The sequence below is a fragment of the Paenibacillus sp. FW101-FHT12H11 genome, from assembly GCF_058790355.1.
The window spans coordinates 341,450-399,120 of the sequence record NZ_JBYTCO010000007.1 but is presented as its reverse complement, the minus strand read 5'-3'; the positions used below and the strand labels follow the sequence as shown (position 1 = coordinate 399,120).

52 protein-coding genes and 1 riboswitch (2 of these 53 running past the window's edge) are annotated in these 57,671 nt (G+C 45.9%); of the genes, 17 read left to right on the top strand and 35 right to left on the bottom strand.

Features of this window, described 5'->3' with window-relative positions; translation table 11 throughout:
- Positions 1 to 420 carry the end of an S-layer homology domain-containing protein gene (locus tag AC3WTJ_RS24300; RefSeq protein ID WP_492524007.1) on the top strand. Its footprint begins 2,070 nt before the window's first position, so 420 of the gene's 2,490 nt are visible here — the last part of the coding sequence; its start codon lies beyond the left edge, outside the window; the stop codon is at positions 418 to 420.
- A 116-nt stretch (positions 421 to 536) separates the two neighbouring features.
- On the opposite strand, the gene AC3WTJ_RS24295 is transcribed toward AC3WTJ_RS24300, so the two are convergent.
- The 3 genes from AC3WTJ_RS24295 to AC3WTJ_RS24285 all read right to left on the bottom strand — a co-directional run bounded on the left by AC3WTJ_RS24295 (position 537) and on the right by AC3WTJ_RS24285 (position 2,299).
- The gene (locus AC3WTJ_RS24295) at positions 537 to 686 is read right to left on the bottom strand and encodes a hypothetical protein (protein WP_492524006.1); all 150 of its coding nucleotides are present in this window, start codon (positions 684 to 686) and stop codon (positions 537 to 539) included.
- Positions 683 to 1,450, bottom strand: a complete 768-nt coding sequence (locus tag AC3WTJ_RS24290; RefSeq protein ID WP_492524005.1) for an SDR family NAD(P)-dependent oxidoreductase — start codon at positions 1,448 to 1,450, stop codon at positions 683 to 685. Before AC3WTJ_RS24290 ends, AC3WTJ_RS24295 begins: the two co-directional genes overlap by 4 nt.
- A gap of 66 nt (positions 1,451 to 1,516) precedes the next feature.
- Positions 1,517 to 2,299: an SDR family NAD(P)-dependent oxidoreductase gene (locus AC3WTJ_RS24285; protein WP_157320871.1), complete on the bottom strand. Its 783-nt coding sequence runs from the start codon at positions 2,297 to 2,299 to the stop codon at positions 1,517 to 1,519.
- A 218-nt stretch (positions 2,300 to 2,517) separates the two neighbouring features.
- Here AC3WTJ_RS24285 and AC3WTJ_RS24280 point away from each other — a divergent pair, with 218 nt between their 5' ends.
- The 8 genes from AC3WTJ_RS24280 (at position 2,518) to AC3WTJ_RS24245 (ending at position 17,345) form a co-directional block, all read left to right on the top strand.
- Positions 2,518 to 4,734, top strand: a complete 2,217-nt coding sequence (locus AC3WTJ_RS24280) for a helix-turn-helix domain-containing protein (protein ID WP_492524004.1) — start codon at positions 2,518 to 2,520, stop codon at positions 4,732 to 4,734.
- Between the two features lie 260 nt (positions 4,735 to 4,994).
- Positions 4,995 to 5,933, top strand: coding sequence for an ABC transporter permease (locus tag AC3WTJ_RS24275; protein WP_492524036.1), 939 nt, complete (start codon positions 4,995 to 4,997; stop codon positions 5,931 to 5,933).
- A 17-nt stretch (positions 5,934 to 5,950) separates the two neighbouring features.
- Entirely contained in the window at positions 5,951 to 6,826 is an 876-nt protein-coding gene (locus AC3WTJ_RS24270) for a carbohydrate ABC transporter permease (protein ID WP_492524003.1), read from the top strand.
- Positions 6,827 to 6,868: 42 nt separating this feature from the next.
- Positions 6,869 to 8,542 (top strand): extracellular solute-binding protein, encoded by a 1,674-nt coding sequence (locus AC3WTJ_RS24265; RefSeq protein WP_492524002.1) that lies wholly within the window; start codon positions 6,869 to 6,871, stop codon positions 8,540 to 8,542.
- 116 nt (positions 8,543 to 8,658) lie between these two features.
- Positions 8,659 to 13,716, top strand: a complete 5,058-nt coding sequence (locus AC3WTJ_RS24260; RefSeq protein WP_492524001.1) for an OmpL47-type beta-barrel domain-containing protein — start codon at positions 8,659 to 8,661, stop codon at positions 13,714 to 13,716.
- A gap of 128 nt (positions 13,717 to 13,844) precedes the next feature.
- Positions 13,845 to 15,161 carry a spore germination protein gene (locus AC3WTJ_RS24255; RefSeq protein ID WP_492524000.1) on the top strand — a complete coding sequence of 439 codons (1,317 nt, stop codon included), beginning with the start codon at positions 13,845 to 13,847 and terminating at the stop codon, positions 15,159 to 15,161.
- 26 nt (positions 15,162 to 15,187) lie between these two features.
- A complete protein-coding gene (locus AC3WTJ_RS24250) occupies positions 15,188 to 16,288 on the top strand; it encodes a GerAB/ArcD/ProY family transporter (protein WP_492523999.1) in 1,101 nt (366 codons plus the stop codon).
- A complete protein-coding gene (locus AC3WTJ_RS24245; RefSeq protein WP_492523998.1) occupies positions 16,278 to 17,345 on the top strand; it encodes a Ger(x)C family spore germination protein in 1,068 nt (355 codons plus the stop codon). The genes AC3WTJ_RS24250 and AC3WTJ_RS24245 overlap by 11 nt, the downstream gene beginning before the upstream one ends.
- Before the next feature lie 38 nt (positions 17,346 to 17,383).
- Here the strand turns inward: AC3WTJ_RS24245 and AC3WTJ_RS24240 are convergent, their stop codons facing one another.
- On the bottom strand, positions 17,384 to 18,163 hold the full coding sequence (locus tag AC3WTJ_RS24240; RefSeq protein WP_492523997.1) for a methyltransferase domain-containing protein: 780 nt from the start codon (positions 18,161 to 18,163) through the stop codon (positions 17,384 to 17,386).
- A gap of 164 nt (positions 18,164 to 18,327) precedes the next feature.
- Between AC3WTJ_RS24240 and AC3WTJ_RS24235 the strand changes: the two genes are divergently transcribed.
- Positions 18,328 to 18,867, top strand: coding sequence for a cupin domain-containing protein (locus AC3WTJ_RS24235; protein ID WP_492523996.1), 540 nt, complete (start codon positions 18,328 to 18,330; stop codon positions 18,865 to 18,867).
- A 6-nt stretch (positions 18,868 to 18,873) separates the two neighbouring features.
- Here AC3WTJ_RS24235 and AC3WTJ_RS24230 read toward each other — a convergent pair whose 3' ends face one another.
- A complete protein-coding gene (locus AC3WTJ_RS24230) occupies positions 18,874 to 20,217 on the bottom strand; it encodes a hypothetical protein (protein ID WP_492523995.1) in 1,344 nt (447 codons plus the stop codon).
- A gap of 132 nt (positions 20,218 to 20,349) precedes the next feature.
- Positions 20,350 to 21,147 (bottom strand): class I SAM-dependent methyltransferase, encoded by a 798-nt coding sequence (locus AC3WTJ_RS24225; RefSeq protein ID WP_492523994.1) that lies wholly within the window; start codon positions 21,145 to 21,147, stop codon positions 20,350 to 20,352.
- A gap of 188 nt (positions 21,148 to 21,335) precedes the next feature.
- Between AC3WTJ_RS24225 and AC3WTJ_RS24220 the strand changes: the two genes are divergently transcribed.
- Positions 21,336 to 22,589, top strand: a complete 1,254-nt coding sequence (locus AC3WTJ_RS24220) for an esterase-like activity of phytase family protein (protein ID WP_492523993.1) — start codon at positions 21,336 to 21,338, stop codon at positions 22,587 to 22,589.
- 45 nt (positions 22,590 to 22,634) lie between these two features.
- Here the strand turns inward: AC3WTJ_RS24220 and AC3WTJ_RS24215 are convergent, their stop codons facing one another.
- The 6 genes from AC3WTJ_RS24215 to AC3WTJ_RS24190 form a co-directional block, all read right to left on the bottom strand.
- Entirely contained in the window at positions 22,635 to 23,948 is a 1,314-nt protein-coding gene (locus tag AC3WTJ_RS24215) for a hypothetical protein (RefSeq protein WP_492523992.1), read from the bottom strand.
- Between the two features lie 388 nt (positions 23,949 to 24,336).
- On the bottom strand, positions 24,337 to 25,479 hold the full coding sequence (locus tag AC3WTJ_RS24210) for an acyltransferase domain-containing protein (protein ID WP_492523991.1): 1,143 nt from the start codon (positions 25,477 to 25,479) through the stop codon (positions 24,337 to 24,339).
- 42 nt (positions 25,480 to 25,521) lie between these two features.
- Entirely contained in the window at positions 25,522 to 27,780 is a 2,259-nt protein-coding gene (locus AC3WTJ_RS24205; protein WP_492523990.1) for an ATP-binding cassette domain-containing protein, read from the bottom strand.
- 53 nt (positions 27,781 to 27,833) lie between these two features.
- Entirely contained in the window at positions 27,834 to 29,078 is a 1,245-nt protein-coding gene (locus tag AC3WTJ_RS24200; RefSeq protein ID WP_492523989.1) for a DUF4153 domain-containing protein, read from the bottom strand.
- Complete coding sequence (locus AC3WTJ_RS24195) at positions 29,068 to 29,307, bottom strand: helix-turn-helix domain-containing protein (protein WP_407867600.1); 240 nt, start codon at positions 29,305 to 29,307, stop codon at positions 29,068 to 29,070. Before AC3WTJ_RS24195 ends, AC3WTJ_RS24200 begins: the two co-directional genes overlap by 11 nt.
- Positions 29,308 to 29,323: 16 nt before the next feature.
- The gene (locus AC3WTJ_RS24190) at positions 29,324 to 29,806 is read right to left on the bottom strand and encodes a DUF2975 domain-containing protein (RefSeq protein WP_492523988.1); all 483 of its coding nucleotides are present in this window, start codon (positions 29,804 to 29,806) and stop codon (positions 29,324 to 29,326) included.
- Between the two features lie 246 nt (positions 29,807 to 30,052).
- Between AC3WTJ_RS24190 and AC3WTJ_RS24185 the strand changes: the two genes are divergently transcribed.
- On the top strand, positions 30,053 to 31,153 hold the full coding sequence (locus tag AC3WTJ_RS24185) for a GerAB/ArcD/ProY family transporter (protein WP_492523987.1): 1,101 nt from the start codon (positions 30,053 to 30,055) through the stop codon (positions 31,151 to 31,153).
- Positions 31,154 to 31,156: 3 nt separating this feature from the next.
- On the opposite strand, the gene AC3WTJ_RS24180 is transcribed toward AC3WTJ_RS24185, so the two are convergent.
- The 16 genes from AC3WTJ_RS24180 to AC3WTJ_RS24105 form a co-directional block, all read right to left on the bottom strand.
- Entirely contained in the window at positions 31,157 to 31,387 is a 231-nt protein-coding gene (locus AC3WTJ_RS24180; RefSeq protein ID WP_492523986.1) for a hypothetical protein, read from the bottom strand.
- A 12-nt stretch (positions 31,388 to 31,399) separates the two neighbouring features.
- Positions 31,400 to 32,548, bottom strand: coding sequence for a Ger(x)C family spore germination protein (locus AC3WTJ_RS24175; protein ID WP_492523985.1), 1,149 nt, complete (start codon positions 32,546 to 32,548; stop codon positions 31,400 to 31,402).
- Positions 32,549 to 32,590: 42 nt separating this feature from the next.
- Positions 32,591 to 34,123 (bottom strand): spore germination protein, encoded by a 1,533-nt coding sequence (locus AC3WTJ_RS24170; protein ID WP_492523984.1) that lies wholly within the window; start codon positions 34,121 to 34,123, stop codon positions 32,591 to 32,593.
- 131 nt (positions 34,124 to 34,254) lie between these two features.
- Positions 34,255 to 35,028: a pirin family protein gene (locus tag AC3WTJ_RS24165; RefSeq protein ID WP_492523983.1), complete on the bottom strand. Its 774-nt coding sequence runs from the start codon at positions 35,026 to 35,028 to the stop codon at positions 34,255 to 34,257.
- Between the two features lie 118 nt (positions 35,029 to 35,146).
- Complete coding sequence (locus tag AC3WTJ_RS24160) at positions 35,147 to 35,647, bottom strand: MarR family winged helix-turn-helix transcriptional regulator (protein ID WP_492523982.1); 501 nt, start codon at positions 35,645 to 35,647, stop codon at positions 35,147 to 35,149.
- 89 nt (positions 35,648 to 35,736) lie between these two features.
- Positions 35,737 to 36,078, bottom strand: coding sequence for a DoxX family protein (locus tag AC3WTJ_RS24155; RefSeq protein ID WP_492523981.1), 342 nt, complete (start codon positions 36,076 to 36,078; stop codon positions 35,737 to 35,739).
- A gap of 136 nt (positions 36,079 to 36,214) precedes the next feature.
- The gene (gene tenA / locus AC3WTJ_RS24150; protein ID WP_492523980.1) at positions 36,215 to 36,886 is read right to left on the bottom strand and encodes a thiaminase II; all 672 of its coding nucleotides are present in this window, start codon (positions 36,884 to 36,886) and stop codon (positions 36,215 to 36,217) included.
- Positions 36,887 to 36,971: 85 nt separating this feature from the next.
- A riboswitch (TPP riboswitch) is annotated at positions 36,972 to 37,072 on the bottom strand.
- 37 nt (positions 37,073 to 37,109) lie between these two features.
- Entirely contained in the window at positions 37,110 to 39,098 is a 1,989-nt protein-coding gene (locus tag AC3WTJ_RS24145) for a putative phage tail protein (RefSeq protein ID WP_492523979.1), read from the bottom strand.
- 55 nt (positions 39,099 to 39,153) lie between these two features.
- The gene (locus tag AC3WTJ_RS24140; protein WP_492523978.1) at positions 39,154 to 39,984 is read right to left on the bottom strand and encodes a carbohydrate ABC transporter permease; all 831 of its coding nucleotides are present in this window, start codon (positions 39,982 to 39,984) and stop codon (positions 39,154 to 39,156) included.
- Positions 39,977 to 40,855, bottom strand: coding sequence for a carbohydrate ABC transporter permease (locus tag AC3WTJ_RS24135; RefSeq protein WP_492523977.1), 879 nt, complete (start codon positions 40,853 to 40,855; stop codon positions 39,977 to 39,979). Before AC3WTJ_RS24135 ends, AC3WTJ_RS24140 begins: the two co-directional genes overlap by 8 nt.
- A gap of 30 nt (positions 40,856 to 40,885) precedes the next feature.
- Positions 40,886 to 42,196 carry an ABC transporter substrate-binding protein gene (locus tag AC3WTJ_RS24130; RefSeq protein ID WP_492523976.1) on the bottom strand — a complete coding sequence of 437 codons (1,311 nt, stop codon included), beginning with the start codon at positions 42,194 to 42,196 and terminating at the stop codon, positions 40,886 to 40,888.
- A 48-nt stretch (positions 42,197 to 42,244) separates the two neighbouring features.
- Entirely contained in the window at positions 42,245 to 43,801 is a 1,557-nt protein-coding gene (locus AC3WTJ_RS24125; RefSeq protein ID WP_492523975.1) for an FAD-dependent oxidoreductase, read from the bottom strand.
- Positions 43,798 to 44,934, bottom strand: coding sequence for a hypothetical protein (locus AC3WTJ_RS24120; RefSeq protein WP_492523974.1), 1,137 nt, complete (start codon positions 44,932 to 44,934; stop codon positions 43,798 to 43,800). The genes AC3WTJ_RS24125 and AC3WTJ_RS24120 overlap by 4 nt, the downstream gene beginning before the upstream one ends.
- Positions 44,934 to 45,719 carry a creatininase family protein gene (locus AC3WTJ_RS24115; RefSeq protein WP_492523973.1) on the bottom strand — a complete coding sequence of 262 codons (786 nt, stop codon included), beginning with the start codon at positions 45,717 to 45,719 and terminating at the stop codon, positions 44,934 to 44,936. Before AC3WTJ_RS24115 ends, AC3WTJ_RS24120 begins: the two co-directional genes overlap by 1 nt.
- The gene (locus AC3WTJ_RS24110; protein ID WP_157320941.1) at positions 45,716 to 46,474 is read right to left on the bottom strand and encodes an SDR family NAD(P)-dependent oxidoreductase; all 759 of its coding nucleotides are present in this window, start codon (positions 46,472 to 46,474) and stop codon (positions 45,716 to 45,718) included. Before AC3WTJ_RS24110 ends, AC3WTJ_RS24115 begins: the two co-directional genes overlap by 4 nt.
- An 11-nt stretch (positions 46,475 to 46,485) precedes the next feature.
- Entirely contained in the window at positions 46,486 to 48,207 is a 1,722-nt protein-coding gene (locus AC3WTJ_RS24105; RefSeq protein ID WP_492523972.1) for an amylo-alpha-1,6-glucosidase, read from the bottom strand.
- A gap of 230 nt (positions 48,208 to 48,437) precedes the next feature.
- Here AC3WTJ_RS24105 and AC3WTJ_RS24100 point away from each other — a divergent pair, with 230 nt between their 5' ends.
- A complete protein-coding gene (locus AC3WTJ_RS24100) occupies positions 48,438 to 49,256 on the top strand; it encodes a helix-turn-helix domain-containing protein (protein WP_492523971.1) in 819 nt (272 codons plus the stop codon).
- Here the strand turns inward: AC3WTJ_RS24100 and AC3WTJ_RS24095 are convergent.
- From AC3WTJ_RS24095 to AC3WTJ_RS24075, 5 genes are all read right to left on the bottom strand, one after another.
- On the bottom strand, positions 49,253 to 50,038 hold the full coding sequence (locus tag AC3WTJ_RS24095; RefSeq protein WP_492523970.1) for an IclR family transcriptional regulator: 786 nt from the start codon (positions 50,036 to 50,038) through the stop codon (positions 49,253 to 49,255). The genes AC3WTJ_RS24100 and AC3WTJ_RS24095 overlap by 4 nt on opposite strands.
- Entirely contained in the window at positions 50,035 to 50,424 is a 390-nt protein-coding gene (locus tag AC3WTJ_RS24090) for a RidA family protein (RefSeq protein WP_492523969.1), read from the bottom strand. Before AC3WTJ_RS24090 ends, AC3WTJ_RS24095 begins: the two co-directional genes overlap by 4 nt.
- The gene (locus AC3WTJ_RS24085; RefSeq protein WP_492523968.1) at positions 50,421 to 51,272 is read right to left on the bottom strand and encodes an SMP-30/gluconolactonase/LRE family protein; all 852 of its coding nucleotides are present in this window, start codon (positions 51,270 to 51,272) and stop codon (positions 50,421 to 50,423) included. Before AC3WTJ_RS24085 ends, AC3WTJ_RS24090 begins: the two co-directional genes overlap by 4 nt.
- A 32-nt stretch (positions 51,273 to 51,304) precedes the next feature.
- On the bottom strand, positions 51,305 to 52,630 hold the full coding sequence (locus tag AC3WTJ_RS24080) for an aspartate aminotransferase family protein (protein ID WP_492523967.1): 1,326 nt from the start codon (positions 52,628 to 52,630) through the stop codon (positions 51,305 to 51,307).
- Positions 52,631 to 52,874: 244 nt separating this feature from the next.
- Entirely contained in the window at positions 52,875 to 53,411 is a 537-nt protein-coding gene (locus AC3WTJ_RS24075) for a M81 family metallopeptidase (protein WP_492523966.1), read from the bottom strand.
- 215 nt (positions 53,412 to 53,626) lie between these two features.
- Between AC3WTJ_RS24075 and AC3WTJ_RS24070 the strand changes: the two genes are divergently transcribed.
- The gene (locus AC3WTJ_RS24070) at positions 53,627 to 53,836 is read left to right on the top strand and encodes an alpha/beta-type small acid-soluble spore protein (RefSeq protein ID WP_127450781.1); all 210 of its coding nucleotides are present in this window, start codon (positions 53,627 to 53,629) and stop codon (positions 53,834 to 53,836) included.
- A gap of 93 nt (positions 53,837 to 53,929) precedes the next feature.
- On the opposite strand, the gene AC3WTJ_RS24065 is transcribed toward AC3WTJ_RS24070, so the two are convergent.
- Positions 53,930 to 54,712 (bottom strand): squalene/phytoene synthase family protein, encoded by a 783-nt coding sequence (locus tag AC3WTJ_RS24065; protein ID WP_492523965.1) that lies wholly within the window; start codon positions 54,710 to 54,712, stop codon positions 53,930 to 53,932.
- 218 nt (positions 54,713 to 54,930) lie between these two features.
- On the opposite strand from AC3WTJ_RS24065, the gene AC3WTJ_RS24060 reads away from it, so the two are divergent.
- Positions 54,931 to 55,602, top strand: coding sequence for an SIMPL domain-containing protein (locus tag AC3WTJ_RS24060; RefSeq protein ID WP_492523964.1), 672 nt, complete (start codon positions 54,931 to 54,933; stop codon positions 55,600 to 55,602).
- A gap of 16 nt (positions 55,603 to 55,618) precedes the next feature.
- Here the strand turns inward: AC3WTJ_RS24060 and AC3WTJ_RS24055 are convergent, their stop codons facing one another.
- The gene (locus AC3WTJ_RS24055) at positions 55,619 to 56,494 is read right to left on the bottom strand and encodes a cation diffusion facilitator family transporter (RefSeq protein ID WP_492523963.1); all 876 of its coding nucleotides are present in this window, start codon (positions 56,492 to 56,494) and stop codon (positions 55,619 to 55,621) included.
- A 254-nt stretch (positions 56,495 to 56,748) separates the two neighbouring features.
- Between AC3WTJ_RS24055 and AC3WTJ_RS24050 the strand changes: the two genes are divergently transcribed.
- Positions 56,749 to 57,222: a MarR family transcriptional regulator gene (locus AC3WTJ_RS24050; protein WP_492523962.1), complete on the top strand. Its 474-nt coding sequence runs from the start codon at positions 56,749 to 56,751 to the stop codon at positions 57,220 to 57,222.
- Between the two features lie 150 nt (positions 57,223 to 57,372).
- A protein-coding gene (locus AC3WTJ_RS24045; protein WP_492523961.1) for an MFS transporter crosses the window boundary here: on the top strand, positions 57,373 to 57,671 show its beginning. Its footprint extends 943 nt past the window's final position; 299 of the gene's 1,242 nt are visible here — the first part of the coding sequence; it begins with the start codon at positions 57,373 to 57,375; its stop codon lies off the right edge, out of view.

Genomic DNA, 57,671 nt, shown 5'->3' with positions numbered 1-57,671 from the left:
TACCTCGCAAGTAACCCGTATGTGTGGGAGTTTTTAAAATTTAGCGACAATAATGGTCAGAGTGTGAAAAGCGAGAGCGGCTTCTTTAAATATTTTATCCAGGCGACGGATCAATTCGGGTACAAATATCAGAACACCAGTGATGGCCAACTCGCGGATTTCATCCATAACCTCGATATCCTGAAAGTTCAAATTACCATTGATACGGATAACAAATATCCTCCGAAATGGAGCGTAAAAGAAGAGGCATTAAAGGATAAAATCTGGATTGACGACCAGTTCCGGCTTCATTATGAGCCTGCTGCCCGGAATGCTGATGGCTCATTTGACTATTCAAAGAAAAATTTGCAAAGCTTCAGCATCGAGCTTATTACCCCTTCCATGCAGCGGTCGTGGTGCACCGTTACATTAAGTAACTAAGGTCTACCAGGGCGCTATTTCATCGAAATGCGCCCTTTGAAGCGCGGAGGGGAACTGGGGGGCTCTTATTTCTTCATATTTGATTAAAAACCAGCCAAATGTGAAGAAATAAGACCTTATAGTTCCCCTACATCCGCCAACCCACGCAGATTCGCCGAAATAGTGGACCGTAGTTCCCTTTTCCCCCTGATGGCAATCAACTCGCCTGTCTTCGTCAGATAAAATGAAACGGCAGCCAATACAGGCTGCCGTTTCTTCTCTTTCAACGATATATCGGAGCCCCCAACGGTGCTGAGCGTGCTCCCCCGTCAACGGTAATTTCCGCGCCCTGCACGAATGAGGAGTCATCGGAAGCCAGAAACAATACCGCGTTGGCTATCTCTTCCGGATCCCCCATTCGGTTCAACGGAATAGTTCGCGCTTGAGCACCTTCAAGCTTAGCGGTTTCTTCCGGCGTCGATTTCTTCCAGATCGGCGTGCGAGTTGCCCCTGGCACCACCGTGTTGACGCGAATCCCCCGCGGCGACAACTCGGTGACCAGCACTCTTGCCATACTGCTGATAGCACCTTTACTCGCCGCATAGGCAGCCCTTCCCGGAGCACCGTCCGTTGCGCGTGTCGATCCGGTCAAGATAACCGATGCTCCTTCCTTTAAATACGGCAAAGCGGATTGTACCGTGAAGAAGGAACCTGTCACGTTAATTTTGAGAACTTCTTCAAAGACGGAAAATTCTGTGCCGCCTAAAGGCGTAGCCGATGAAATGCCCGCATTCGCGTATACGATGTCTAATCCTCCAAAAGCTTCGACGGCTTGGGACAACGCCTTATCCATGCTTGCCGGATCCGTTGCATCCGCTTGAACGGCCAGGACACTCGGACCAAGTTCCTCCGCCACTTCGTTTAATGTAGTTTGGTTTCGGCCCGTAATCACGACCTTTGCACCCTCAGCAATGAACAGTTTTGTGGTAGTCAATCCTATCCCGCTATTGCCTCCTGTAATTAATGCCACTTTGCCATCAAGTTTTCCCATTACACTTCTCCTTTGTCTAGTCCTTTAATCCGATATGGAAATCGATTCATTATCTTCTATTACCGTTTACCAAGCGGAAGCACCACCGTCGACCGCGTAGTTGACACCTGTGATATAGGCCGCTCGATCAGAAGCAAGAAACGCCGCAAGTTCCACGATCTCTTCGGGTTGACCGAAGCGCTTGAGCAATGTCTTGCTGGTTATCGCGTTCCTGGCTGCTTGGTTGTCCCCAAGGTCGCGGTCACTGGCCGGGGTCAAGACAGGCCCGGAGCTGATGGCCACCGCGCGGATGCCATGACGAGCTCCTTCCAGCGCGAGCTGTCGCGTCATACCGATGACCCCTGCTTTTGCTGCGCAGTGCGCGACCATCGGCGGGGTTTCGCCAGCAATCATGCCGGCCACGGACGCGATATTGATGATGACTCCCCCACCCTGCTTGACCAAATGCGGCCATGCGAACTTGGACACGAAGAAGGGGATATCCAATTCGCCGGTTATGGTCGTCCGCCAGTCTTCGATAGAGAAATCTGGCATAGGACCGAAACGCTGCATGGCTGCGTTATTGTAGACCACATCGAGTCCGCCATAAGCGGCCACAGCATTTTCAACTAGCTGCTGAACCTGTTCGGGAATCGTGAGATTAATCGGCGCGATGCCGGTCATCTCACCGCCGGAACGACGCACGAGTTCAACCGTCTCATTATTGGCATCAACTTGGATATCGCACCCGATGACCTTTGCACCCTCTCGAGCAAAAGTCTGCGCCGCGACACGGCCCATACCACCACTAGTGCCTGTGATCAACACGATCTTCTTGTCAAGTAATCCGCTTGATTGCTGGCTAGTCATAAAATCTCCTCCTATATTTGTTACACTTCTGCAGCATTTAATATTGTGTAAAATTCCCCAATTCATTCATTGGACAATCTGTCGATGTCATCAATCGTATTCACGAATACAAGCATGATCCGTGTTGATTTGGCATATAACGTACGACAGTGAGCGCAATACAACGTGGTGGAAGCGTAATTACATGGCATTATGTATTACTTTTGAGGAGCGTTTGTATGACAAAACCATGGTTTTATCGACTCTTGTTCTCGTATCTGCCCGTATTTTTTATGATCACCTCCGTCCTTATTGTGCTTATTATTCTATCCATCAGCCATTTGTCCAAAAGAGAAGCTGAAAATGCAAATCAAACCTATGCTTTACATATCATGCAGTCCGTGGATTATACCTTGAAAACGATCGATGAGTATGTCATTAAGGAACTGCAGACTAATCAACGGATCGATCAGTTCTTTGACAACAAATTGGAGGGAAATCCCTATTACTCCGCCTACGAGGTTACAGAATTAATTCGGGGGATGATGAATTACAACAAGTTCATTGATTCCGTTTATTTTTACCGGGCTTCTGATCAAATGGTGATTAGTCCCAACACGATGATAGCGGCAGACCGCTTCGGAGATACAACGTTTATCGATGAGATGATCAAAAGCCCTTCGCAATATGAACTGACAAATCAGCGGGAATATAAAGAATTTACGGAGATGGATCAACGCAAGGTCGTCATTTCGCTAGTACGAAAGTTCCCTCTTTTATCCGGGCAAAAAGGCATCATTGTAGTCAACATCAGTATGGACGCTATTGTTGGAATGATCAGTGATATGTCCAATTCAAAAATCAGCTTCATCCAAGTCTATGATCCCGCAGGCAATCAGCTGCTGGCTTCTGGAAATGGGCATGCGATTACAGGCTCTGAACTGACCCGCATCCATTCCAACTATACGAACTGGGAATACCGCAGCGGACTTAATGATCAATATTTGTATACCTTCACTTCTGTTTTCTCCTATGTGTGGATCGGATTGGGACTGGTTATGATTGTTCTTGGCGGTGTCTGGATGACCTATGTGACCCATCGGAATTACAGGCCCATTCAATTAATAATGTCGCGTATCCATGACATCTCCGACCTCCAATCGATGAGTATCGACGGTAAGAAAAAAGATGAATTCCAGTATATTGATCGAGCCATCAGCAATCTCATGGAATTATCCAGCCGTTATGAGAAGCAGCATGAGGAAGATATCGTATTCAGGCGGAGGCATTTTTTCAAAGAGTGGCTGGAAGGCAGCCGGACGGTCGAATATGAGGACTGGAAAGCCGAGATGAATCGACTGCACTTGCCTACCGGCTTCGGTCAGCTTATAGTGGCAGCTATTGAAATGGATAAATATATGGAAATATGCCGAATGTTTTCTCAGAAGGATCAAGAACTGCTCAAATTTGTACTAAGCCGGGTCGTTTATGAAACAGCTGAATTGTTTGGTCTCACGGTTTGGGCGGAATGGATGGCTACACACAGGTTAAGTGTTGTGATATTTACAGATGAGGATGTTAAAAACAGTGAGAAACAGGCAGCCAATTTATGTGAAAACATTCGCTCCTGGGTCGAACAGCATCTGCATTTCCGCATTACGCTCGGTGTCGGGCATGTGGTCGGACAAGTACAGGAACTGGTTCATTCCTACGAGGCTGCTACCCACGTCCTCCGCTTTAAATCAGCCTTGGGGACGAATCGAGTATTATATCACTGGGAAGCTGAAGCTTCCACAGAGAAGGAAATGTATAAACACCTGCCTTTGATCAAATCGCTGGCTCAATCGTTTCGCTTGGGAGACGAGAGCTGGAAGCCGGCCTTGGAACAATTTTTCACGGAATTAAAAGTCGGGTTATTGTCCTACGATGAGATTCGAAACCTCATGAATTACTTTGCTTATCATTTACACCGGGAGACGATCGAACTCTCAGCCGAGCTGCAGGAGTCCATACAAATGGCAATTCCTCAGCTCAATGATGCCACTCAACATTTCGATACAATTGAAGAACTATATGCCAGCTGTTTTCATTTGTTAGAACAAGCCTCTCAGCGGATGGCCGATATACGTGAAGTCAGGAGCAATCATGCCGTCATGCGCCAAATTCGCACCTATGTGGAGACACGTTATGCAGATCCGGAGTTGTCACTCACCTCGCTAAGTGAGCAATTTCAGCTGCATGCCTCACACATCAGCCGTGCCTTCAAAGAGGAATTTGGCGAGAAGTTCGTTGATTATCTTGTAAAAATCCGAATGGAACAAGCGCAGCAATTGCTCCAAAGTAGTCGCCACTCCGTGCAGGAGATTGGAGTTCAAGTCGGATACACGCATGCCATTTCCTTTATTCGCGCTTTCAAGAAATATACGGGGGTTACGCCTGGCGATTACCGGAAGTAAGCGTTGCAAGGCCATTTTATCAAGAAATGTCTATCGTTAATTGTTGTTTATTCACCTTTGCACCCATTCACGAAAGCCTTGTACAGCAAGGAATTCAAAAGAGTTTACTCCCTAATTCATGTATATTGAGAAGGTTGGCGCTTCTAGGGTACATTGATTCCATCGACGGCAAGGTAGCATGGATGGTTCAATAAATACTCGAAAGGAGGTGCCGCATAATGCCGCATACACCGCTGGAAAATACGCAAACAGTCCCCATGATGACAGCTCACAGATCTGCACGCCATAAAGCCAAGTTGCTGCAGCCCCGTCGACGTCTGAAACAAAATATGCCTTTATTCATGATGTTTCTACCAGTCATTGCTTACTTTATTATTTTTCGGTATTTTCCAATTTTAGGTAACCTCATTGCATTCAAAAACTATAACTTGATGGAAGGCATCTGGGGAAGCCCCTGGGTTGGCCTCAAACATTTCAAGACACTTTTCACCCAACCCCAGACCTTGACGATCATCCGTAACACGGTCACTTTGAGCTTATTAAGTATTATCGCCGGGTTCCCTTTCCCAATTATTATCGCCATCTTACTGAATGAAGTTCGTGCCATGCGTTTCAAAAAGATTGTGCAGACACTGATCTATATCCCTCACTTCTTTTCATGGGTTATTGTCGGCGGGATTGTCGTTACGATATTCTCCCAGCAATCCGGTATCATTAACAAGCTGCTGGAGCTATGGACGGGTCACACCACTGCTTTCTTGTATCAGGAACATAGCTGGATAGCGATCTTTCTCGGTTCCGGGATCTGGAAGGAAGCCGGTTGGGGAGCGATCATTTACTTGGCGGCTCTTACCTCCATCGATACGCATCTGTATGAAGCCGCTAGCATCGATGGAGCTTCCAAATGGAGGCAGATCTGGCACGTCACCCTGCCCGGTATTCGCAGCACGATCATTCTCATGCTGATTCTGAGTATGGGGAATGTCATGGAAGTCGGGTTTGATCACGTGTATACCCTCCAAAATGCAGCTGTTTCGGATGTCTCAAGTGTCATTAGCACCTATATCTTTATCGTAGGTGTTCAGGGAGGACAGTTCAGTTTGACTACGGCTGTCGGGTTGTTTGAATCTCTGGTCGGTTTCTTCTTCGTCGTCCTTGCGAATCAACTGGCCCGTAAATTCGATCAAGGACTGTGGTAAGAAAGGAGCCTCTCTTCATGAAACCAGCATGGGACGAGAAAATCTTTTATACATGCAATTATCTGTTCCTGGGACTTGCAGCTTTAAGCTGTGTACTTCCCTTGCTTCACATCATTTCTCTGTCGCTGAGCAGCTATCAAGCGATTGTATCCGGGCATGTCTCCCTCTGGCCGCAAGGCTGGACCATGGAAGCCTATAAGGCTTTATATAAGGGCACGAATATGGTTAAAGCTTTCCGCAACAGCATCGTGATTACCGTTGTAGGCGTAGCGCTCAGCATGTGCTTTACGATCATGGCGGCTTATCCGTTAGCCAAGAAATATTTCTACGCGCGTCGTTTTTTCACGCTGGCTATTGTATTTACCATGTTGTTCGGGACGCCATTAATTCCTCTTTTTTTGATTGTAAAAAGTCTTGGCTTACTGGATACTTACGGCGCCATCTGGATGCCCGGACTGATCAGTGCATTTAATATGCTCGTGCTTCGGACCTTCTTCATGAACGTCCCAGAAGAGCTTGAAGAAGCTGCACGCATGGATGGTTGCGGTGAATGGCGACTTCTCACGCGTATCATTCTCCCTCTATCTCTCCCTGTTTTGGCAACGTTAACTTTATTTTATGGCGTCGGATATTGGAATTCCTTCTTACATGTACTCATGTTTATCAATGACAGTACCCGAATGAACTTGGCGGTTATGATTCAACAAATGGTTGCCAGTCAATCCATTCTGCAAGAACTAAACTCCGTAAGACCGGACGACCTGCAGCAAATGACACCAGAGTCTATCAAAGCGGCCGGCGTAATCGTACTCATTGTGCCTATGCTCATCGTCTATCCTTTCTTGCAGAAGTATTTTGTTAAAGGGGTTATGATCGGCGCGATTAAAGGATAAATCGGAAGACCTTGAAATCGAATTATCTAAGGGGGTATTTCCATGTTCATGGTACCAAAGGGTCATCGGAAAGCCATACTCGCCACACTCGTCTGTGCCGCCGTCTTGGCAGGCTGTTCCACTCCCAAAGTTGACGATCCAGGAGCATCATCAAGTCCGAATGCGACCCCGGGAGCAGAATCTGCGCAAAGAGGAGCGATTAACGTTTCCGTGTATGATCGGGGGAATATCCCTCCGGAGGAAGGCAACTGGGATAAAAACCGTTGGGTGGATTGGATCAACAAGAACGGTCCTGTCGATGTGAAGTATACCCCCGTCCCCCGCTGGGAGTCGTTCCCGAAATTTAATGCCTTGTTTGCCTCAGGAAGCGCACCGGACTTGATTCTGGAGTATGATGCCAATTACAGAAACAGCTGGTATTCGCAGAAACTGTTGATGCCGATTGATGAGATGGTTGACAAATACAGCACGACCTACAAACAAATTCTTGAGAAGTATCCGCTGCTGCGTAAGATTGGAACTAAGGAAGACGGCAAATTGTATGAAATTGGACGTTTGAATGTCGTGGCTCCACATCACCGTCTGTTAATCCGTGAGGATTGGCTCGAGAAACTGAATCTGCAAGTCCCTACAACAACCGAAGAATTATATAATGTGGCCAATGCCTTCGTGAACCAAGATCCGGACGGCAACGGTAAAAAGGATACGTTCGGTATCAACCTGAGCGGTGTCGGCTTCTCCGTGATCAGCCATATCTTCGGGCGTTCGATTGACTGGGCTGAACAAAACGGCGCTTTCGTCCACGATTGGGACCGTCTCCAAGCGTCTGTCGAATTCCAGAAACGTTTGTTTGACAACGGTTTAGTCGATAAGGACTTTCTTACTGATAAGAACGGACAAAAGGCAATCCAGGATTTCATGAATGGAAAATTGGGGATTTTTGCAATCGACAGTGCCTGGTTTACCATCTCGAATTATGAAACATTGAAGAAAAACAACCCGACGGCAAAAGTCATTCCCATGGCATTACCGAAAAGCCAGTTCGGCCAGTTCAGCCCGATAATCAGCACACCAGTGCAAATGGTCGGTGTCGTCAACGCCAAAGCCAAAGATCCGAAAGCCATCATGCAGTATATAGACTGGATGGTGGATCCCGAGCACGCCAGCTTGCTGAAAAATGGCATCGAAGGTACGCACTCACAAAAAGGCTCAAATGGCTGTTTGCAGCCTATCGACACAGAGAAAAATAAGAAAGAGCTTTACACCGATGATTTGAACATGATGCGATCCGATCTGCTGCTCGGCAAATGCGCGGAAGTGTATCTCGTGAATCTTCGCCCAGAAGTGCCTACGCAAAAAGAGCTGCTCGATATCAATCTCAAATCCAAAGAAATATATATCAATAAAGATCGCCCGGTTCCTTCCCTCGGGAACGACTTCCTGCCGGTTTTGCCGGATGACCTGCAAGCGATTGTCAAAAGCACAAGCAAGTCCAACAATATCGATAAAGGTGACATTTGGCTGAAAGCTTTGGTTGGCGGCTCCGGATACACCGCACAGCAAGCTGTGAAAGATGCCAAGGATGTCTGGGAAAAGGCCGGCGGCAAGCAAGTCGATGATTATTATGCCAAATGGTACGAGAACAACAAAACCAAAATATTTAGTATCGATGATTTGTACAAATTCGCTGAACAATCTCAGAATGAATTGAAATAGAACGAAGGAGTAGCGGTGCTCTTGGGTTTGCAGGTCGGAGCACCGCCTATACATGACGTGGACCCCGGATAGGATCAGGGAATCCTATTGATCATCTCATTCATTTGGAGGTAATTATGAGATCCCTACACAAGTCAAAACTCCTTGTTTCAATCCTTCTGTCGGCAATCATTGTCTCGCTGCTCCCTCTCTTCCCTGCTTATCATGCTTTAGCTGCAGGAACAGGTATCATCCAAGATTATTGGAACAATATTCCTGGCGGGAAGGTAGAACAGATTCCTGTAAAGGCGCCTCCTTCGGGCTCCAGGATACTCACCAGCTTCGAGACACCCAATAATACCGGGGATCTGTATGGTTCACGCGTTTATGGTTTTCTGACGCCGCCGGTTAGCGGTGGTTACACCTTCTGGATTGCTGCGGATGACAGCTCCGAGTTATGGCTGAGTCCGGATGGCGATCCTGCGCACAAAGAGAAAATCGCATGGAACACGGTTTTCGCCAAGCCCAGGGAATGGAACAAGTCTCCTACTCAAAAATCCGTGATCATTCCGTTAATAGGCGGCAAGAGATATTATATCGAGGCTCTTCACAAGGAAAATACCTCAAATGATAATCTGGCTGTCGCATGGCAAGGTCCGGGAATAACCCAACAAGTGATACCAGGCTCTTACTTGACACCATTTGTGCTCCCTGATGCGCCAACAAATCCCGTTCAGGACGATACAGCAAACACATTCGGGTGGACGCCTGTTCCCGGTTATACGGATCTGTCCGCCTATGAATACAGCACGGATCGCTGCAACTCGTGGCAAACGGTATCCATGAACCCGCTACAGCTGGAGAATATCAATTATACGACCGGGCAAATTCAGGTTCGGTTAAAAGAAACGTCCGCGCAGCCTGCAGGAAAGACTCTGCTTTCAACTACCTTCTACACACAAATTAAAACTGCAGAGCCAACTCCTGCGTATTCGTTGCTTTGGCGGATAGGGCTTGATGATCAGCTCTCTTCTGAATTTAGCGATTACAAATCATCTCCTACGGAATCCATTAATCTCCCTTCCGACTGGGCGACCCGCTCAGATTGGAGTTCGATTTCCAAAGGCTTAAAGCTTAGCCGCAACGGTACGATGTTGATTACTTACAACTTAGACGCAATCCCGGAATATGGTGTGCAATTCAGCTTCAGGAGCTTGGATGCCTATGTATCCGTTCCGCAGTTAGCAGTATTTTCCAATGATACGATGGCCGGATTAATCCAGATAGTCGGCCTTAGCGGCGAAAATACGACTCGGAAATTCAAAGAAACTTACGAGCTGTACATTCCTAAGGAAATGCTAAAGGTTGGACCTAATGAGCTGAAGCTCTCATTAGACCGCGGATTGTATGCCGGAACTGCAGGCGACGAATTCCATTGGTTTGAATGGGATTATGCCAAACTTGAGGCTTTGACAGCTCCAGCAACGGAACCCATTCACGGCCGGTATATTCGTCTGGGAACGGCGTTAGTATCGCATGTGTTGAAAGACCGTGACCTGCAAACGATGGAAGTAACGAAGTGGCTGGGGCTTGCCTACAGCGGAAACGTCATACGCAGCAGTCAATTTTCGCGTGAATGGCTGACTGCCCTGCGCGATTTGAATTTAGCCCCCGTGCTGCTGCCTTTCGGAAACTACATCAAAGACCCGGAGCTCTCGGCCGGCGTTGTCCCGGAGAAGCTGAAAGAATACTACAACAATCTCATTGCAGAAAATGGAGATTTGTTCGAATACCTGGAGCTGGATAATGAACCCGGCGTGTTCAACAATGCCTTTGCCGCTGACTTGGCGCTGGCCAAGTATGTTAGCGAGCAAAAGCCATTGTTAAACCCATGGTTGAAAGCGGTTTCTCCAGGTTGGGCCTACTGGCCTTCCAAAGGCATTCCGGATGGCTGGGAGCGAGATCCTGCCTATCGCAAGCAAATCGAAGATTATACCGATATGACCAACGGTCACAGCTATACGTTAAGCGGCATTTCAAGCGGTGAGGGCGGCGCTCTTGTAGAAACACAGAAAACCTTTCCTGATTATCAAGGGGACGGACTCGCGAAACCGATGATGATGAGTGAAACAGGGGCTAATGATTTTCATACGGACAATAACCGGTATGACACTTTCACCCATCGCTTCGCCTCCATCTTCGATAGGGAAACGCGCAGCACGATTGGTTATCTGGATTTCATTATGCAGCATGCCGCCTACTTCCGAGAGTATAGCTTGCTGAAAGAAGATATTGTGATGAATGCAGCTGATGATGCGGAAGCATGGATTAATACGAGCGATCCCGATGAAACGCGATTGAAAATTTTCCGCCGCTTGGCACTTGCCTACAGCACGCATGGCAAACCGCTCCCTTATGTGTATACCAATCAGAATGAGCTTGCCGGGAAAAAGGCCTACTTCCGTGCGGTGGATACATCAACGCTTGGCGTGAGCAGTACCGGAGCCAAATCCAATAAAATTCTGCTTAACTTTGTTAATTTCGAAACGACTCCGGTCACGATGAATGTGCACGTTACCCTGCCTGCTAACGTTCAGTATGCGGCAGAACGTTTTGGTGCAGGCAACACCTATGCTGCTGCTCGCAGTTTTAGCATCGTTGACGCTGCTTCGGGCGCACAGTTATCGGAAACGATTCAGCCCGGTGAAGCCGTTCAATACATCTTGACTCCGTACGAAGATGCCAAACCAAGTACACCTTCGCTGCAAGCGCGGGCCGTTTCATACAAACAAATTAAACTGACATGGCAGCCCTCTACGGATAATGCAGAAGTGGCAGGTTATAAGCTGTATGATAACGGCGTATTGCTTGCAAAGCTTCCTAGAGCAGTAACACGCTACACACATCAAGATGTGAGTCCTGAGAGCGCTCACTCCTATACGCTTATCGCTTATGATGATTCGGGCAATGAATCCTTGCCGAGCGCCCCAATTGCCATATCTTCCTTAACTTTACCTTCCTCCCCTTTTACAACGACATCTACAGGAGCTTTACATGTGGAATCGGAGCAAACGGAGCTGGAAGGTGTGACACATCATGGCACATTTGTCGGGATGTATTACACGCAAGGGAGAATGAATTTGCTGAAACCTCCCGTCAAAGCAAATACCAATTATATTCTTAAGCTCAAATATAGTGCTGCAGCGAATAAAAAGGTCAATCTCACGATCAACAATCAGTTGATTCGCTCCATTGATTTGCCCGGAACGGAGCCAAACGTCTATACGACAATCGAATACAATGTCATGATGCCTGCGGATGTAAGCAATCTTGTGCTTTCCATCGTCAAGAGCACTGGTAATGTATTTGCTTACTTTGATTGGTTCGAGCTGACGGAAGGCCTTTTGGATGAAACACCTCAGAACCTGTGGACGAATGTCGTTCATTCCAGTCCCAATACGTATTACTCCTCTGCTACCTTTGCTTTAGGGGCTAATGGAGCGGATCTTCATGAAACGGCAACACCTGGCGATTACGCAGCTATGGCTTTTAGAGGCACGGGAATCCGATGGTATTCTGATATTGAGTCTACATTGGGAGTGGCAGATGTTTATATGGACGATGTCCTGCAATCAACGGTTGATTTGAAAACAGCAAACACACAAGGTGCGAAGAAGCTGGTTTTCGAAAAAACAGGCCTCCCCATGGCAAATCATATCATCAAAGTTGTCGCTAAAAACGGCCGTGTTATTCATCAATCGTTTGAATTTTTGAGTTTGGAACGCCAGCCTCTGACTCCCGGCCCTGATTTGATTGTAACCGACCTTGGAACGGACCCAGCTGGTCCTTATGCCGGGCAAACAGGCGTGCGTTTCTATGTCACCGTGAAAAATGTAGGGCTTCTTCCCACCCCTGCCGGACAAATTACAGGAGCTGTATTCGGGTTGAACGGTGGTTCGTTCGGCTATACAGATACGTACAATCAATCCATTCCAGTTGGCGGCACTGCTACGCTGTATACGAATGCTGGAGGTGAAAACGGATATTGGGAAGTGCCCAATGGAGAAGCGACCTACCAATTAAGCGTCAATATTAATGATATCGGGCGATTCACCGAGATGGATCGTACGAACAACACCAAAGAAATGACGTTTCAGGTAACTAAGCGGGATGTCTCCCCTCCTGTGACCACGGCGACAGCGGACGGAGCAACGGGTTCAGGCACATTCAATAAGCAAAATGTGCAGGTCGCCTTTACAGTCGAACTTCCGACTGTCGGGGTAGGCATCAAGCGGACCGAGTACCGCATTCTGGGAGGAGCTGAGACTTGGCAGACTGTCACGGATCAGCCCGTTACTTTCGCAGATGATGGGATTTACCGAATCCAATACCGCTCCATTGATACAAGGAATAACGAAGAAGTGCCCAAAGATTTGATTATAGGCATCGATAAAACGGCTCCAACTACCACTCATACCTCCTTAGAGGGCTGGCAGCGCACACCGCAAACCGTCACATTAGCGGCCTATGATACTTTAAGTGGTGTACAACAGACCTTCTACTCCCTAAACGGTGGAACACCAAGTGCCGGAACATCGGTTACCGTTAGCACTTATGGTGTGAACACGATTTACTACTACAGCACGGATATCGCCGGGAATCAAGAAGCTGGGCACTCTGCCGAAGTTCGTTATGATCCACAAGCTCCTGAAATCAATATAGCCGGTCCGTTAACGGTTTATTGGACGGATCCGATTGTCTTGAATGTTGGGATCTCAGATGCTTTAAGTGGAGTAGCCTCATCAAAAGTTAAAATGGACGGCGTCATTGTCAACCCCCACATAAACCTTCAACCGCTTAATTTATGGTTGGGTCAGCATACAATTGAAGTTACAGCATCCGACCACGCGGGCAATACAATTGTACGTACCTATGTATTGAAGGTCATCATGGATCTGGATCATTTAGACGATCTCCTCCGGTTAGTATGGAATCTAGGTTATTTCAAAAACCAAACGGTCTATAACAGCCTGCAGACAGCGGTCGCTGTGCTTCAGAAACTGGTGAACCAAAATCAACTGAAAGATCCGACTTTCTTTGATGCAGCCATCAGAGACAGCAAGTATGTGGACAGCGCGACTGCCAAGATGCTTCAGGATGCCCTACAATTTTTACAGCAAAAATTTGGGAAGTAAATAGGAAATAAGGGCCTTTGTCCAAAGTTGTTTTTGGATGATCGGCCCTTATTTGATTGCTTGTATCATGCACGTGAAGGCTGAATAATTCCCAATTTATAGTAAACACTATCTCAGGGAGGTTAGCCATGAGCAATTTTTTGGAGGTTATAAGCAAAAAAGCAAAGCTGCACCGTGATTTGAAAATCGAACGGCTGCAACTCGGATCGGAATCAATGTGGTTGGTTTACTATGATTCTGTTGTAAATTCGCAGGAAACCATTATGTTTATTTGGAATTCCGGAGTTACATCAACTGATTCCTACGACGATATTTGCATGCGATTGGTTGGCAAGCCCTGGAGCCCTGAGGCGATGAGTGAGCTTCAACTGGGACGGGCAGTTTTATTGAATGCCACAGGGGAACAAGCCTTCAGTTTTCAAGGAGCTCCTGCTTCTCTTTCCCGAGCGATCGATAAGCCTGAGAACGAATCGATGCCCTTTGCTCCGGCCGTCGCCTTCATGGAACCGTTAACCACAAATATTGGACTCATTAGAAAATCGTTAAATTCGCCCTATTTAATTGCTGAAGGTTTTACATTTACTGGAGGCGCAACGAAAGAGGCGTCTTTGATTTACCATTCAGAGCTTGTCAATAAGGAACTGCTGCATCAAGTAAAAAGTAACTTGCAGAACGCTTCTCACAGAGATTTGCAGACGGGTCAAGACCTGATGGAAATACTCGGCTGCAGCCGTTTTGACTTGTTGTCACCTTTTTATAAAACAGAGATCCCTATGCAAGCAACCTCATCCATGATGAAAGGCCGAGTCATCCTGTTGATAGATGGCGAGCCCGTCGCTTACGTGCTGCCCCTGTTATTTGGCGACTTTATTTCTATTCAGTGGGATAGACAACTTCCCGTGCTCATTATGTTTGCGCTCCGTTCCTTACGTTTAATGAGCCTGCTAATCGCATTGCTGACCCCTGGACTTTATGTAGCTCTAGTCTCCGTAAATCCGGAAACACTGCGGATCGAACTTGCCCTCTCCGTAGCCAGCAGCCGAATCGGCATCCCGCTGCCTACCTTTTTAGAAATGGCTTTTTTATTAATCGTTAGCGAAATCAGTATTGAATCCACTCAGCGGTTACCCAAAAGTATTGCAGCATCCATTACGGTCATCGGGGGCATCGTTCTTGGAACAGCCATTGTCGATGCAAAACTGGTCAGCAGTCTTGTTATCATTGTGTTGTCCATTTCCGTTACGGCCACCTTTGCTTTTCCTAATTACTTAAACACGTTGAATATACGAATTATGAGAGCAGTTATCGTTGTGCTTTCCGGCATTTTTGGTGTGTTCGGTTTGTTCGCCGGTTTTATAGCGATTTGCTTCTACGTGTGTAGAATTGAACACTTTGGTATACCGTTTATGAGTTTTTTCGATTTCAAAAAATTAAGACAAACTTAACAACTGAAAAGGAGTGACGCCAGCCTATGAGTTCTCGATGGATTTCTACGTTAACAATCCCCTTTTTTTTCATCGGATCTCATTGCAGTATCATATTTTTGCTCTTTCCAAGAGCGATGTTACATACGACGAAATATGGACATTGGGAACCAGCCATGATGTACATGCTTATTGAATTGATCCTCATGGTCATTCTCTTGAAAGGTTTGAACAAAGCAGGGAATATGGATTATGCTGATCTGCTTCTTCCGCTTGGTAGATGGGTTAGTACCGTCCTGCTTCTTCCACTTATTCTCTATATACTCCTTATTGGAGTTATGGCCATTCGCGGCTTTGCTGAACTCATGATTATCGTATTCGTGGTCCGATCACCGTTAATTTCAATTTTGATATTACTTTCTTCCATTACGCTACTTGGAGCTTCAATTGGACCCCGAGGCATCTTAAGAGCTAGCACTTTATTGTCATTTCTATATTTCCCAGCTCTTTTATTTGCCCTATTGGGATGTTCCGTTAATGCAAGGTTGACCAACATATTTCCACTTGTAAATACAAGCTTTGACTTTATGCAGCATTTTGAGTTCCTCGTTCCTTTATTTACGATCTGCCCTTTCCTTCTTCTGGGTATGCTGCCGCCTGTTATTAAAGTACTGTTGAAGCCGCTCCTGATTACAATGATCCCATTGACTGTGCTGTATGTGGTGATCATCTATATTCCCATGCTTGTATTTGGTGTCAACGCAGCAACATTAATGAATTTCCCACTGGTAACAAGTATTGACACAGTCAATCTTACGTGGACCATATTTCATCGAATTTCATTATTCTATGCCGTCGCTCTGCTTGCTTTCGTGCTAGTCATCACCTCATACGCGCTTTGGGCCTCGTCTGTGTTAGTTCGCAAAATGATACCTGGATGGAAGGAGACTTATATTAGGCCCATCCTAGGCGTGCTTGTGTTTGTTACATCCGCGATGATTCCGAATTGGAGTTCCTATGTGAAGATTTACGCATCCGATATCGGGTTTCGTATCTTTGTCTTCTTGGCGATCCCCATTGCTGTCTATCTCCGAGGTAGTTTCATTCAAAGAGCGTATAGAAAGAAGGTTTTCAAAAATGATGCGTAAGCTTCAGACAGGAGCCCTGCTAATCACATGCGCAGCACTGTTAACCGGCTGTTGGGATATTAAAGACGTCAATCATCGGGTATTGCCCATTGTCATGGGGATTTCTTATGGCAAAGCCAGCAAATACAGAATTCATATTCAAATTCCATCACCTGAAAAGCAAGGATTATCGTCCAAGGTTTACTACAAAGAAGCCGACACGATCAGTAAAGCACTTACGGATATTGATACAGACATTGAAGCCGGCATAGATTTTATGCATGTACAATTTATCGTTATTGATCGTAAGCTTGCGGAAGATGGGATTCAAGAAGCGATAGCCTTTATAACGAGAAGCCAGCAACTCCCTACCAAAGCGCTTGTAGCCATCACCTCGGAGGAAATTGGGGCTTTTCTAGCTCATACAGGCCGTGTCATCCAAACGGACGGAAGCGCACTCATGAATTTTTTCAATAAAAATGCAGGATGGAGTCCTGAAATTAATTTAGCCTATGTTTGGAAAATTTTTGCCGCCATGCACTCAGACACGGAAGATGTCACCATCCCCATTCTACGATCTGGAAAATCAACGATGCTGGAGTTTCAAGGGTCTGCCGTCATGGCCAAGGGGAAAATGAAAGGGGAAATTAAAAAGGAACAATCTCTGTTAATCAACCTATACGAAGAATTGTTTCAAGGTTCTGTTGTTCAAGTAACGAATCGGGCAAGCGTAGCCATTGTAAAATGTAATAACCGCATACATACCGATTGGCGTGATGAACATCCTGTACTTCATATGAATATGCAGCTTTCCTTGCATCTTATTGAAAACAACGGCAATTTAAATGAAAAACAAATCGAGGAAGCCTTCGCCAAAGATATAAAAAAGCGGTATGAGGAGCTCTTCAGTCAGCTAAAAACGATAGGATCCGATGCTTTAAGGACAGGTCAATATTTCAGGAACAAGCTCCCCTTCGATCAGCTCGCGAACTGGCGTCAAGACTATTATCCTAAATTGGAAACTGATCTGACAATTGGATGCATTATCACGAATAGTGGCGATGTATATGAAAATTAACTGTGCTCAGCAAATACACAATAGAGGCTCACTAGCCTCTATTTTTTTGTGGCTAGCCATACAGTCCATGAGTCTTTCTCGACAATAGGAAGCGATGTATTTTCAAGCTTATTTGTAATGAATAAAACTAATTCCTGAAGCTCACTATCCGTAATATCATGAAGAATAGAACGCCCTGTTCGTTGCAGTAAATCTTGTGTCAACGCTCCCAACTCTTCATAAACACGTCTTGTTTCCCAAAGTTGTGTTTCATTAAGCAGTTCAAAACCATTTGCTGTAAGTGCACTTCGCACTTGATCCGACGAATGTCTCCGAGCAACTTCTTTCTCAATCAAATGAGGAAATTTTTCAAAGAAGTAGCCTCTAAGGTGATTGGCATCCCCTGGTCGTATACAATCTTCTGGGGTCCGATCTTGAATGATAAACAATCCATTCGTTTTCAACACACGATTTGCTTCCTTGAAACAGGCCATTAAATCATTTAAATGATGGATTAAGGCTCGTTCCAGTACGATGTCATAGGTGTTCGACGGTAGATTGGAACTAAACGCATCTCCTAATACGAACGTAACATTATCCTTTTCCTTACAGTTATCCGCAGCCCCTTTTAACATTTCCTTTGAAAAATCAACGCCAGTTACATGGCTTGCCCTCATATCACTAAAGGCTTTCGTATATATGCCGCCGCCACACCCAATATCTGCCACTACTTTATTGTGAACATCCATCCTTTTCTCAATGAATCTCATCCACGTATCATCAGCGGTCCTTGTTGTATACGTTCCCTTGTTCTTCTCATCGTGAAAATTGATCGGCATAAAAATTCCTCCCCAATTATTTTAATTTTGTTAATTGGCTGAGCGTGTTGACGATACACATTTGGAAGAGATACCATGAAGCTGGGATGCCTCCTTTTCTTAGAATTATGACGAGGAATGACTCTCTGTATTAGCTAACTTTGACCATGAATAAGGAGGCTGTCATGACAAATCTTGACAGACAAATAACGAATCCTCGCAGCGGACAAAAAATGATATTCCGTACGACTGGGGAAGAGACGAATGGTGCCTTGTTGGAAATTGAAAGCTTTAATCCGCCCTCGAAAGAAAGAGAACCCGAACATATTCATCCGAAACAAACAAGTTCATTGGAAGTGATTTCCGGCAAAATCCACTTCTGTATGAACAGCGAGACCCGTGTTCTAGGACCAGGGGATCTCTTGGAGATTCCTGCGGGAGTCCCTCATTACTTCTGGAATGAAGACGCTGCAGAAGCGCATACGATTCAAAAGTTTACGCCTGCACTGGAGATTGAAGGATTTTTCCGTACCTATTTCGCTCTTGCAAGAGACGGTAAACTTAACGCAAAAGGCACGCCTAACTTAGTCCGGATGTCTCTTCCTATGCTCAATTATCAGAACGAAATTCAAGTGGTAAATCCGCCATGGCCTGTGCAGAAAACCGTCTTCACTATCCTTTCTCCCGTAGCCAGGCTGCTTGGTTATAAAGAGAAATATGAGTGACATCCCTTATAGAAAATCAACTGTAAAATATTGCGCTATTTTATTTAGATACCACTGATCCTTCGTAATCCACGTATCACCGGATGGCATGTAAGCAATGAAATTTGTCAATGTCTGGGAGCGATCCTCGATCTCCTTTGCTTCCCTTGCGTCAGAGGAGGACATCGTGCTGTCCATATGAAAGGCAACGACACCATGAATATATAGATCCTTACTGCCATTTTGCATAGAGAAGATCATGCTGGTGCTGTACCCTTCGACATGCGTATGTTTGGCCGGCGTATCACGGGTTGGATTGTTGCGCCCGGCGTTCCAGTTATTGTGGACCATGGTGACATATTTATCGAGCGCTTCATCTGTTGCATTCTGATGGATATATACCTCTGGCTTTGGTTCAGCATTGAAATCCGCCTCTAAGCTCTCGATGCGCCTAGAGAGAAACGCTAAGTTGTCCGACACTTCCTTCAGAGGGAAGGCGCCTAAATCCTCAGCTTTTACAAACAGGAACGTATTTAAATAATCTTGAAGCTGAGGAGCCAGTCGGGCAAGCGTTGCATCTTGTGCGATTCGGCTGTTCAACCTTTTCACCTCTTGAAGAATGTTCTTTGAGAAGTCCAGTACGTAAGACTCCATCTCTTCAATGGCGGCCATATCTATAGTCAAAAGCGCATCCGGCTTGGATAAAGAAGCCATCGCATAATAATTCAGTAGCCGTGTTTTCATATCACCAGGAAAAATGTGCATGTGCGTTCGCAGTTCTTCCAAACGCGGCAGTATATCTTCCTTACTTGTATGATCCTCAACTGCATCATAGAAAATATCCGTCTCCCCGTCGTCATTAGAGACCGTAGGGTCCAGATACAGCTTTTGCAGGACATTGCTCGCAAGTTGGCTGATTTGGTCTCGGGACTGCTCCCACTTATCTTTCGCTAACTGTACGGTAAAGTCCGCTTCATCTATTTCCTGCTCTAATATCGCATTAAACGTAGAAGGATTCACGCGTGCATTTGTTTTGGCCGAAAGGATTTGGCTCTTCATCCCGATCAGCTCGAAAGCCTGCAATAAGTCGCTAGTCGTTGCGCTGCGCTTCAAACTATCGCTGTACTGGGCTACTAATTTCCGTTGAATAGCAGGCTGCCCAATCGACGTGGTTGGCGCTGCCAGCTGTTGCGACATCATGCGCGCCACTTCTTTATTGCCAATCGTCCTCTGAAGCTGCAGTACAGAGGAGGCATTCATCGGCATACGCATGGAAGAAGATCGCTGATCCGCCATTTTTGAAGATGGAGACTGCTTCTCCATCGAGGTACTGCTCGCTCGGGTTGATTTCGAAGATGCATGGGCTTGCATACGGTTTCGAGCCTCCTTAGTGCTGATTAACAATGAATCTGATATTAATTATAGTACCACAATTTACCACGGTGGAGATCGGTAGAATGGATTGGCTGTCTCGCTGTGTGAAAGGTTGGTTGTAGAATTGATTTATGAAGCCCTTGCTGTTAACAAATGATAATAATTAAGTATTTTCAGTCCTTGCTTTGTTGCATACTTATTAAATATGACCTCGACATCTTGCAGACACTCTTGCCATACGATTTCCTTTAGTTTGTGGTTCTGCCCAAAGCATTTTTTGATAAGCACATCTTCAGGTGTAGCAAGGTATTCTATCTCTTCAAACAGCTCTGCTTGAATATCTGTTAAGCCACTCCCGTGAAGATTAAGATCAGACAATATGTCATTTGCCTCAGGTTGTGGCATTGATGAATAGAGACCTGGAAAACGATCTCTTAAACCTCCATGGCTACCGGCATGATAGAGTCCCATAATCATTCCGCCAGGTTTGACAATGCGATTTGCTTCATGATACCAGTCTCTTGGTCCTTTTTTAGTATAAGCTACATCGAAATAATCATTTGGAAAGGGTAAATGACCATCCCCATCCGTAACCATGAAATTGATGTTCCCCAATGACTTATGCTGGTTGCCCTTTTCAATAAATCCCTCCACGACATCAATACCGACAATTTCTCTAGCATCTAGGGCAAACTGTAAGGCAAATTCACCGTGTCCGCATCCGACATCCAATAATCGGCCATAATTTAAATTAGCAGCTATTTTATGACCGAAAATGATTTCAGCTCTCGGCTCTTCGAACTGCGACTTCCACGGGTATCTGTACTCTCCTGTTTCTTTGAATAATTGTTCATACCATTCCCGGCTATGGGGTGGTATCCATTCTGCGTGTTTCATTGGATCAAAAAGGTTCTTGCCATCTGACATCTTAATCCCTCCCATGATCTTATAAACTCTATCTACAAGTATTCTGGAATTAATTGGATAATCCTTTCTGTCCCGGAATTAAAGCTTATGTAAATTTCCCCATTTCCTATTGTCCCGTTCTGACGCACTTCTATATAATGAGAGTGTCATCGTTACTGATGGATGAATTTGGGAGAGAAGGTGTTGACGTGAAGGTAAGAAAGCTCATATCCGCAAGTGCTGTCGCCGGTTTGTTGCTGGCCTCCGTACCATTCACTGCCGCTTCGGCCGCCACGACGGAACCAGGTGGACAAGCTCCAATGACGGAAGGCCAACAACCGAAAGCAGCGAAACCTCATAAGCAAGAGAAGCACGCTATGAATCACAAGGTCGGACAACTTACGTTTATTGGTGAGCAACGAATCGCAAACGATCTGAAGTTCGAGGAAACGCTTGTTGGCGGATTATCTGGTATTGATTACAACCCAAGAACGCATCAATGGATTCTGATCAGTGACGATCGTTCAGACAACGCTCCTGCTCGTTTTTACACAGCGAAGCTGAAATACGATACCAAAAGTTTTTATAGCGTCGAACTAACTGGTATGACAGAGTTCAAACAAGAGGATGGCACAACGTATCCGAACAAAAAAGAGTACACGGCTAATCAACAAGGCATCGTCCCTGATCTGGAATCGATCCGCTTTGATCCTAACGGAAAATCGGTCTGGTATACGAGCGAAGGCGATCGCACGCTGAACTTGAACCCTTTCATCCGCCAAGCGACATTAAAAGGCAAATACTTATCTTCCATCCTGATTCCTAAAGCTTTCCAAATCGATGCCAATAGCGGCAGCTCCACACAGAAAGGTTTCCGCAATAATCTTGCTCTGGAAGGAAGCAGCTTCTCCCCAGACGGAAAATACTACTTTACATCCATGGAAGCCGCGCTCTACCAGGACGGCGAAATCTCGACGGTGGATGCTGGTTCATATTCCCGAATAACGAAATACAATCGAAGCGGCGACATCATCGCGCAGTATGCTTATCCGGTTGACGCCATCCCGGCTAAACCCGGACAAGGCAAAAGCGCCGATAACGGCGTTTCGGAAATGCTTGCGATCAATGATCACCAGTTCCTCATCTTAGAACGCTCCGGCGTACAAGCCGCCGACGGCAATTATTCCAATTATATTCGCATCTATGAAGCGGATGCCGCTCAAGCGACGAACGTGAACAACCTTGATTCGTTAACGGCCGGCCAATTTACACCTCTTACAAAGAAACTGGTTTTGGATCTTAATACGCTAGGCCTGCCGAAACTCGACAATGTAGAGGGCATTGCGTGGGGACCGAAGCTCCAAAACGGGCACGACAGCCTTGTTCTTGTCTCAGACAACAATTTCGGCGCTTCACAAGTGACGCAACTTCTAGCTTTCGACGTTTCACCCGAGAAGAAGTGAAAATCGCTATAGAAAAAAGACCGCAATCTGCGGTCTTTTTTTCATTTATAGGTGCTCGAATATCTTAACTCCCTTCGGAAGTGGGACGTTCGCGGGATTCGGCTCTTCCCTCTTATCCGGGACGATCCGTCCATCCACAAGAATCGCCATATAAATCGTATTCGGATTCAGTTCAGAAGGAGGTTCTTCGCTTTCGGTCTTATTGAAGAATAACTTTCCTCCTAATTCCCACAAAGGCAGACCGTCACCTTGCACGGCAGTACCTGCCATTTTCGTAAAATTTCCAACCTTGCCATCGGATGCTACATCTACACCTCTAAGCATATTTGGCGTAAGCGGCGTATTTTGACCATGTCGCATATTCACTTTACCGGTCTCCCCAACGGGCATGTCTCCGGTCACATCGACAGTAGCAAAACCGCTTAATGCTGACTCAAGCATATTGACAATAATTTCCCATTCCTCATCTGAATCAGGAGGGTAGACCGTAAGAAATTTATCGATAGACTTAGGAGTTGGAGTAATATCGAACTTATGGTAGACCTTCCAACTTTTAAGCAAAGGACTGACTATCTGTGCAATAGACAGACGCTGGCTGGCGTCACCGGAGCCAACATGCGCTTTCCAACTTACATGTGGAATTTTGCCTTCGCCCCACGACATATAATTGCGGTCTTGCTGGTACCCACTCTTTTCCAAATATTCATCCATCGTCTCGGAAGCTTTCATTTCTTTCTTCTCTTCCACGATCTCCTGTTGCCTTGTCAAAGGTGCAATGACTTCTCTTTTGCTAAAAGCTTCTGCCCGACGGCGTCCATCCCGAGCATCCGATGGTGCCTCCGCTTGAATGACAGCTCTTCTCTGCTCAATACTCTCCAAAATCTCATTCACTTTAAGAAGTTTTGCCGGGTCCTTCTTCTTTAGTTTCTTACTGCTTTCCCTCAGATTGTAGCTTGCACGCCATTCTCTAATAATAAGTTCGATCTTCGTTAATAGCTCTTTCTGAGCTGCATAATCCGTATTCCCTAACTTCTCGTAGACGACAAGCGCATCGCCGAGATTGCCCCACGAAGTCTTGCCAAATCCAAACTTGGTGCCGGCTGTCAGCCCATCGCTCTCCAAATCCTGTTTCGTTGGCAGACCGGGTGCCCTTTGCACGACAATTTCCGTTGGCTTTGCAGAAAGCTGCATGTTTCTTTGCAGCAACTCTCCTACTCTTCGGTTTCCCAGTGTCCGCTGCATCTGCATCCAATGGCTGGTTGCTGCGCTGAGCTCCACCTTGGGAACTGCTCGTTCGCCGCTTTCGCTATCCTTTTTCTGCACGCCCCGCGTTGGAGCCTGCGTACGCATTCCCGTCATTCAAACCGCCCTTTCAGGATGGGAGTATATGGTAGTCAATATCTTTACTATACCATATCCTGCAAAGGCCGTTTCCCCCAGGTTCAATATGCGATTGAACATTGTTGGAACTTTATATGTTTAATCGCAGACTATCAATCATCCAGGCAATCGCTTTGTTCAGATCAAGCGGATGATGCATAATAAATGACAAGATCAGGTGAGTCGTTCAGTCTTCGTCGAATGATGGTTGAGATGTTTTCTATTTGTTGATCCACCCGAAGCCCCCCCTTACTTAAGCTAAGGTTTCCCTAACCCCAATTCTTCAAATTCATAAAATTTCCAGATACGGAAAAAGGAGTACCGACAGTTGTCAGTACTCCTTTTCTATATCTGCTTCTAACAATTTTCATTTATCGTAAGATACGTTGCCAAACTCACCGCATAAATCAAGGAATATCCCATTCATATCAAATATCTCTTTATCTTCCTCTACATATTGAAGAACCTGTTTCCTTAATGAGGTGTCAGGCTTCGCGTCTTTAACCTCCGTCAATTCATTAAACACAAAATTCCATAGGAAACGCACGGATCCCGCTGTCGGATACAGGTAGAATTGCTCTTGGAATTTTAAGATATTGCTCGTAGGCGGCAGCATCTCCCGCAGTTGGGGAGTAAAGAGCCATGTATGACAAACCATGCCTTTATATTTGACTTCTGGAAAGTAGGTCGCAAAAAATTCCTTCGCTTTTAAATAAGTGTCTTTGATAGACTCCATATTAAAAGCAGTATCTCTTGGAATGTGGATTTCAAGTAACGTATCATCTTTGTCCAGCACTTTTTCCCATTCATTTCTGTTAAGCTTAACTTGCTCCTGAAGTCCTTTGCCAATAGGCGTAATTGGATGTCCGATGTAAAACGCTTCCGTTTCCGTATATTCCGTTACAAAACCATCGGTTGTCTTCTCTTTTTTACATACGCCTTGCATATCCCCGTTTGCTCGCAGTTCCATTCCTTCACCGCATAAAAGTAAAAATCTTTCTTCCTTCGCATTGTAAAAGCCTTTGACGACTCCGGAAAATTTCGCAGCCAGGAATTGCATGCCGCCAATCCGGAACATTCTGGCTTCGAGATGCCTCCAGATCCAGCTGAAATTTCTAATGGCATAATATCCTACCAGATTATAAGCATTTTGTACCCATACGCCGATATCCCTCAAAGTTTCAACGAATAATTCCTCACTCAGTCCCCATTCGGCATACTTCTGCTCGGCCAGAGGCAGTCTTTGCAACGCGGCATGCAGATAAAACAGGGAAGCTTCATTCCCAAAGGTTTCTTCTACATAAGGGTCAATCGTTAACGGTTCCCAAACCGTTGTCCAGTGACCACTCTCAATTGTATTTTTATAAAAATCCATATAAATATCTAAAAGTTTGTGATCTTTGTTCAGCTTATTGGCGATCTCCACCAATAGTTCGGTAGCCCCTTCAGGCATCAATATTTTCCTGCAGTATTGCTGTGTTAATTCTTTTGATAGTAACAAAAGTTCCATGAATGTACACCTCTCCTAGTAAACAAATGCAAAATAGCCGTGTTAAGTTCTTAAGTATTTCCCCGTAATCGAGTGCTCCGCATGGATAATCTGCTGAGGTGTTCCTTCGAACACCACTTGACCGCCATTGCTTCCTCCATCCGGCCCCATATCGATGATCCAATCCGCTTGACTGATCACATCCAGATTGTGCTCGATGACGATGACCGTATTACCAGCATCCACTAGTCGGTTCATAATCCCGAGAAGATGACCGATATCGGACATATGCAAGCCGGTTGTAGGCTCGTCCATTACGTAGATGCTGCCCTTTTTATGCAGTTCGCTTGCCAGCTTGATCCGTTGACATTCCCCGCCTGAGAGCGTGCTGAGCGGCTGGCCGAGTGTAATATAGTTCAACCCCACATCACTCATTGCCTGGAGTTTGCGCACAACCTCTTTAAGCTCAAAAAACTCCAAAGCCTGCTCCACCGTCATCTCCAGTACTTCAGCAATGGACTTACCGTCCAGCTTGTAGGCCAGTACTTCTTCTTTGAATCTTTTCCCCCCACATACTTCGCATGGCAGCTTCACGCTATCGAGGAAAGCGAGGTCTGTGTACACAACACCTAGCCCTTGGCAGTTCTCGCATGCGCCTTTGGAGTTGAAGCTGAACAAGCCTTGGTTCACCTTGTTGGCAGAAGCAAATGCCTTGCGTACATCATCCATAATACCCGTATATGTTGCGGGATTCGAGCGGGTTGACACGCCAACGGCCGATTGGTCGATGACGATGGCATCCGTATGCTCGCTGAGAAATACCTCGTTAATTAGTGTGCTTTTGCCTGAACCGGCAACCCCTGTAACGACATTCAGCACGCCCGTTTGAATATCGACAGTCACGTTCTGCAAGTTGTGCAAGGAAGCATTTTTGATCGACAGCTGGCCGGATGGCTGCCTGCAATCGTGTTTCAGCTGAAGCGGTCGCTTCATATGCGTACCCGTCAGGGTTCCGGACGCCAATAGGCCTTGATAGCTGCCTTCATACATAATCGTACCGCCGCGGCTGCCGGCATGCGGCCCAACGTCAACGATATGATCTGCGATCTTAATCACATCCGGATCGTGTTCCACGACGATCACCGTATTGCCTTTGTCTCGCAGCTTCTGGAGCAATTCATTGAGCCGATGCACATCGCGGGGATGCAAGCCAACGCTCGGCTCATCGAAGATATACGTGACGTCCACCAGACTGCCGCTCAGGTGCTTCACCATCTTCACCCGCTGCGACTCACCGCCGGACAAAGTGTCCGTCTCGCGATCCAGTGTCAAGTAGTCAAGCCCGATATCCACCAGATGCTGCAGCCGCTCCGTGAGCGACTTCACGACCGGTGCGGCAACCGCATCGTCGATCTCCCGAATGACGCGAATAAGCTGTCCGACCTCCATGGAAGCGAGATCGGCAATGTTGTGTCCATTAATTTTGCAATTGAGCGCAGCTTGACTGAGTCTGGCGCCGTGACAACTGTGGCAAGTACCCTCTGAGATATACGGGGTTACAGCTTTCTGTGTGCGCTCGGACATCGTTTTCAAATCCCGCTTGATATACTTATTCGTGAACTTCTCGAAGACACCTTCCACTGTAATATTGACAGCCTTGCCGGCGAATTGCATCTCTATTTTCCTAGCTTTGCTGTACAACAGTTGATCCAGTTCCGCTTCCGAGTAGTCGCTCAGCTTCTTGTCGGGATCGAAGGACCCTGTCTGGATAATCATCGACCAATCCATGCTGTTCACGGAATAATCCGGCAGCATAATGGCTCCTTCATTCAAGGACTTGGACTTATCCAACGCTTTGCTTACGTCAATGCCCAGCCTGCGGCCAATCCCGTTACACTCAGGACACATCCCCTGAGGATCATTAAAAGAGAACATGTTGGATTGTCCAATAGGGGGTTGACCTACTCGGGAGAACAGAAGTCGGAGAATGGGAGAAATATCGGTAATCGTGCCCATCGTGGAATGAGATCCGCCGCCTAACCGCTTCTGATCCACAATCACGGCCATGCTTAAATTCTCTATTGCATCCGTATCGGGCTGCGGATAGCGTGGGAGGAAATTCCGCACGAACAAGCTGAAATTTTCATTCAGCAATCGTGTGGATTCGGCAGCTATCGTATCGAATACGATGGATGACTTGCCGGATCCGGATACCCCGGTGAAGATCGAGATCTTTCGCTTGGGAATACGTAAGGATACATTCTTGAGATTGTTCTCCCTTGCTCCCGAGATGACAATATACTCCTGGTGGAAATCGCTCATGCTAACATCCTTCCTATAGCAAAATTTTCTACCTATAATCACATTGTACCATTCTAAAAAATCAAAGGAAAAGTAAAGGTTACGATAGCAGCCCACAGTCCGTAGATTGGCAAATACTTAGTGACCGCGTCCTGGACGGCCCAAAGCCCTGTTTTATTTTGCAGAAAACGCATATAGGAGATCATAATCCATATTAGATTGGCCCAGACAAGGAGATTTACGCCAAGAACAGCAATTCTGTTGGGCGAAATCCCATACGAAGACAGCCTGAACACAATGGCCGATAAAGCCACACTGTCTATGAGAAGCGCGAGAATAATTAGCGCAAAATTCAGGTAATCCGAAATGTTCTTTTTCTCTTCCTTGCCACTCTCCGTAATGGAGAAAATGGTGACGGCCAATACGGCAAGGAGTATACCGTTGAAGGAAAGGAGAAAATCGCGATCCATGAATGGATTTTTCCCCACGAAAATCACCGTTACGAGATAGGCCACCAAGGTGACCAATACTAGTGGGCTAAAGATTTTGGCGATATATGGGGCAATATTCTTAGCAAGTTTAAGGTTTCTTGACACCAAATACGCAGCTACGATGGCGAGTGCGGCAGCGCCGAATAAGACAACGTTTTTAAAATAAAATTCCGCTATATCCATGCCCACAAAACGAAATAACTGCATGGTTAATGCGGTTAGCAGCCCTCCACTGATTGCCATAATGGCGTAGAGAATGCCGAATTCCCCATTAAATTTAAGATAAGCTAATCTTGCATTGCCTTTGCGATAATCATTTCCTGTAAACGCAAGCCCTACTAAGACCCATAAGAAAATGGGAAGATGGATATAGGCCAAGACAATACTGTCGTTAGTTTCGAGGGGAAGCGTATTCAGATAAATGCCTGAGATCATAAATAGGGCAATAAGGATATACAGAATATTTTTTCTAGGGAAATTACTGTATACGAAATAGGCGGCAATAAAAGGCAGTATGCCAAAAACAAGGTTCAAATGAGCTATGGCGTGCTGTTCAGCAAACTGGAAAATGAACCTGCTGACCAGCCCGGCCAGAATGGCTAGAATGCCCATGGAGATAAAATCCCTGTGGAACAAGGATGATTTCTCTGTATTTGCCGACTCTTTGAAATTCAGTCTTTCAAACCATATTGCGAGAACCTGCGAATCCGGGTTTAGTTCCCACGCGCGTGTGAAAGACTTTCTGAAAGTTTCAGGTTCTTTTCGAAACAGACGTTCCAATTCATGAGGGTTAGCCAAATTTTTAATAACCAAATTGCTAATCTCCATATTCGTCTTCCCCTTCCGTGTCGCCGCCGCTTTGATATTCTAAAATGTCGCCAGGCTGACAGTCCAAAGCTTTGCAAATCGCTTCTAACGTTGAGAATCGAATCGCTTTGGCCTTCCCATTCTTCAGAATGGAGAGGTTCGCCATGGTGATGCCAACCCGCTCCGTTAGCTCGGTTACGCTCATCTTTCGTTTCGCCAACATCACATCAATATTGATAATAATTGCCATAGGGGTTCACCTCTCCTCAGACCGTCAAATCATTTTCAGATTTTATATCAATAGCTTCCTTCAAAAGCTTCTGGAGAACTGCTGCGAAAACCGCAATGACGATGGAAGCACCAATCAAAACCAATCCGATCACGATAATGCCAGGCGCATCGTCTTTCTCCGCGATGAGATAAAAAAGCGGAAAGCCAATCACATACAAGACACTGAATGTCATTGCGCAGTATTTAATAATCTTAAGAGCTCGCACAGACAATTCTGAGAAAGCCGTACTCTTGTCAATGTAGCCTAAAAGTTTAAAAGCTTGATACAGAGCCAAGTAAAAAGGTATCGCCGTGGCATACAAATCCATCATAACCAGGGCATCCAAATAACCATGATCCGGATACAATTCGACGGCGTAGTTCGCTATCTTTGGCACCAAATAAATGCACAATGCCAGCACAGGAATACTAATGAGAATTAAGACAATTTTTAAAAATAGGGTTGAGCCTCGTTTCATTACCATGCACCTCACTTCATTATTTTCGATTTTAATTTAACATATAATTTATCGTTTTTCAATAAATAATTAGCGATTATAGCTATATTTTTATTCTTAATTCGAATTTCATTGGCGATAAACAGAAAAAGAGCACTCCTTATGACAAGGAAATGCTCTTTCGTCTCAACTATCGGCTGATGTTCACTTATTTATTGCAGGTTAGAGGGGAATACTGGAAAGATCTGATTTTCAAGGAGAACACACATGGAGTCCGTAGAAAAAATAACAGGAACGCAAGTAAGTTTATTAATTTTTTCATTTGTAGCCCCTACCGTCATTCTTGTCATACCAGGATTGATGTCTACGATTTCAAAGCAAGATGCATGGATAACGATTCTCCCTGCGTTTTTGATCGGGGCCTTAACGATTATGGTGATGACAACCTTATCAAAACGTTATCCAGGTCAATCGATTATTCAGTACAGCTGTCAAATCATTGGGAAATGGCCTGGGAAATGTTTGGGATGCTATTATCTTTATTCCTGGATCAATTTTGATTTCATCATTCTGAATCAACACGTACAGTTTATCAATACGGTTCTGCTCATGAGAACGCCTTCCATCGTGATTAGCCTAACATTGGCCATTTTATGCGGAATAGCCGTCTATATGGGGATCGAAGCAATCGCAAGAGTGAATGAGTCCTTGTCTTTGCTCATTCTTGTTTTGTTGATTCCACTCTTGATTCTTATGCTCACGGAATCAGATCCGGAGCGGCTGCGTCCAATTCTAAGCAAAGGGATCGTACCTGTCCTGCAAGGATCTATTTTTCCTACCGCTTACTTAAGTCAATTTTTTATTTTGGGATGGCTGATTCCATTTATGAATCAACCGAATAAAGCAACTAAAGCTGCATTCATTTCATTGTTTACCATCTCTGGCCTTCTCGCGATTACGATTATACCGCTCATTATGGTCTTTGGGCCGTTAACGAAAAAGTTGACTTTTCCCGTGCTAAGCGTGATTCAGTATGTTGGTTTGAAAGGAAGCTTTGAACGCTTAGAGGCATTAGCGGTAGCTATTTGGGTGATGGGATGCTTTATCAAAATATCTCTAACTTTTTTTATCATCTGTTTAAGTTTAGGGCATCTGTTTAACATAAAACGATATAAGGACTTAGTCATCCCAATAACGATTTTGTCCGTGTTTGGTTCGATTTCAATTTTTGTCAATTATTCGACCGATTTGTCAAGTTATTTGAATTACACGTACCCTAGCTATGCCTTATTAACACATCTAGTATTACCGCTAGGCTTACTCTTGATTGATTCGACAAAAAGGCGTTGGAAGAAATCCGTTCATTAGCCTTCAACGGTTTAGAATAAACTTGCCAATCCCCTGAAAAATCATATTCAAAGGTGCTGTTGTGCTTGGAATATCAACATGGGCTGCCAATAACGAGCCGAGAATCGTACATATTCCCATCAAGCAGCCATACAAACCAGCCGTTACAGGCTGGTTTTTCTTCATAAAAATTTGAACTTTATACAATGTCCAACCCAACATGACAATAATAAGAGTTACGATTTGAAAGATCATCCTCTAAATCTCCTATTCATAGAAGGAAGAATGTACCATTCCCGCTCCTTTTAGCGTTAAATGAACTTCAATAGAAATCTCCGCCTCTGGAAAATTCGTGTCCCATTGATCTTTCATAACCTCCCACTGATCCGGGTTATTTTTGTAAACTTCTTGGCCGAAGCCCACGCTGTCCACTTGATATTTCTTTTGGATTTTAGACAAAAAATCCTGTACTTGCTTTTTGGCCGCATCCTCCAGCGCCTTTTTAATTCGTTTCAAATTGTCCGGATCCGTAATATCCAAAGCGGAAGTATTCTCAACCAAGCTTCCTTGCCCTTCCAGTTTGATTTTGAATCGCACGGAATCTTTCTCAGTTTGCGTAATGATTTTACCTTTCGTATGGATGAGCATCATCCCGACTTCCCCTGAACTTTGAGGGACATTTGCCGTGATTCTGCCGTACTTCAGCTTGTCAGTCACCCACATGAACGCAAAAGCTTCATTGACATCCAATAACCCGGATAATTTGTAACCTTTAAATACACCGGCGCCTGCAACCCTATAAATTTGCCTTTGTGCATGATTGGAATCGATCTCAGGTTCGATTAACCCGACGACGGGCTGCACCCCTTCACTATCGGATGAAATGAAGAAATCCCGCAAGGTGACGGCAACATCATCTCCCGAAAGTTGCAATTCTTTGGCTACTTCACTTGGTATTTCTTTTAGAAGAGACTCCATCTTCCTCTCGTTTTTCCCATCCCCATCTTTCACTACCATGATATAAGCCTTCAAACGATTCCTGGGGTCGTGCGTAAAGATATCCAATAAATTTTCCGTTCCATGTCTAGCTAAACGCTCACTAATAAATACAACACTGCGGTGAGAGTAGAACAAGCTATGAGAGCTCTTCTTCTGCAGTTTTTGATGAACCTCGTTACCGGTTTTTCCTTCAGCAAAAATGACATAAGAATTTTGATTCGTACTGCTCCCCCCGCCGCTGACTGTGCCTTTGGAAGATGCAGGTGAAGCTATTTGCAGATAACAAATGATGTTTCCATTCTCCGCAAGATCTAGCGCAGTAGCCGTAACAAAAGCTATATCATTCATTTCCGTACGATCCCAACAACCGCTAAGGAAGAAGAATACAAGAAGAATAGTATATTTGAACAGGCTCATCTCAATCCCCCCAGACCAAGTATCTCCTCAACTTCAGAATGGTTAATTCTGCTCCCCCTCTTGATTCGGCCTTATGGAGGGGCGGAATTTGGCCCAAATCGGAATCCGTATCAGGACATCTTTTAAAGCCGTTAGCTTCAGCGGAGCAACTGGCGAGAAATACAGACTTCCAAAAGAACGAAGGTTGGTCACATGCAGCATGATGGCTAGAAGCCCTAGTACAATGCCGTAAAGGCCTAATAACCCCGCTAAAAATAACATGGGAAAACGGAGCAAACGAATCCCGTTTGCGAAACTGTAGCGTGGGATCGTAAAAGCTGAGATCCCTGTTATGGACACGATAATAACAACCGGCGCAGAAATGAATCCTGCTTGAACCGCGGCTTGGCCAATGACCAAACCTCCGACAATGCTTATGGCTTGGCCAATCTGTTTCGGCAGGCGAATGCCTGCTTCTCTCAGGGCTTCAAAAATAATTTCAATTAATAAAGCCTCAACCATTGCAGGAAAAGGAACGGCATCCCTTGAGGAGGCAATACTTAGCACAAGATTGGTGGGGATCATCTCCTGGTGGAAAGTCGTAATGGCTACGTACATGGGAGGTGCGAATATGGCAAAAATGATGAAGAGAAAGCGAATCCAACGTACAAAAGTAGCGATTGGCCAACGGATATAATAATCTTCGCTTGCTTGGAGACCTGTCCAGAATGTCATCGGGACTACAATAACAAAAGGGGTTGTGTCGACAAGTATGGCTACTTTTCCTTCAAGTAATTCAGCAACCACCACATCCGGGCGTTCTGTACTATGGACTTGGGGAAATGGTGAATACGGTTGATCCTCAATAAATTCTTCTATATTCCCTGAGTCTAGGACACCCTCGAGCTTGATTGGCTTTAATCTTGCTTTTACTTCGTCAACGACGGTTTGGGAAGCAATCCCTTTCAAATACGTAATGGCTACTCGAGTCTTGGAAAGCTCACCAAGACTGATATACTCCATTTTTAACTTGGAAGTTTTGAGTCTGGCACGTATCAGGCTAACGTTGGTTGAAAGATGTTCAATAAAACCATCCCTCGGGCCGCGTATTACGGGCTCGGACGATGCTTCATCAATACTTCGCTTCGATGTACCCGGAATCGAAACTGTCGTCACGATACTGCTGCCCGTTGAAAGAATGGCCGCATGGCCATCTAAGATGTTAGCAACGGCTTCCGACACTTTTGTCGTGCGAATTGTAGTGCCGATGGAAATCATTTCGCTTTTCAAATCTCCAGATTCCTTCGGATATGTATCACTTGTCAGACTCGTTAACAATGGCTTAATAACATTCTCTTCAAGTGTTGTTTTATCAATTAAACTCTCTATATATACAATGAGCCAATGCACGTTCTGGTTAACATCTATCCTTCTATAAACCAAATCCGAACAGTCCTCAAACGTTTCTTGCAGCAACTTTTCGTTCTGTTCAATTTCCGCGGTGAATGGAGTAGAACTGTCTTCCTCCAGCAAGGAACTTTTCATACCAGGAGGATATTTATATGACCGGAATTTACCTATTTTTAACCAACTCATGAAAATCCTCCTAGTCAGCACAATCATTGCTATTATGCCGAATCGAGCGAAACCTATGCGAAAAGTGCTTACGGCATGGCAGAAAGCGCAAAAAAAGACGAAGCAACATCGCTGTTACCCCGTCCTTATTCTTATCTTGCTTTATTATACAAAGGATAATCGACTTTCGTCGGGATCTCGATGATAAACATACGAAGCTTCTCATCCTCGGCTCGAACGTTTACTTCTACTTCTTCTTCGGCTTGTACAATAGCAAAGTCTTTATTTGTAAAAGAGACGCGATTTGCTTCTCTGGTCCATAGAATACCAGACTTGCCGCGAAACGCTAAAGCTGCGAACATACGGTTGGGCAATAGCCGATGAACGTACGTTGACCCGGCTTCAACTTCGATATCGTACATGTTTACGTCGGTTACAAGCTTTTGAATCGGAGAACCTTCCCCTACTACCGTTTTTACGCTAACGCCATCGTGGGATATACGAGGGAACTCTTCGTTATCGTAAAAGGTATACAGCGGTTCGCGATTCAACGCCTCTTGTAAATAGGGTTCCAGCCAGATTTGAAAACCTTCGTAACCTGCAGTGACGGTCTCTGCGTGATGCATGCCCGATCCGGTTTGCATTAACTGAACATCGCCTGCTTCAAGTGTACTCTCTGTGCCGAGCGTATCCCGGTGAGTTCCTTTTCCGTTGATACCGTAAGTTAGAATTTCAAAACCTTGATGAGGATGAAAGCCGATGCCGCCTTCCTTCACCGCATGCCCCCATGACCAATAGAAAAGAGGGCCAAGCCGCACGGTAGCAGCTCCTTGGCCTGAAAATCCTAGCGGCTTCTGCGCATATATCCTTCCTCCGTCGAAAGATTCTTTCCCTTGAAACTCTGGGCCTAGGATCTGTATGCTCATTATAATCTCTCCCATCTATACCAGATATGAACGTTAATATTATATATATTATAATAATAGGATACTTTTATTGATAAAAATGACCCTCTTTGTTTCAGTTAGAGGGTCGTTTTTTTGTTCATCCTAAAGGTTCTGACTTATTGTCAAATCCATTTCCGTTTGCATCGCTTTGGCGATTCTTAATGCCGTATCCAATTTTCTTAAGCAGGACAATGAGTTCATGCTTCTCTTCATCCGTCACAAAGGACAAATCGTCGGAGATCGCTTGGACATGAGTCGGAAAAATGGAATCAAAATAACTTCGGCCTTCGCCGGTCAATACCACATTCACCTTGCGGCGATCACCTGGAATAGGAAGGCGTTCCACGAATCCTTTCTTCTCAAGCTTATCCACCACATAAGTGATACTCCCGCTTGGAATCGAAAACGTGTCGCTAATTTTCTGTATAGGGTGTGGACCTTTATTGTATAGAAACTCAAGGATTTGGAATGTCTCGATACTGAGGTCAAAGCTATCAATGCTTCGCTCCATGCTGCCAAACAATTCTTTTACCATGTTTCTTATAACGCGTATAAGCCTTAAATCAAGCTCTATACCCTCTTTATCGCGTTCAGTCATACGCCAACCACCTTATCTTGCTTTCTTATACACAAGGATATTCGACTTCCTCAGGAATTTCAATTAGAAAAAATCGAATGTCTTCTGCTTCAGTTCAAAATAATGACAATAACAGCGAGTATGAACAGAATGATGGGCATCATGGCTCTACCAACTGGATCTTTCACGCGAACCAAGTGGACAAGAGCCGCAACAAACATGGTGATTGCCATAAGAATAGCACCGATTAAGGCATATGGACTAACCCAAATGCCGATAATAATGATAGCGGCCGACAGCACTTCTACTAAACCAGTAAAAATTCTCATTCCCGTCGATAGCCGATAGCGCTTGAACTCGTCTACCATCTGCTTGCTGCCGAACTTCATGAAACCAAACAGCAGAAACCCGATCCCTAAAATAATTTGAAGCACGATGGACAAAATATGCATGTGAATCACTCCTATTAATATTTTATATAGCGTTAGTTATTCTAATATTAGAATATATATTAGTCAAGACATAATTTATGAATTGCTTAAAAGAAAAAAAGGAGAAAGCCACGTGGCTTTCTCCTTAAATTCCTAACTATTCATCAGGCCAGCTTTCCATCCGGTAAGCCATCTCCCAAAACAAATATTCATACCGCGTCGTGTTCAGAAAAATCTCTTCCAGCCTATTGAGTTCGGCTTCCGGCTTCCCTTCGGAGAGCTGATCTAGCAGCCCGATGCACCACTGCGCTAACCCTCCGAACTCTTCCGAGCTGTACATTTTAATCCAATCCCCATAGTAGGAATGTTCGCTCGCTCCAGGCAATCGGTTTAGTTCTTTGCCAATTTCGGAATAACTCCACATGCAAGGAAGGAGCGCCGCGGTTAACTCGGCTAACGATCCGTTTTGCGCCGTATGCAGCATATAATGCGTATAAGCCAAAGTAATCGGGGAAGGTTTGGCCTGTTCCAACTCCTCTTCCGTGATGCCGAAGCGAGCGGCATATGCCCTGTGAAGGGACATTTCTTCGTTCAATGTGGAGTCCAGCAGAGCAGCAAATTTCCCCATAACTGCCAAATCATCCGATTTGACCGCTCCTAATGCAAACAGTTTGGCATAATCTTTTAAATACACATAGTCTTGAATCATATAAAAGCGAAATTTCTCCAATTCTAACGTGCCGTCTCCCATTTGCTGAACAAACGAATGGGCGTGGTTTCTCCGCCATACCGGTTGCAGTCGCTCATATAAACGCTCAGAAAAAGTCATTGTCTTATCCCCTTTTTAATTAATCTAATAGTCAAACAAAAAAACCGCCTTCTGATAGAAAGCGGCCGCGTTATGACAGTACCCAAACGACAAACAACCACTTCCCTTCGCTAGCATTACCTAGATCAGGTGTAAGGGTTAAGACGAACGTCTTTCTCAGCTATGACAGCACCCCTAGTGTTCAATACGATTCAATTGTCTAGTCAAATCTTACCACAACCTGCTATTGCAGCCAATCCCCTACCATGCCTGAAATCTCCCACTGTCCATCTGAGCGGCCCACCAGCACGATAGAGTTGCCTTTCAGGTTAGTTCCAATCAGGGTCTTACCCCCTGAGGGTGTCAGAATCGTCTTCCCCGGTTGTGTTTGCAAATTAAGCAGATACGGAGCTTCCACAAAAAATGTGTACGTGACACTGGCTTTCGCTGTTGGCAGCAGCAAGGTGACCTCAGCGGATGCGCCAGCGTTGGTGATTTTGAAGCCTATGTAATCAAAAGTGACGGATCCCGAAGAAGGGTACGCTTGAATAGGCAGCGGCTGTTTGACGGCACAGATATCCTCGGCTGAGGGGTCTATGGCATAGAGCTTTTGGCCTCCGCCTTTGATGGAGCAGCCCAAATAGGAGACGTTCCGCAGCAATTCTGCGTTGTTTTTCTTTAACGAGAATCCACGTTTTATCAGCGGAACCTGACGTGTATCAACGGATTCGCAATCCGTATAAACCGCATTTCCGATCGCGGTTCTTACTTGCGACGGTACCGTTGTGAGGATGAACGAGGAGCCGTAACCGTAGGGGTCTTCCGGCTGGTTAACCGTGTTACAGTTCATCGCCCGGCACCGAATATAGGAGCGCTTCGCGCCGTCTGCCGAGAAAGATAAATCCGAGAATCCGGCGTACTGCTCACTTTCCGCGATACAATCAATCAGTTTGATTTCACCTTGTACGGCTTTCGTGCCATCTCCACCATAATTCATGGAGAAACCAAACGAGTTCCCTTTCGTTTTGCACTTATCAAACACGATATCGATGGGCTCACTGGCAGCCGTTGGTTTCAACAAAGTGACCAGAAAGCCCCGGCCTGTATTTCCATCCGCCACACATTGGATGAAGCGAATATTTTTCAGTAAATCAAGTTGGCCATTCGGTTCAATATCGACTCCACTCTGCGGAGCTGTTCCTTTCGTGCCCGAGAAAATGCATTCCTCCACGGTGAGACCGTCTACGGAGATTACAGAGAGTCCTTGTCTGCGGTTATTATCCGCGCGGCAATTACGGAGCACAATATTTCGGCAGAAACCTACCGTGGATTCGAAATAGCCGATATAAAAGCCATCTCCGCCGCTTTCATTCGCGTTGATATTCTCAATGACAATATTCTCCGAACCGCTGATGTCAAAAATATGAGCTTGTTCGCCTGTCGTATACGCCGCCTTGTTCATTCGTAACGTCGAGCCGTTTCCGTTGATGTATACGTCTTTAACGGTTTTGATGCGGATCAATCGTTCGTAGACAGGCCCTACTTTGCTCAGTGTATCTACCGCTTGTATGACGGTCCCGGGCTCAAATTCAATCGCAATTTGACTTGGAATGAACAATTGGCCTGTTAAATAAAAGCCCGCCCGCTGTTTGGGAATAAAAAGCTTATGACCAGACGCGGTATTTAGCGCTGTCTGTAAAGCCAGCGTATCGTTCGTCACGCCGTCTCCTTTGGTGCCGAACCAAGAAGCCATCAGCCTATCACCGTAAATCCGCTTGAACCGCCTGCCGTTGGAGGACACAAGTACGGTTCCCGTGTTATCTACGGATGTAGCGTCGTTCGGGTCATAACGGAAGAAGCCCTCCTGCATCTCGTTCGTTACGTAATAAGCAAGCGTAGGATCAGGTTCGAGCTCGAGCCTCAGGTCCTCCAACTTCACTGCGACGCAGAAATTCGTGTCCAGAATCTCAAGCAGCTCGGTTTTGCGTTTCTTAATCGCCATGCCATATACGGAGCTTGTAACCGACTGGTCGCTGGCAAAGGCGGTAGACTGACCTGCTACCTGCCATAATCCTCCGGAGACAGCAGCAATTCCTCCTATCCCTAACGTGGCCAGCAATTTCCTGCGGCTAATTAACGGCTCCTTATGACCTTGCCCCTCCGCTCCTCCCTCTGCGTTCACCGGAGCAGCCGCTTCTTCCATTTCTTGCAATTGGTTAGATTGTTTAGACATAGCTGTAGTCACTCTCCTTTTCCCTATGCGGGCCATTTGTTGGAGTTCCGTAAAGTCAGCCTTTCAATCCGGTTGAAGCGATGCCTTGAACGAAATATTTTTGCGCAAATAGAAATACGACAAGGACGGGGACAATGGTGATGACGGCGCCAGCCATGATCAGGGTCATCCGGTTCTGAACTTCGTTTTTCAGGAAAAGGAGCCCGAGAGGCAGGGTAAACATCTGTTTATTTTGCAAGTAAATAAGCGGTTCTAATGTGTTATTCCAAGCGCTGATGAAAGTGAATACAGCTAGTGCGGACAAGGCCGGTTTGGCTAACGGAAGATAAATCTTATAGAAAATTTTCCAAGGGTTCGCCCCATCCACCCAAGCGGCGTCATACAGTTCCTTCGGGAGTGTTTTATAAAATTGGTGCAGCAGGAAGATGCCAAAAGCCCCGCCAAGGAAGCTCCTCAGTATGAGCGGATAATACGTATCAAGCGCACCGACGGATTTCCAGATAAAATACGTTGGAATCATCGTAATTTGGGATGGCAGCATCATCGTGCCAAGCATCGACAAAAATATCAGATTCCTGCCGCGAAATTGAAAAAATGCCAACCCATAAGCTACGATCGCGCAGGAAGCTACGGTTCCGATTAAATCCATGATCGTGACAAAAATGCTGTTCATCGTGTACTGCAGAAAGTTGACTTCGATCCAGACCTGCCGGTAATTTTTCCAGACGAACGGATCCGGGATCAGTTTAGGCGGCAAGGTTAGTTCCGAACCTGCTGCTGTTAATGAAGTCGAGAGCATGTATAGAAAAGGCACAAGCATAAGAACGGACCCGAGGCCTAATATCGCATAAGCGGTAACTTTCAAGCTGGTGTAAGCATTATTCATAATGCACCCACCTCTTTTCCGTTACCTTCTGTACAATGGTGATGGCTAGAATGACGAGGAACAGTCCCCATGCCATGGCGGATGCGCTGCCCATTTTGAAATTCAGGAAGGAGTCGCGGTAAATCAAGATGTTAGGCACCATATTCCGGTCGGCGACAGAAATGACGTCACCAAGCATGACTAGAAACACATCAAACGCATGAAAAGCGGAGATCGTTGAAAGGATCATAACCATATAGACCATGGGGGACACGATCGGCATCGTTATTTTGGTAAAAAGCGTCCAACCCGTCGCCCCATCCATCCGTGCCGCTTCCAGCATTTCTTGGGAGATATTCTGCATGCCTGCCAAAATAAGGACCATCGAATACCCGGCGCCCTTCCAGATGTTTACAAGCGCTATAGAACCAATGACTAGCCACCATTTCCCACTGCGTATCCAATCGACCGGTTGGAGTCCGAGCGTATGCAAAATCCAGTTCAACAGGCCGTACTCATTGTTGTAAATCCACAGCCAGATCATGCCCCCTGCGACCCATGGCGTGATCACAGGGAGAAAGTAAATCATCCGAAACAAGGATTTGCCTCGAATCTGCTGATTGAGCAAATAAGCAAGAATGAGCGCAGTAAATGTCTGAAGCGGAACGAACAATACGGCAAAATAACCGACGTTACGCATCGAAAGCCAGAAAACTTGCTGGTGCAGGAATTGGCTCCAATTTCGCAGTCCGATCCATTGCGGCGGGTTGAAGAGATCCCACTTCGTAAACGTTAAATAAAGGGAAAATACGAAGGGAAACAAGAAGAAAATCAGCAGTTGCAGGACAAAAGGTACGGTGAAGACGAAGCCCCACCAGCCTTGTTTGCGCATCGGAGCACCTCTTTTCAAGTCCAATCCGGTTTATTTGTTTTCGTCGAGTACGCCTTGGACTTTCTGCTGAATTTCTTTGGCGCCATCTTCCGGTGTTCGCTTGCCATCCATGATATCGTTCAGGATCGGACCGGCTGCTGCGCGCCATTCGTTCCAGGATGCGTTCTCATCCAGGGTTCCCCCCGCTTCTTCAATCCCTTTCGTATAAGCCTTCTTGTTCACCGGTTTCGTCGTTGATTTCTCGAGCTCGGCCAGCGCTGTTTTCTTCACGGGCAAACTTGTGCCGCTTTCTGAAAGCAAACCTTGACCCTCATCGCTCAAATAGTACTTGAGGAATGTCCAGGCTGCCTCTTTCACCTCAGGCTTCGACCTGGCATACACAATCCATTGGTTCACAACCATCGGAACAAAGCGTTTGCCGTCCATACCGATCGGCATTTTGACGGTGTCCCAATCAAGGTCCGGCTTATTTTTATTCAGAGAGACTTGCGTGGCGTATTGGAAAAAGGTCATGGCCACTTTCCCATTTTCGAAAAATTTGCCGGTGGTTGCCGCTTCTCGCGTAGGGCTAATCTTCAGCTTGTTGATGGTATCGGCCCATGCCGTTAGTCCTTGAATCGACTTGGGATCTGTGAAATTTGATTTCGTTAAGGTCGAATCGAGAGCGGAACCGCCGTATGCCCTCATCCAAGGAAGCCATCCTAAGGTGATATTGTTGCCTGCCTGGAAGCCATAAATATCCGGTTTTCCATCCCCGTTCGTATCTTTCGTCAATTTTTTGGCGGTTTCAATCATATCGTTATAAGTCCAGTCATCGGTCGGGAAAGGAATGTTATTGTCTTTAAAAATTTGTTTATTATAGGCTAGCGCGCCTGGGTTGATGCCATGTGGAATCCCGTAAATTTTGCCATCTAATTTGGCGGAGGTCAGTGCACTCACGTAGTCGTCGGTTTTCAGATCGCGCTTGATGTACGGTTCCAGATTCTCCGCTACCCCACGTTTTCCATAACCAAGCACCACCGCATTTTCTTGCAGCCAGAGATCAGGGGGATTGTTTCCCGCGATACGAGTGACGATTTTCGTGACAAAATCCGCCCACGGCGTTTCCTCGATTTCCAGCTTAATATTCGGATATTTCGCTTGGAAATTCGTGATAATCTTCTGGCTGGTGATGTCATAACCGCCGGGTAAGCCGATTTTCAACGTGACATCTTTCAAGGGGGCTGCTGCTGCCGTTCCTCCTGAATCGTTAGGCGTAGTAGCCGCCGGTTTACCGGTTGAACAGGCTGTGAGGAGAGATAGAGCTACCATAAATCCAATAACGGTTGTCTTTTTGCTCATGCGTATGACCTCCCATTAAGAACAATTTTGAATCAATGACACCTGTCTTTATGATTTCGCATGAAGAATTTGGCCATCTAGCAGCAGTTGTTTACGCAGCAGCCCGTAATCCAGGTCTTGCAATGCGCATTGTTGCTGCAGCGCTAATGCGGCTGCTGTAGCTGCGGATTGGCCAAGAATCATAAACACAGGCTCCATTCGAATGGAGCCGTAAGCAATATGAGAGGAAGACAAGCATACGGGCACAACGAGGTTGGTACATTCCTCCCCTTTTGGAATAATAGCTCGATACGAAATCGGATAAGGTCCATTGGGACTGATTTCAACATTGCCTTCGTTGATGCACCGACCGTCCAGCACCAAACGCCGACAGTTGTGCGAGTCCATCGTATAGGCGGCTAACCCGACGGAATCCTCTTCTGCCTTAAAATGGCGGCAATGATGCTCAGTCATCACAACATCCGATATCATGCGCCTCGCTTCGCGGATATAGAGCTGATGCGGCCATCCGCCCGTCGTCGTAAACTCGTCAGCCGGAATCCCCCACATTCGAACTTCCGCTCGAATGGCTGCGGGTACTGTGTCATCATTTGCCAGAAAATAAAGCATGCCCATATTATAGTGAAGATGCTGTTGAAAGAGCTGTTCGCGAACCGCATAGCTTGCTTCCGGCCAAGCGTAATTACGCCCAATATAATCGGTTGAGACAGCGCCCCAATTATTCAAGTCACTTTTGCCGCCCGGCATCACCTTGTTGAGCTTCAAAGCATCCCAGACACCACTCCGAATATATCTCGCCAGTAAGGCGAATTCATCGCGGTTATAGTTTGGCGGTTCAGAGTAAGGTAGTTGATTATCCGGGTTGCTGCTCAAGCAGATTCGGAAATTGTAAGCCTGCACCGAATCATCGCCTTGACCTTGCACGCCTGGCAGCGCATCGGATATGCCTGGCAGCAGCCCGCTGTCTATCTTTCCTTCGATTACATACGGGTCTACCCAAGACGTGAAGTTATGTTTGGGATGACCGAAATGGATGCCGTTCAGTATTTCTTTGTACACCGTGTTCGATTCTCTGCCAACATCATAGGAAACACCTGCTCGTGCGAGCAAATCCCCCTCATAAGATGCATCTATAAACATAGGAGCTGAATAGATATTGCCGTCTTCCATTTTGATTTGTAGGATGCGACCCGATTGAAGTTCTACAGATTCTAAATGCTGCTCAAAATACACCGGTATTTCAGCTTGCTGCAACCACTCTGTGAAAATCCGCTCCGCCACATGGGGCTCTAACGCCCAAGTTCTTCCATCCGGCTCATCGCTGCCGTAGTGTTCTCCCAATGCTTGATAAAATTCACTGGAAATTCCGCCAATCGCCGCCATATTACCGACATCCGTACGTCCGAGGCCGCTTGACGTCATTCCGCCTACATGTTGGCTGAATTCGGCAATGACGGCTTTCAAACCCATGCGGCTTGCTTGAATGGCTGCTGCCACACCTGCAGGAGTACCTCCATAGATACAAAGATCAGCCTCAATCCGACGAGGTTGACGAGACAGATCCTGCATTGGCTTATAGTAATATAAATTTGGAAAAACACTCATGTGGATTCCTCCTCGGCTCCATGTGTATAAGAGATAGAACACAACTGCGGTGAATCTATCTTTTTCCCTAGATGTAAAGATTCCATGGCCAGATTGATCATTCCTGTCGTAATAAAAGCCCGTTCCGTACGGACGGGTGAACGGGCAGTTAGCACCATCTGCTCAATCAGCCCAGTAAGCTTATCAAAATGCTTGTAGGGGCGCCCCACTCCGCTATCGCAGCGGGCAGCTGTCACCTCGCCATTCGCTTCACGGAAAGCAAGCCCCCACTCTCGAATAAAACGCTGTAGCTGAAGAACGTAACCTTTCAAGCCGTCCGTATAGGTAATAATGAACAATACAGGAACATCCACATGATCTCTCGGATGCCCTGGCGGAACATCTCTTAGGGAGTCTAGTGCCTGGATCATCAGATCTTCGGGAACCTCTCCTTGATCCATTGCTGCCCACACCGAACGGCCTTCCAGCGTTTGAACCGAGGCGATCCCTGTCTCACCGCCAGCTCTTTGTTCGGCTGCAGCCTGCAGCACCTCCATGCCATGAAAGCCATAAGACTCGATGCCAAGCCAACTGACCACGAAAATCTCCTTCGCCTGTTCTAATCTCTCTGAAGGATAACTTGGAACTTGAGGCGCATGCGGAATAGAGGATCCCCCTAGAAAAGGCAGTCCTCTTTTCGCTAGCTCACGGTATATCCACTCTGCATCCTGCATGCAATAAGACAGATGTTTATCGTTAAAAATAGGCACACTCAACCCTAATAGATCCAGAGCACGGAACGTTTCTTCAAAAAAGTAGCGGCGTGGATACAGCTTCTGTCGCTTCTCGTTCCATGGGTAGTCTCCATGTTCGCCTATTAAAAGGACGCCATCAATCGGACTCCCCACATGCGGAGCGGCAATTGCCTCCATAATGGAACCATAGACGGGAATCTCGCGTGTTTGCGCTTCCGCCATACCGATGTCGTTGTGAGGAACCTGATCCAGATATAAGGAAACCACTTTGATCTGTGGCGTATACCCGAACAAGCCCAGCAGCCGTCCGATGATCATTTCTGCATGGGAATCAGGCCGGTATTCCGTTACGATCGCAGCCACTTTTTTCCGCTCAGTCCGATTAATCCGTTCGCTCATCAGGTTGATTCCACTCCTTCATTCATCCAATTACCGACCTGCACAAGCCACTCTGCCGTTGACTCAATAATTGCTTGCAAGTACATGGATCCCTTCACCGCATCAGCTTGTTGAGCAGAGTCCGTATAACCATCCACGCCTGTTAAGAAGTTGTGTTTCCCAATAAAAGTACCGGGAGGACCGGCATTAATCCAAGACCGCTGAGGATGCACTGGACGTTCCGTTGTCTGATTACGTACCAGATCCGGCGCGAGAGAAGCGATAAGTGAGGCTTCAAACCCTCCGGCGTGCCCGGGTACCATCCCCATCTCCTGCGCCCCAAGTTCTGTAAGGGCTGATCTGGATAAACTCCAGTAAGAAGCGGAGGCGGTCCAACAATCATGCTGTACAGCAAGATCTTGCGCTGCCTGATGCATCAAGGGTTCATTGCCACCATGGGCGTTCAGAAAGATGATTTTGCGGAACCCGCCTCTTATGAGACTTTCTCCTATTTCCTTCAGCATGAGTAGGTAAGTAGATGAAGTGAAAGATATTGTACCGCCGAAAGCCAAATGATGCTGCGAACACCCAATCGCAAGCGTTGGGGCCAAGAGGATCTTCGTAGATACGGCAGCCTTCCTACTGGCTTCATAAGCGATATGCTCACCAATTATACTGTCGGTAAATACCGGAAGATGAGGCCCATGCTGCTCCGTTGCTGCCAGTGGAACCACGACGGCATACCCCTCCTGAGCTTGCCGCTTTAACGTTTCACGAGTTCCGTGGTGTAAGAAAAGATCATTCATAGCGCAAATCCCCCGTCAATGGTAAGTAAAGCGCCGGTTATATACGAGGCTGAATCCGATAACAAAAAGGCAGCCAATTCCGAAACTTCATCAGGCGTCCCCGAGCGCCCAAGCGGTGTCATCTTGGCAACCGCTTCTTTGAAAGAAGGCGGCAATGCATGCAGCGCCTCTTCCGTCTTGATATCACCCGGGAGCAGGGCGTTAGCCCGAACACCTTGATGGGCGTAGTCAGCAGCGATGACACGGGTCATCTGGTTAACGCCTGCTTTGGCAGCGCCATAGGCTAGACAAGTTGGTTTCACTTTATGGCTTAAGACAGAAGATGCATTAAGTATAACGCCTCCACCCGATTCAATCAGGAGCGGAAGGGCATATTTATTAATCAGAAACGTACTCGTCAAAGTTCCTAGAAGTACTTGGTTCCATTCCTCTAAAGTGAGCTGCATAGCGGGTTTGGAGATCTGTGTATAGGCATTATGGTATAAACCATCCAAGCGGCCCCAACGACTCTGAACACTCTCTAAAGCAAAGGTGACCTGTTTCTCATCTCGCGCATCGGATTGGATGTACAATAATTCATTTGGGAGAAAAGGAGCGATGGCCGGTTCGTTCAACCTTAGGTTTGCATCCTCGGGCGCAGCTAGATCAGTCGCTGCAACTTTGGCGCCACGTTCCAGAAACATCCGAACGGCCGACAACCCCAATTTGCCCAGCGCGCCTGTCACTAGAATTACTTTTCCGCTTAACTGAGCCACAATGCTTCCCCCTATGCCTGTTCCATTAATAGACAAGCTGTCAATGCAGCTGACCAATGAAAATCTCTAACAACGTCCATCTTCTGGCGAATATTATACGTACCTGTCGGTGGACCTTTCCGGTCGCATTCGGGAGGCGGCACGAGGTCCGCAGAATCAAAATACTCAAAAATTACACCGTATTGTTCATAGTATTTTTGCACCATTTGGATACTTTGCTGAGCTAGCCGATTTGCTTCCGTATGTCTCCCCTGCTTCTTAAGGCCGGTATAGACGAGATAGTTCATATTCATCCATACAGGACCTCTCCACATGTCTGTGCTGTAGGTTTGTTCAGAGGCGGCTGTTGTTGGGATAGGGAATGCTGTTTGGAAATGATTGGGATCATTCAGCATGGCGATTAGACGATCTGCTCGTTCTTGAGGCAAATGATCCAGCAGCAGAGGCAAAAATCCACTTACTGCCTTCACCCGAGAGAAGTTTCCGTCCATGTCCCGATCATAATAAAAGCCTTCGCTCTCATCCCAGAGCATATGCTGAATCTGATCGTTCAGATCAGCCGCTTTGCGCTGCCAACGTTGAGCTATTGCCGTCTCTCCGAGCACTTCCGCGATTAATCCGAGGTAATGAGCATCCTGAGCGGCGAAAACAGAGAAATCAACGGCATCCAAAATCGCCGCACGATCGAAACGTGGTGAATTATCCATGCCGGATTCTCCCGACCGGCAAAGCGGATTGCCTTCGATCATCCATTCCAGCAGTCCATTTCCATTGCGGTCGCGGTTCGTGAGATCCCAATTTAAATATCGTTCCAATATTGGGAGCGCATAGCGTAAGTGATTGTTTTGCTTCGTATGCAGGTAATTCTCCCAGATGCCCCATGCCAGTAAGGGAGGCTGCGTCATGCTAGAACATGTTCCGTCAACTTTGCAGGTATGAGGAATCATGCCATCTTCACGCTGAGTATCCAAGACAGATTTCAGGAATTCCCAGGATAACTCAGGGTTCAACTTATTCATCGTAAACGAATGAAATACAGAATCCCACAGCCACATCGCTTGGTGTGGAACACGATCAGGCGTGGACCAGTGCTGGCGAATGACGCCTTCAGGAGCAAGGGTATTGACTTTCATTACGCTGAAACACTTGTTAAGCAGTCGTTCCATGGGCGGGTCATCGAGGTTGGGGACATACTGATAAAATTGCAGCCTGGCTTCCGTTTCTTGCCAGGCATCGGACGTCAGTCCCTTCATCACCCGGCTGACAGCTTCATCGAGATCGCTTCCGTAAGCTAACGTCCATCGCTCCTCGTCTCTTAATAGTACGATGACATCCCTTCCGTTTGCCGACTCCGTTATGACAAGGGCATCTTTTGTCCAAGCTTTGCCCCCTTCATCTTCTTCAAAGCTTAAACGGATATCAATGGTCGGTGGAGCCAACCCGATCAATGTATGCCAACTCTGATAAACCGCTAGCAGCGGGCCTTCGTCCATCTCCGTTAACAGGACATCTCCTGTGGCGATTTGGACCTCGCCTGAATGAGGAACAAGAAATTCCAACCTTCTGCGCTTCGGTGTATGAAATAACAGGCTGATCTCCTCAGCCCCTACCGTTGCTACGAATTGAGAATTCGAATCCGTTTGTCCGTCATATCCGGAGAAAGCAAACAGTGCTCCCTCTTTCCACAAATCTGGTAAATGCTTCTGAATATGCAGCGTCATCTCGCCCGTCAAAATTGCTCTCTCCTCTATGAACCCTTTTATTGACTTCATTATGGCTTATTTCGGATATCAGGTTCTATAGAAGAAATTGCGCTTTCATTACAAGATTTTGCTCTTTTCTTCGTTTCGGTACGGATTAGACTATGGTATACTCAGAATCATCTAATAGATAAGGCTGGTGAGCAGCATTGGATGCTTTGAAGAAAATTGAACCCTTCGAAGGCAGGCGCTTTCCTTTACGAATGACCGAAGTCATTAGCTGTTTTCACTTGGTCAGACCTCATTGGCACGAACACCTAGAGTTTATCCAGCTCATGGAAGGTGAAGCGCAAATTCATATCGATAATCGTTCCTTTGTCGTACATGCACCGGCTATATTATTTATTAATAGCTGCAAGATTCATTCGATGCAGTCGCTGAACGGCAAGAGCAGTACCATCCATGGGATGATCTTCGATATGTCCTTGTTATCCGGATCTTTTGAGCATTCCGAATTACAGCATCTATACGCCCGCTTCATCCAGACTGCTCCCATCCTGGAGCCCATCCTCCCCTCACATCCGTTATGGAACGAACTGACAACCCACTTTGAACTTGCCTATAAAGAGTACGCGGCTCAAGAAATTGGCTGTGAGCTCATCATTAAATCTTCCCTGTATCGCATGATGATTCCAATGCTTCGCAGCTTTCAGCAAGAGCTTTCTCTATCCAAAGACTTGAACAAAAGTTTTGATCAATACAAACGGCTCAAGCCAGCGATTGATTTCATAGAAACCAGTTATGCTCAAAAGATTTATACCGACACCCTCGGCGGACTGGTCAATTTGAGCCCTTTTCACTTTACCCGTTTATTTAAAAAAGTCACGGGACTTTCCCCGATGAACTACATCAACCGCTATCGGGTAGAGATGGCCAAACGCTTATTGATCGAAAAAGACCTCACCATTACCCAAATTGCAGAGCGCACCGGTTTCTGTAATGTGAATTACTTTGACAAAGTATTTAAGGAAATGAACGGGTTTACGCCGTTGGAGTTGAGGAAACAGTTTACCGATGGTTAAGTAGCCTGATAATAGTGAATCGAAGTCAATTTCTTCGCACCTTGCACGACTAACTCTGTCATCTGACTCCATGTTTCTTCTTTCCACCGTGTTGTCGGAATGGAAATGCTCATAGCGGCTATCATTTCTTGATTCGCATTGAAGATGGGAGCGGCAGCACAACGGATGCCGTGTACGGCTTCCCCTTCGCTGAAAGCTACGCCATCCCGGCGAATTTCCCGGAGCTGCTCGAATAATTTGTCAAGATCAGAGATCGTCCGATCGGTCAGTAGGCCCAATTCTTGCTCGCTATACAGCTGAAGGATATCGTCATCATGCATGGCACTTAGAAATAATTTTCCCATCGCTGTCGTGTGAAGCGGCAGCTTCATCCCCAAATGCGAGACAAAGCGCACATGGTGCGTGCTCTGTTTTTCAGCAATATACAAGATATTCCTCTCGCTCCGAATCGCTAAATAAACGGCTTCATTTACTTCCGAAACGATTTGCGAAGCTATATATTGAAACTCCGTCGTTAAGTTTGTCTGCTGCGCATATTTGGCACCGATTTGAAAAATTTTATAACCAAGATGGAACATCTTGCCGTTCTCATCCTTCTCCAAATAACCGCGCTGAACCAGATTCTGCAAAATTTTAAATACACTGCTTGCTGGAAGTTCCAACCGTCGCGTGATGTCCATTAAGCTTAATTCACGTGTTTCCACTTCGCCGAACAATTCAAATATATCCAGTACACGGTCAGCCGATTTGACGGTTTGGCTCGATTTATCCGCTATGCTCATCCCTGTTCCCCCCTACTAGGAGAAAGTGCAATAACATCGATTTCGACCAAAATATCAAAATTCAAATCACAATAGATGGTCGTCCGAGCAGGATAGGGATAAGCAAAATAGCTTCCGTACACCTCGTTAAATGCTTCATAATGCGATCGTTCTTTTAAATAAACGTTCACTTTCACAACATCCTCTAATGAAGCCTCCGCTTCTCGCAAAATATGTCGAATGTTTTCCAGTGTCTGCAAGGTTTGAGCCTTCAAGTCTGTGCTTACGACTTGTCCGGTTGCAGGGTCCAGTCCGCCTTGGCCGGATACGAACACGAATCCTCCCGCTTGGATCGCGGAAGAAAAAGGCTTGCCGCTTGCTCCATCCGTAGCAACGGGTTGTTTCAATTTGCACCACTCCTTCTATTGTTGTCGTTCCATAGAGCCCAGCATCTTCCTGGTGTTTCTGTTCGAAAGCTCTCAATCGTTCCCGTATCCGCCATGGTGACATAACAGGTACGTCCATCTGCTCCGCCAAATGTTACATTGGTGCATAATTTGCTGTTTAACACAATTTCTCTTACCAGCTCCCCTTGCGGGGAAAGAACGGCAATGGCGCCCTTTCCATAACGCGTAACGTACAGATTCCCTTCGATATCGCAGCGCATGCCATCCAGTCCAAAGTCGGCAAACTCGTAAAATAATCGTTTGTTACTGACATCGTACCCATTCGTAAGATCGTACTGCCAAATCCGCCGCTGAACCGTCTCGTTCACATACAAACTCCGTTCGTCATAACTGACCTCAATACCATTGGTAGTTCCCATTCCAGCTTCCAACAGGTTAGATTTGCCGTTCTGGTCAATACGCCAAAGCATCCCATTGGATTGCTTCCAATTCGGGTCACTTGCAAACCACACGCCATTCTTTGAGACAGCAAGGTCATTAGGCTGGTTCATGGCAGGCTGCTCGGCAAAGATCTGAATTTGAAGCGTTTGCATGTCAACGCGTAGAATTCGGTGTCCGGTGTAATCGGCGATGAACATATCTCCCTGATGAAAGCGAATCGCATTTCCCGTAGCACCTGCAGGAAGCTCAAGAAATAAACGGCCAACCCCTTCAGGCGTTACTTTGCCGATCGTATGTCTTCGAGCATAGTTCACGGCATACACATTCCCTTGTTTATCACAAGCCGGCCCTTCAATTCCTGAGGTAAATAAATGGGGTTCCGTTAAAGTTTGGCTCACATACAACACTCGCTACCCGCCTCCTTCTGTGCCAACTCTACTTAGCTACAATGAGCAGCGATTCGTTGTGCAACCTTTTCTACAGCAGCCAGTGTTTCTAGGACTTCCTTCTCCCCATGGGCGGTAGACACATACCACAGTCCATTCGGACGGACGAGGATGCCCTCATTGAGCATTTCTTCAGCAAAACGAGTATACAGCTGGGAATCTCGAAGGTTGAACGTATCGAAATCTGACACCTCATCTCGATCAATAAACATGAGATGAAAGACAGGCCCCTGTTGATTCACAACCGCTTGGAGTCCGTTTGTTCTAAGAATCGAACGAATTCCCTCCGTCAATAACGTCGCTGTATGTTCCATGATCTTGAAGGCTTGCCCATCCGATTTGGACAACTCTTCGATCACAGCTAATCCCGCGGCTGTAGCTAAGCCATTTCCGTTTAATGTCCCGAGATGCATAACCGTCCCTTCTTCAATGAGACGCATAATTTCTCTTTTACCAGCTACCGCGCTTAAGGGAATCCCCCCAGCCATCGCTTTGCCGATCGTCACAAGATCTGGAAGAATGCCGAATCGCTCATGAGCACCGCCTAAACCCAGTCGAAATCCGGTGATGACCTCATCCCAAATTAATACGATGCCGAACTTTGCTGTTAGTTCCCTCATTTTCTCCATATACCCCGGTTTAGGTGCGATACATCCGGAATTACACATAACTGGCTCTGTTATAACAGCCGAAATCTCATGCTGATTTTTCGTTAACGTTTCCTCCAAAGCTTCAAGATCGTTCCATGGCAGCAAAATGAGATCTTTCAGGCTGTTTTGGCTTTGACCTGCAGTTCCCTGGACTATTTCTGATCCAGCTGCCTCTGTATATCCGGGTGATGAGAAATCCGGGCTCGGGAAAGACGTGAAGATCGCATCCGACCACCCATGATAATGGCCATAAAAGCGGACCGTTTTGGTCTTCCCCGTATAAGCGCGTGCGAGCCGGAGAGCCAACATCACCGCTTCAGTCCCCGATCCGCTGAACGCCACTTGTTCCGCACAGGGCAATATTTCAGTTAAGCGCTGGCCCAATCGAATTTCACCCTCATGCTGCAAACCATATGTACTTCCTTTTTGCAGAGCCTCGTACAGTTGTTCGTTAAATGCAGGATGAGCATGACCGAGAATCAAAGGCCCATACGCCAACATATAGTCGATATATTCATGATGGTCCACATCCAGAATTCTGGCGCCATAAGCCTTTTGCACATACAACGGCGTCGGTTTCATAGAGGCTCGAAGACTGCTTGCCACACCGCCCGCCACATAAGCTTTTGCTTCTTGCAATCTCTCTACGGATTGTATGTATCTGTTCATTGGGCGTGCTCCTTTTCAAGGAAATGAAATGGAAAAACGGATCGTGGAACATGATGGTAGGTTAGACGATGAAGTGAGGGGGGGACAGCATCCTGGGGTATCTACTTCGATGACTTGCTCACATGCAATGGATACAGCTTCCCGATCATGAATAACGATCAAACTCCGAAGTGGAAGCTTTAATAGTTCAGGCAACAAATGCGTCCCATCGGCTGGAGCTCCCCCGCCTACATGATCCGACGCTTCAACAAGCCAGCGCTTCTTCTCCACGCTCATAGGCGTCAATATGCGGGTAAGTATCGTAACCGACTAGCAAGCTGCATAAATGAGGCATCTTCTCGCCCAGATTGGCATGAAGGTCTACCGTAGCAGCTATAGGAATTTGCTCACCTACAACGTCTCGAATAGCTTCCAATACAGCCGTCTCCATGTCAAAACATTGTTCAGAAACCATAGCCCCGTGAAGGATAACAACCATGCCATCAAGATCAGATGTAATTGAGCGTTTTAACTGTTCCAGAATCAGCCCGGCTGCTTCTCCCGACACGATGCCACTTGGCGTCGCTGACGTATACAGCCCCGGTACAAGTGTAACTTTCTCTTCTGCCGAAGCAGTGATAACGCCTCCCATTGTCGTTCGGGTATGCTCAAATAAGTCGTTGAAGGCATCCCTCTCAAGCGTGAAACAATGTTGAAAATCATTCCAATGTGTCTGTACAGGAGCGAAAGTGTTCGTTTCAAGGTAGACACCGACGACTCCAATGCGCAGTTGGCTTGACATGCAAATGTTCACCACCTAACAAATAATGGAATTAAATTGAGATATTATGGAAATAGTGTAGCATACGATTTTTATTTATATCAAGAAAAATATTTTACATCCAGAAAATTAATTCCAGGGTAAATTTACCAATCTTTTTTGCAAAAAAAGCATGCATAATAGTTCCTCTTCCTCCGCATGATAGGAGTACACCAAAAAAAGGAGTGATTTTTTCCATGGCAAACAATAGTACATTAGTGGTTCCTCAAGCGAAAGCAGCTTTAAATCAAATGAAGTATGAAGTAGCTCAACAATTAGGAATTCCTCTATCACCAGATGGTTACAATGGGAATCTCGCGACTCGCGACGCAGGCTCTATTGGTGGCAGCATTACAAAAAGATTGGTACAAATGGCTGAACAACAACTGCAAGGTTTCCAACGTTAATATTGCAACTTAGCAGCAAACACAAAAAAGACTCCACTCACCTTTCCTCCTCCTGGTGAATGTAGTCTTTTTTTCTATCTATGTATGATTCGTTTATCCTGACACACGACTCACAATTTTTAGAACAGAATCTCTTGTCAGTTTATTACCGCCAACCGCGATAAGGTTAACCGTAGCATGAGCAAGCGCCAAGGGGATTTTGCAAAATTTCAATGCCGGACCTTCCTTAAGATCTGCGATATAAGAGTCGGCAAGTTGTAAATTGCGGCGCGTGTACTGTTGCATTTCCTTCATTCCCCAACCGTCTGGAAAAAAGTCCACGCCACGCTTCAGATCTTCTCCTCGATTTCGGAGAATATTTACCGCTTGCAGCCCTCTTCCGAAGCCGATCGCCTTCGTTCGATCGGAAGTTGTCCCGTCATGCCACTGCCATAGTTCGGATAGCATTTCGCCGACCATGCCAGCAACGCTGTACGTATAACGGTCCAAATCTTCTTCCGTATGGATGTTCCATCCGCTTTGAACCCAATCGGCCATATCTAAAGACATCTTGGCGATGTAATGAAATACAATGGGAGCGCCAGAAGTTGGACATAGCTGTGCCCACTCATCAAGCTGCATCGTAACGGCAGGCAATACCGCCTTATGCGGTGCTAGTAAAGTTTGTATCTCCGCCATCGGGTTAGGAGATTGGAATGCTTTATGTACTCCAACTAGCAACTCAATTTTCAATTTGTCATCTAGATCATCATGATCCTCAATTTCGTCTATAGCCCGCATACATAGATAGGCTGATGTGACAGCCTCTTTCAAGCCTAAATCCAAACTATTTATAGGTATATAAAAAGTGCGGCTTGTTTCCTTCAACATGGTCATTGCATCATTCAGGACGACGTTATTAATGAAATTCTCCCTCCAAGTAATCGTTTAGCATATAACTTCTAGATAGCTAGATATCATGATAACACACGTTGTCATTGTCAATCCAAATTTTAATAACATTTCTCTACGAAGCTCCCCGTCAGCATCCCGTTATGTTTCAAAGGATATCCTCATACATTGAGTAATGACTGCCACTAGAGAGGAGTATGTCCATGTACGGGTATCCAATTAACAAGTCAGCATCTCCTTCAAATTCAATCCATTCATCTACCATCGAAGTCCTAGGTGAGGGTTCTGTGACCGCAACACCTGACCGGGCTGTGGTTGATCTTGGCGTTGTGACGGAGGGTCCTAACTTGCAGGCCATTCAGGCTGATAACGCCAAAGCCATATCCAACATCATTCAATCTATCATGAGTCTAAACATCCCCCGAGAAAAGATACAAACGCAAGACTATCGTATAGAAGTCGTTAATGATTATGTAGATGGGAAACAAATCTTTCGAGGTTATAAGGTCACCCATCTGCTGCAAATCACCACGGATCATGTAGGTCAGACAGGAAAACTTGTTGATACAGCCGTTGCGAGTGGCGCGAATCAAGTCACGAGCATTCAGTTTACTATAGCACATCCAGAATTTTATGAGAATCAAGCCTTGTCGGTAGCTATTCAACATGCACGTCAAAAAACTTATACCATCGCAAATACACTAGGTGTGACGCTTGGCGCAATCCCTTCCCAAGTGCAGGAATCTCCGCGGCCGGCAGGGCCAATGCCTTACATGGCTACTGCCAAATTTGCTGCAAGCTCGGTTGACACCCCTATTGAACCTGGACAATTAACGATCAAAGCGGCGGTTCGCGTGTGGTATCTTTTTGCCTAATTCATATGGTGGTAGCTCATTTAGCAGGTTCGTAATGGACATGAACTTCAAATACTTCTGACGTCTTCTTTAATTCATTTTCCACTTTTGTTGCAATATCATGAGCTTTTTGAAACTCCAAATCCGCTTTGACCGAAAGAACAACATCAACAACCGCATTGCTTCCGTAATTTCTAGCTCGGAGGTCCTTCACACTTTCAACCCCTTCCACTTGCAATACGGTATCTTTAAAAGCTTGAATTGCCGCTTCATCGAAACCGTCTGATAAATGATGAGAAGCTTCACGGAATATGTCCCATGCTGTTTTACATATAATAAATCCAACCAGTACCGCGGTCAAAGAGTCAAGCCAAGGCAAACCGAATTGGGAACCAATGATGCCGATAACGGTCCCGATACTTACAAAGGCATCGGATAAATTATCTTTCGCTGCGGCCATGACGGCTTGACTTTTAATTTTTTGGGCAAGATTTTTATTATAACGATAGACAACATACATAACAACCGCACAGAAAATCCCCGTCCACACGGATATGAGGTCCGGAGCTTGCTCTTTCGCTTGAAAAATCGATTTGACAGCGGTGATAAATACATCCAGTCCTACTGCCATCATGATGAATGACGCGACTAATGAGGCAATCGTTTCTGATTTCCAGTGTCCATACGGATGATTTTCATCCGCCGGTTTTTGAGCCAATTTCAATCCAATCAATACCGCTATGGATGCCACAATGTCTGTCGCATTGTTTAAACCATCAGCTTTTAAAGCTTCAGAACCTGAAAAATGTCCTATGATTAACTTCAAGGCGGAAAGACATATGTAGGCAACAATGCTGATGACAGCTCCCCGCTCGCCCATTTTTAAATTTTCATATCTCGTCTCTTGTTCCATAGCCCTGTACTCCCCTCGGCTTTTCGCTCAGCTTATTCATCATATCAACCGAAGTTTGTGTGGGTCTAGAGAAACGTTTTTTCATATGGGTGAAAAAATAGGTAGGGGTAAAGAAAGTTGCCTCATACAAAAAGATTAGGCTTATAGCAATCTATGATGGGTTGTTAACCTTTTCATATATTGCTTATAATGAAAATTCAGTAGATAATTAATTTCAAATAAAGTTCATGCTCCAACGGCTGGGAGGACAAGCCATGAATAAAGAAGATCAAGTCATCATGAGGTTCAGGGACTTATTCAATAAGATGGTCTGGCTTAATAAATCTAAGATGGAAGTTAGTCTTAAGGGGTATACGTCAACTGAGGTTCATTGCATCGAATATATTGGCAGAAATGAAGATTCCAACGTGACCAAACTTGCGGAATCCTTTTATATGACAAGCGGTGCCATAAGTAAACTAACGAAAAAACTCATACAAAAAGGCCTTATCGAAAGCTATCAGAAGCAGGAAAATAAGAAAGAAATTTATTTTAGGCTTACTGAGCAAGGCAAAGAAATTGATAAAGTCCACGAGGAGCTCCACAAAGAATTTAGAGAACGGGATAAAGCCGTATTTGAGCAGGTAACCGAGATACAATTTGATAGTATGCTTAAATTCGTAGAAAAGTATAGCAGCCATTTGGATGCTGAGATTAAGAAAATGGGTGTGGATCTTAAGTCTGAATAAAAGTTTACTCATAAAAACGCACAAGCAGCCGGACTCTCTGATGAGTTGGTTGCTTTTTTATTGCCCTTATTTTTGTTGACAAGGAAGCAAAACCATGATAATTTTGTTTCCTTGGAAGCAAAATAAGCATATGTTGAAAGGAGACTTTACGTGTCTTCAATTCCATCACAAAATAAACAGAACATAGAGCAAACCGTAGATAAAAAGGCATTACTCTTCGGGTTAATGTCTGTGTTTCTTTGCGGAATAGGCTTCAGTATCATAGCACCTGTCGTCCCATTCCTTGTCCAGCCTTATACAAGCAGTCCGGGTGAACAAGCCATAGCCGTTACCCTGCTGACCTCTGTTTACGCAGTCTGCGTATTTTTTGCGGCCCCGGCACTTGGAGCGCTGAGCGACAGATATGGCCGTCGCCCCTTGCTCTTAATATGCCTCACGGGTTCCGCAAT

What these genes read in the sequence shown, in the direction of transcription:
- AC3WTJ_RS24290 (WP_492524005.1), bottom strand. Translation starts at nt 1,450, where the DNA reads ATGGGAAAACTTGATGGCAAAGTGGCATTAATTACAGGAGGCAATAGC.
- AC3WTJ_RS24285 (WP_157320871.1), bottom strand. Translation starts at nt 2,299, where the DNA reads ATGACTAGCCAGCAATCAAGCGGATTACTTGACAAGAAGATCGTGTTG.
- AC3WTJ_RS24280 (WP_492524004.1), top strand. Translation starts at nt 2,518, where the DNA reads ATGACAAAACCATGGTTTTATCGACTCTTGTTCTCGTATCTGCCCGTA.
- AC3WTJ_RS24275 (WP_492524036.1), top strand. Translation starts at nt 4,995, where the DNA reads ATGACAGCTCACAGATCTGCACGCCATAAAGCCAAGTTGCTGCAGCCC.
- AC3WTJ_RS24270 (WP_492524003.1), top strand. Translation starts at nt 5,951, where the DNA reads ATGAAACCAGCATGGGACGAGAAAATCTTTTATACATGCAATTATCTG.
- AC3WTJ_RS24265 (WP_492524002.1), top strand. Translation starts at nt 6,869, where the DNA reads ATGTTCATGGTACCAAAGGGTCATCGGAAAGCCATACTCGCCACACTC.
- AC3WTJ_RS24260 (WP_492524001.1), top strand. Translation starts at nt 8,659, where the DNA reads ATGAGATCCCTACACAAGTCAAAACTCCTTGTTTCAATCCTTCTGTCG.
- AC3WTJ_RS24255 (WP_492524000.1), top strand. Translation starts at nt 13,845, where the DNA reads ATGAGCAATTTTTTGGAGGTTATAAGCAAAAAAGCAAAGCTGCACCGT.
- AC3WTJ_RS24250 (WP_492523999.1), top strand. Translation starts at nt 15,188, where the DNA reads ATGAGTTCTCGATGGATTTCTACGTTAACAATCCCCTTTTTTTTCATC.
- AC3WTJ_RS24245 (WP_492523998.1), top strand. Translation starts at nt 16,278, where the DNA reads ATGATGCGTAAGCTTCAGACAGGAGCCCTGCTAATCACATGCGCAGCA.
- AC3WTJ_RS24240 (WP_492523997.1), bottom strand. Translation starts at nt 18,163, where the DNA reads ATGCCGATCAATTTTCACGATGAGAAGAACAAGGGAACGTATACAACA.
- AC3WTJ_RS24235 (WP_492523996.1), top strand. Translation starts at nt 18,328, where the DNA reads ATGACAAATCTTGACAGACAAATAACGAATCCTCGCAGCGGACAAAAA.
- AC3WTJ_RS24230 (WP_492523995.1), bottom strand. Translation starts at nt 20,217, where the DNA reads ATGCAAGCCCATGCATCTTCGAAATCAACCCGAGCGAGCAGTACCTCG.
- AC3WTJ_RS24225 (WP_492523994.1), bottom strand. Translation starts at nt 21,147, where the DNA reads ATGTCAGATGGCAAGAACCTTTTTGATCCAATGAAACACGCAGAATGG.
- AC3WTJ_RS24215 (WP_492523992.1), bottom strand. Translation starts at nt 23,948, where the DNA reads ATGACGGGAATGCGTACGCAGGCTCCAACGCGGGGCGTGCAGAAAAAG.
- AC3WTJ_RS24210 (WP_492523991.1), bottom strand. Translation starts at nt 25,479, where the DNA reads ATGGAACTTTTGTTACTATCAAAAGAATTAACACAGCAATACTGCAGG.
- AC3WTJ_RS24205 (WP_492523990.1), bottom strand. Translation starts at nt 27,780, where the DNA reads ATGAGCGATTTCCACCAGGAGTATATTGTCATCTCGGGAGCAAGGGAG.
- AC3WTJ_RS24200 (WP_492523989.1), bottom strand. Translation starts at nt 29,078, where the DNA reads ATGGAGATTAGCAATTTGGTTATTAAAAATTTGGCTAACCCTCATGAA.
- AC3WTJ_RS24195 (WP_407867600.1), bottom strand. Translation starts at nt 29,307, where the DNA reads ATGGCAATTATTATCAATATTGATGTGATGTTGGCGAAACGAAAGATG.
- AC3WTJ_RS24190 (WP_492523988.1), bottom strand. Translation starts at nt 29,806, where the DNA reads ATGAAACGAGGCTCAACCCTATTTTTAAAAATTGTCTTAATTCTCATT.
- AC3WTJ_RS24185 (WP_492523987.1), top strand. Translation starts at nt 30,053, where the DNA reads ATGGAGTCCGTAGAAAAAATAACAGGAACGCAAGTAAGTTTATTAATT.
- AC3WTJ_RS24180 (WP_492523986.1), bottom strand. Translation starts at nt 31,387, where the DNA reads ATGATCTTTCAAATCGTAACTCTTATTATTGTCATGTTGGGTTGGACA.
- AC3WTJ_RS24175 (WP_492523985.1), bottom strand. Translation starts at nt 32,548, where the DNA reads ATGAGCCTGTTCAAATATACTATTCTTCTTGTATTCTTCTTCCTTAGC.
- AC3WTJ_RS24170 (WP_492523984.1), bottom strand. Translation starts at nt 34,123, where the DNA reads ATGAGTTGGTTAAAAATAGGTAAATTCCGGTCATATAAATATCCTCCT.
- AC3WTJ_RS24165 (WP_492523983.1), bottom strand. Translation starts at nt 35,028, where the DNA reads ATGAGCATACAGATCCTAGGCCCAGAGTTTCAAGGGAAAGAATCTTTC.
- AC3WTJ_RS24160 (WP_492523982.1), bottom strand. Translation starts at nt 35,647, where the DNA reads ATGACTGAACGCGATAAAGAGGGTATAGAGCTTGATTTAAGGCTTATA.
- AC3WTJ_RS24155 (WP_492523981.1), bottom strand. Translation starts at nt 36,078, where the DNA reads ATGCATATTTTGTCCATCGTGCTTCAAATTATTTTAGGGATCGGGTTT.
- tenA (WP_492523980.1), bottom strand. Translation starts at nt 36,886, where the DNA reads ATGACTTTTTCTGAGCGTTTATATGAGCGACTGCAACCGGTATGGCGG.
- AC3WTJ_RS24145 (WP_492523979.1), bottom strand. Translation starts at nt 39,098, where the DNA reads ATGTCTAAACAATCTAACCAATTGCAAGAAATGGAAGAAGCGGCTGCT.
- AC3WTJ_RS24140 (WP_492523978.1), bottom strand. Translation starts at nt 39,984, where the DNA reads ATGAATAATGCTTACACCAGCTTGAAAGTTACCGCTTATGCGATATTA.
- AC3WTJ_RS24135 (WP_492523977.1), bottom strand. Translation starts at nt 40,855, where the DNA reads ATGCGCAAACAAGGCTGGTGGGGCTTCGTCTTCACCGTACCTTTTGTC.
- AC3WTJ_RS24130 (WP_492523976.1), bottom strand. Translation starts at nt 42,196, where the DNA reads ATGAGCAAAAAGACAACCGTTATTGGATTTATGGTAGCTCTATCTCTC.
- AC3WTJ_RS24125 (WP_492523975.1), bottom strand. Translation starts at nt 43,801, where the DNA reads ATGAGTGTTTTTCCAAATTTATATTACTATAAGCCAATGCAGGATCTG.
- AC3WTJ_RS24120 (WP_492523974.1), bottom strand. Translation starts at nt 44,934, where the DNA reads ATGAGCGAACGGATTAATCGGACTGAGCGGAAAAAAGTGGCTGCGATC.
- AC3WTJ_RS24115 (WP_492523973.1), bottom strand. Translation starts at nt 45,719, where the DNA reads ATGAATGATCTTTTCTTACACCACGGAACTCGTGAAACGTTAAAGCGG.
- AC3WTJ_RS24100 (WP_492523971.1), top strand. Translation starts at nt 48,438, where the DNA reads ATGACCGAAGTCATTAGCTGTTTTCACTTGGTCAGACCTCATTGGCAC.
- AC3WTJ_RS24095 (WP_492523970.1), bottom strand. Translation starts at nt 50,038, where the DNA reads ATGAGCATAGCGGATAAATCGAGCCAAACCGTCAAATCGGCTGACCGT.
- AC3WTJ_RS24080 (WP_492523967.1), bottom strand. Translation starts at nt 52,630, where the DNA reads ATGAACAGATACATACAATCCGTAGAGAGATTGCAAGAAGCAAAAGCT.
- AC3WTJ_RS24075 (WP_492523966.1), bottom strand. Translation starts at nt 53,411, where the DNA reads ATGTCAAGCCAACTGCGCATTGGAGTCGTCGGTGTCTACCTTGAAACG.
- AC3WTJ_RS24070 (WP_127450781.1), top strand. Translation starts at nt 53,627, where the DNA reads ATGGCAAACAATAGTACATTAGTGGTTCCTCAAGCGAAAGCAGCTTTA.
- AC3WTJ_RS24065 (WP_492523965.1), bottom strand. Translation starts at nt 54,712, where the DNA reads ATGACCATGTTGAAGGAAACAAGCCGCACTTTTTATATACCTATAAAT.
- AC3WTJ_RS24060 (WP_492523964.1), top strand. Translation starts at nt 54,931, where the DNA reads ATGTACGGGTATCCAATTAACAAGTCAGCATCTCCTTCAAATTCAATC.
- AC3WTJ_RS24055 (WP_492523963.1), bottom strand. Translation starts at nt 56,494, where the DNA reads ATGGAACAAGAGACGAGATATGAAAATTTAAAAATGGGCGAGCGGGGA.
- AC3WTJ_RS24050 (WP_492523962.1), top strand. Translation starts at nt 56,749, where the DNA reads ATGAATAAAGAAGATCAAGTCATCATGAGGTTCAGGGACTTATTCAAT.